The following is a 56,073-nucleotide window of genomic DNA, read 5'->3' on the forward strand; positions in this document are numbered from 1 at the left end:
GCAGCTCGTCCAGGGAGACGGTGCCCCGGTAGTGGCGGGTGCGGGTGCCCTCGACGGTCTCGGTGCCGACCAGCTTCACGTTCTTCGAGCCGGTCAGGAAGGTGGACTCGGCGGCCGGGTTCTTCTGGGCCTGCGAGCTGAGGCCGCCGCCGCGCGGGCCCTTGGCGCCGCCGAGCTCCTTGCCGCCGAACTTCATCCAGGACTTGCCGTCCATCTCGGGCTGCGGCTCCCCGGTACCGATGTAGAGGACCCCGTCGACCAGGCGGATCTCGGCCTCCCCCGCGTCCGCGCCGCCGGTGACGGTGGACTTGAGGCTCATCGCGAGCGGTTCGACGCTCATCCCGGCCTCGGCCTCGACCTTGCCCTGGCCGGGGACGGTGCCCTTGGCCCGGTAGTGGAAGGAGGTCAGCTTCTCGCTGCGCTCGGCGGCCTTGCGCACCGCCGCCGCGGGCCGCATCGCGGGCGTCTGCTCGGCCCCCCGCTCGCCGCCCCCGGTCTCGTCCCCGCCCTCCGAGGACGACGAACACGCCGCCGCCCCGCACACCAGCGCGGCCGCCACCAGGGCGACCCCCGCCTTCTTCCGTACCGCACGCATGGCTGATGCCACGTCCCCACCCCTGACACACATGACCGGAAACAGACGGCCCGCACGGTGCGGCGGCCCGTCTGCCTCAGGTGAACGAAGGATTCGAAGAAACCGCAAAGAAACATCAAAGCAGCACTTCAGAGCGGGACATTACCCGAACCGAACCCGTCAGTGCGCACATGTTTCTCACAACTCGGTTGCACCAGGGCCATATTCGCGGGCGCCCTGCCCCGTCCCGCCCACCCCGAACACGCCAACGGGCCCCGCACCTGGAGCAGGTACGGGGCCCATGGTCACAGCGCGCGCGAGGCGGCTGCCGGTGAGCGGAGGGCTCAGACGGCGGCCGGGTCCTCCTCGGTGAGGAGGTTGCGGGTGCGGTTCGGGTCGAGCGGGATGCCCGGGCCCATGGTGGTGGTGAGGGCGGCCTTCTTGATGTAGCGGCCCTTGGCGGCGGACGGCTTCAGACGGAGGACTTCCTCCAGGGCCGCGCCGTAGTTCTCCACCAGCTTGTCGTCGTCGAAGGACGCCTTGCCGATGATGAAGTGCAGGTTCGCGTGCTTGTCGACACGGAACTCGATCTTGCCGCCCTTGATGTCGTTCACGGCCTTGGTGACGTCGGGCGTCACGGTGCCGGTCTTCGGGTTCGGCATCAGACCACGCGGACCGAGCACGCGGCCGAGGCGGCCGACCTTGCCCATGAGGTCCGGGGTGGCGACGACGGCGTCGAAGTCCAGGCGCCCCTTGGAGACCTCGTCGATCAGCTCGTCGGCGCCGACGATGTCGGCGCCCGCGGCACGCGCGGCCTCGGCACGGTCACCGGTCGCGAAGACCAGGACCCGGGCGGTCTTACCGGTGCCGTGCGGGAGGTTCACGGTGCCGCGGACCATCTGGTCGGCCTTGCGCGGGTCGACGCCCAGACGGAAGGCCACCTCGACGGTGGGGTCGAACTTGGTCGCGGAGGTCTCCTTGGCGAGACGGACGGCCTCGAGCGGGGCGTAGAGCTTGTCCCGGTCGATCTTCGCGTCCGCAGCGCGGAGAGTCTTGCTGCGCTTCACTTCTGCTCCTGAGGTTGTGCACCGGACCGAGTGCCCGATCCGGCGGGAGATGGAGTTGTGGTGCGGGCCGCGCCCGGCCCTGCCACAGGTGGTACGGGGTGAACTCAGCCCTCGCATCTGTCGCGAGGTCCTCGTCCTCGCTCGCTCCGCGGACGGCTACGCTTCGCCGGCCACTGCGCGAGCTGCGTTCCTCAGCCCTCGACGGTGACGCCCATGGAACGGGCCGTACCGGCGATGATCTTCGACGCGGCGTCGAGGTCGTTGGCGTTGAGGTCGGGCATCTTGGTGGTGGCGATCTCGCGGACCTGCGCCTCGGTGATCTTGGCGACCTTGGTCTTGTGCGGCTCGCCGGAGCCCTTCTCCACGCCCGCGGCCTTGAGGATCATCTTCGCGGCCGGCGGGGTCTTGGTGATGAAGGTGAAGGAGCGGTCCTCGTAGACCGTGATCTCCACCGGAATGACCCAGCCGCGCTGCGACTCGGTCGCGGCGTTGTAGGCCTTGCAGAACTCCATGATGTTGACGCCGTGCTGACCCAGCGCGGGGCCGACCGGCGGGGCCGGGTTCGCGGCGCCGGCCTGGATCTGGAGCTTGATCAGCCCCGTGACCTTCTTCTTCTTGGGAGGCATTGCTCTCTCCGGGTCCTTAGTGAGAGTGAGACTGCCTTCAGCCGGTCATCCGGATGGAGGCATACCGCCCCACGATAGCGGGTACCGCCTCAGGTCCCCAAAACGAGCAGGCCGGACCGCCCCGAAGGACCGTCCGGCCTGCGCCGTCATGGCTGGTGAGCGCCCTCTCAGCAGCGCTTGGAGGTGGCTGCCTGCCCGGCCAGCGGCTCACCCGGGGCCCGCAGGCTAGCCACCGCGGCCGTGCACTGGCCCGCGGTCTTCGCCGGGTCGGACCAGATCTCCTGGAGGTTGGTGTCCGCCCAGGCGCGGCTGCCGTGGAACTTGTCGTCGCTGTAGCTGTACACCGCGGCGCTCACGTCGTAGTCCTTCACCTTGTCCCGGAAGGACTGCCAGACCCAGACGTAGCTGTAGTTCTGCTTGCAGTCGGGCGAGTAGAACTGCTTGACCGAGGCGGCGTGCTGCCCGCCCCGGTCGATGTACGCGGTGGTGCCGATCTGGTACGCGTCGTCACAGACCCCGGCCGCCTTGGCGCGGGCGCTCAGCGGGTTGCCCGCGGCCGAGGGCGCGGTGGACTTCGCGCTGCGCTGCTTGTCGGGCGCGGGCGCCGGACCGCTGCCCGCGAAGGCGGACGAGGCCGGTACGAGGACGGCGGCGCAGGCGATCGCGGCGAGGACGGTCTTACGAGCACGCATGGGATTTCCCCCTAGCTCTGCGGGTGACTGGTCCACCGGAACACATGGCACGGCAAAGGGACATCAATCCCCGTAAACCCCTGCATGTCCCAACAGAGGCCGCCGTTCACGCGTTTCGGTCACCTGGTTGGACGGCCGTGGCCCGCGGATGGTTGTGCCCCACCTCACAGCTCACCCGAAAGAGCCCCCGACCGAACGGAGATCCGCTGGTCGAGGGCTCTTGGGGAAGAAAGAAATACGGTCAGTTCTTCTGGATCTGGTCGAAGCTCAGCTCGACCGGGGTCTCGCGGCCGAAGATCTCCACGAGGCCCTTGACCTTCTTCGAGTCCGGGTTGATCTCGTTGATCGTGGCCTGGAGGGTGGCGAAGGGGCCGTCGGTGACGGTGACCGAGTCGCCGACCTCGAAGTCCAGGACCTGGACCTCGACCTTGCGCTGCGGCGCCGGCTTGCCCTCGGCCTCGGCCGCCTCGCGGGCCGCCTTCTCCTCGGCCTCGGGGGCGAGCATCTTGACGATCTCGTCCAGGGTCAGCGGGTACGGGTCGTAGGCGTTGCCCACGAAGCCGGTGACGCCGGGGGTGTTGCGGACGACGCCCCAGGACTCGTTGGTCAGGTCCATACGGACGAGCACATAGCCGGGGAGCTTGTTCTGGCGGATCGTCTTGCGCTCGCCGTTCTTGATCTGGGCGACCTCTTCCTGCGGCACCTCGGCCTGGAAGATGAAGTCCTCGACGTTGAGCGAGACGGCGCGCTGCTCCAGGTTGGTCTTCACGCGGTTCTCGTAACCGGCGTAGGTGTGGATGACGTACCACTCGCCGGGCAGCAGGCGGAGCTCGTCGCGCAGGGCGGCGACCGGGTCGACCGGCTCGGCCTCCTCGGCGGCGGCCTCGGCCAGCTCCTCCTCGGCGGCGCCCTCCTCGACCTCGGCGGCGTCCGCGGCGGCTGCCTCCTCGGCGGCCTCGTCCGCCACGGCCTCTTCGGCGGCGGGCTCGTCCTCGGGGCTCTCGGCGACCGCTTCGGCCTCGTCCTCGACGTGCAGGGCAGCCTTCTCGGCGGCCTCACCGGCAGCGGCGTCGGCAGCCTCGGCCTGGTCCTGGTCCGCGGCCTCGACGATGGCTCGCTCGTCCTCAGCGGACTCGAAGCTCTCGCCCGGGGACTGGGCGGCGTCGTTCAGGTTCGGGTCAGACACTGTGGCTGCTTCTTCCTGGATACAGAGGGGTGGAACGCGCGAAAGGGACGCCGGGCACGGCGTCCTTCGCTCTCGCCTCGGCTGACTCAGCCGAAGACGTACTTCGCGACCTTGTCAAGGCCATAGTCAATCACGGTCACCAGACCGATCATGATGACGACGAAGATGATCACCACAGTGGTGTACGTCGTCAGCTGGTTCCGAGACGGCCAGACGACCTTGCGGAGCTCCGCGACGATCTGGCGGTAGAACAAGGCGAGGCGCTTCAGCGGGCCCTTCTTGCCACGCTTGCCGCCCTTGCGCGACTTCTTCGAGTCGTCCGCCTCATCCGGGGTGTCAGGCTTGTCGATGGAGCCCACGGCGTCCGTCACTCGTCCTCACCTGATTCCCGGGTCGTGGCCGTGCCGCGCCCGGTGGAGCCGCACGGCTGTGCTGTACGTACCTGCGCACACATCCTGGCGGAGTGTGTAGCAGGGCCGGAGGGACTTGAACCCCCAACCGCTGGTTTTGGAGACCAGTGCTCTACCAATTGAGCTACGACCCTTTGATTTCCCCCAACCTACCGCATCGATCCCCCCGTACAGACTCCGCTGAGACTGCGGTGGATCATCGGCGGCTGAAGGCCAACGAGGAGTGAGTGTACGTGTTCCGGGGGCGGACGTCGAACAGAAAGGGGCCGTCCAAGCGGCGACCGCGGATGTTCGGTGGGTGAAACGAGCGTGCCGGGGAGGTTTCGCGTCTGGAAGCATGTGCGCCATGAGTGCTGCAACCTCACCCACCGAGCGCAGGGTCTCCGCCCGCGTCGGTGCGATCTCCGAGTCCGCCACCCTTGCCGTCGACGCGAAGGCCAAGGCCCTGAAGGCCGCCGGCCGCCCGGTCATCGGCTTCGGCGCGGGGGAGCCCGACTTCTCCACGCCGGACTACGTCGTCGAAGCCGCCGTCGAAGCCTGCAAGAACCCGAAGTACCACCGCTACACACCGGCCGGGGGGCTGCCGGAGCTGAAGGCAGCCATCGCCGCGAAGACGCTCCGCGACTCCGGCTACGAGGTCGACGCCTCCCAGGTGCTGGTCACCAACGGCGGCAAGCAGGCGATCTACGAGGCCTTCGCCGCGATCCTCGACCCGGGCGACGAGGTCATCGTCCCCGCGCCGTACTGGACCACCTACCCCGAGTCGATCCGCCTCGCGGGCGGCGTCCCGGTCGAGGTGGTCGCGGACGAGACCACCGGCTACCGCGTCTCCGTGGAGCAGCTGGAGGCCGCGCGCACCGAGCGCACCAAGGTCGTGCTCTTCGTCTCCCCCTCGAACCCGACGGGCGCCATCTACCCGGAGGCCGAGGTCGAGGCCGTCGGCCGCTGGGCCGTCGAGCACGGGCTGTGGGTGCTGACCGACGAGATCTACGAGCACCTCGTCTACGGCGAGGCGAAGTTCACCTCGCTGCCGGCGATCCTGCCGGAGCTGCGCGACAAGTGCATCGTCGTCAACGGCGTCGCCAAGACCTATGCGATGACCGGCTGGCGGGTGGGCTGGATCATCGGCCCGAAGGACGTCGTCAAGGCCGCGACCAACCTCCAGTCGCACGCCACCTCCAATGTCTCCAACGTCGCCCAGGCCGCCGGCCTCGCCGCGGTCTCCGGCGACCTGGACGCGGTCGCGAAGATGCGCGAGGCCTTCGACCGGCGCCGCCGCAAGATCGTGGCGATGCTCGGCGAGATCGACGGCGTGGTCTGCCCGGAGCCCGAGGGCGCCTTCTACGTGTACCCCTCGGTCAAGGGCCTGCTCGGCAAGGAGATCCGCGGCAGGCGCCCGCAGTCCTCGGTGGAGCTGGCCGCGCTGATCCTGGACGAGGTCGAGGTCGCCGTGGTGCCGGGCGAGGCCTTCGGCACCCCCGGGTACCTGCGGCTCTCGTACGCGCTCGGTGACGAGGACCTGGTCGAGGGCGTCTCCCGGATCCAGAAGCTGCTCGGCGAGGCCAAGGACTGACCTCCGCCCCGTGCGCGCGCGGGCCGTCTCCCCCCGGGGAGGCGGCCCGCGGTCGTATACGGAGGAAGAACGGACGAAAGGACGGATGGAGAAGGGGGACCCGCGCCGGGTACGTCCGTGCGGTCGGTCACCCGAAAGAGGATGCGGCTACCGGCGCGGCGGCGGCGTACGGCAAGATCTCCGGATGGAGCGTGCCCGAGACCTCAGCGACCCCTCAGCCCGTACGGCGGCCGGCCGTGACCTCAGCGAGCTGCCCAAGGCCCATCTGCATCTGCACTTCACCGGGTCGATGCGCCACACCACGCTGCTGGAACTGGCCGACAAGTACGGAGTCCACCTGCCCGACGCGCTGCGCTCCGGGGAGCCGCCGAAGCTGCGGGCGACCGACGAGCGCGGCTGGTTCCGCTTCCAGCGGCTGTACGACGCGGCCCGCTCCTGCCTGCGCGAGCCCGAGGACATCCGGCGCCTGGTGCGCGAGGCGGCCGAGGAGGATCTGAAGGACGGCTCCGGCTGGCTGGAGATCCAGGTCGACCCGACCTCGTACGCGCCCCGGCTCGGCGGGCTCATCCCGGCCCTGGAGGTCATCCTCGACGCGGTGGACTCGGCGTCCGAGGAGACCGGCCTCGGCATCCGCGTCCTGGTGGCCGCGAACCGGATGAAGCACCCGCTGGACGCCCGCACCCTGGCCCGGCTCGCGGTCCGCTACGCCGACCGCGGGGTGATCGGCTTCGGCCTCTCCAACGACGAACGGCGCGGATTCGCCCGGGACTTCGACCGCGCCTTCGCCATCGCCCGGGAGGGCGGGCTGCTCTCGGCCCCGCACGGCGGCGAGCTGACCGGGCCCGCCTCGGTGCGGGACTGCCTGGACGACCTGCACGCGGGCCGCATCGGCCACGGGGTACGCGCGGCGGAGGACCCCCGGCTCCTGAAGCGGCTCGCCGACCGGCAGATCACCTGCGAGGTCTGCCCCGCCTCCAATGTCGCGCTCGGCGTCTACGAGAAGCCCGAGGACGTACCGCTGCGCACCCTCTTCGAGGCCGGGGTCCCGCTCGCGCTCGGCGCCGACGACCCGCTGCTCTTCGGCTCCCGCCTCGCCGCCCAGTACGAGATCGCCCGGCACCACCACGGCTTCGACGACGCCGAACTCGCCGAGCTGGCACGGCAGTCGATCCGCGGCTCACTGGCGCCCGAGGAGCGGCAGCGGTCGATGCTCGCCGGGGTGGACGCCTGGCTCACGGGCTGAGCGGGGGCGGGGGCCGGTCGATCCGTCCGCCGGTCCGCTCGGTCGGCCAGTCCGCTCGGTCGGCCCGGCCCGTCGGCCCGGCCCGGCGGCCGGTCGGCGGTCGGGCCATCCGCCGGGCGGTCGCGGCCTCGGGCCGGTCCCGCCGCACCCCTCGGACAGGCCGCCGCGCCCCTCGGACCGGGCCCCGCCCTCAGAGCTCGACGCCCACCGTCACCGGCTCGTTGACCAGGGTGATACCGAAGGCCTCGCGTACGCCCGTGACCACCTCGCGGGCGAGCGCGAGCAGGTCCTCGGTGGTGGCCGCGCCCCGGTTGGTCAGGGCGAGGGTGTGCTTGCCGGAGATCCGGGCGGGGCCGCTGCCGTATCCCTTGGTGAAGCCCGCCTTGTCGATCAGCCAGGCGGCCGAGGTCTTGGTGCGGCCCTCGCCCGCCGGGTACGCGGGCGGCTCGGTGTCCGCGCCGAGGCGGTCGGCGACCCGGCGGCGGAAGGCGGCGAAGCCCGCCTCGTCCAGGATCGGGTTGGTGAAGAAGGAGCCCGCGGACCAGGTGTCGTGGTCGTCCGGGTCGAGCACCATGCCCTTGCCCGCGCGCAGCCGCAGCACCGTCTCGCGCACCTGCTCCAGCGGCGCCCGCTCCCCCGCCGCGACCCCGAGGGCGCGCGCCGTCTCCGCGTACCGGATCGGCGCGGAGAGCCCGCCCTCGTCGGCGAGCGCGAAGCGGACCCGGAGCACCACATGCCGGTCGGGCTCGGCCTTGAAGCGGCTGTGCCGGTACGAGAAGGCGCACTCGGCACCGGAGAGGGTGACGGTCCGGTGCTCCCTGCGGTCGTAGGCGAGCACCTCGGTGAGGACGGAGGAGACCTCCTGGCCGTAGGCGCCGACGTTCTGGATCGGGGTGGCGCCCGCGGAGCCCGGGATGCCGGCCAGGCACTCGATCCCGGCGAGCCCGGCGGCGGTGCTGCGGGCCACGGCCTCGGTCCACACCTCGCCCGCGGCGAGTTCGAGCGCCGTGCCGTCGAGGGCGAAGCCGGTGGTGGCGATCCGCAGCGCGGTGCCCTCGAAGCCCTTGTCGCCGATGACCAGATTGCTGCCGCCGCCGATGAGGAGCAGCGGGGTGCCCTCGGCGTCGGCGCGCTGGACGGTCTCGACGACCTCGGCGTCGGTGGTGGCGGTGACCAGGCGGGTCGCGGGTCCGCCGAGCCGGAAGGTGGTCAGCGGGGCGAGCGGGGCGTCGTGGAGTTCCTGCACGGCACAAGGGTACGGTCCGCGGCCCGGCGCGCGGGCCGCGGACCGCAGGGCCGCGAGTGGTGCGGGCCGCCCGGGACGGAGCGGCGCCCGGTGTGCTCAGGCCAGCCGGACCACCGCGCGGGCCATGCCGAGGACCTTCTTGCCCGCGGACATCGCGGTCAGGTCGACCCGTACGGTGTTGTCCGCCAGCTTGGCCGCGACCTTGCCGCTGACCTCGATGACGGCGCCCTCACCGTCGTCGGGGACGATGACCGGCTTGGTGAAGCGGACGCCGTACTCCAGGACCGCGCCCGGGTCGCCGACCCAGTCGGTGACGACGCGGATCGCCTCGGCCATGGTGAACATGCCGTGCGCGATGACGTCGGGGAGGCCGACCTCGCGGGCGAAGCGTTCGTTCCAGTGGATCGGGTTGAAGTCGCCGGAGGCGCCCGCGTAGCGCACCAGGGTGGCGCGGGTGACCGGGAAGGTCTGCGCGGGCAGTTCGGTGCCGGTCTCGACGTCCGCGTACGCGATCTTCGTTGCGGTGCTCATGTGCTCAGCCCTCCTCGGCCGCGCGGGAGACGAGCTTGGTCCAGGCGGTGACCACGAGCTCGCCGGAGGCGTCGCGGACCTCGCCGCGGACGTCGACGATGTCGTTGCCCGCCAGGGACTTGACCGCCTCGATGGTGGAGACGACGGAGAGCAGGTCGCCTGCCCGCACCGGGCGCGCGTAGGCGAACTTCTGGTCGCCGTGCACCACCCGGTCGTAGTCGAGGCCGAGCGCCGGGTCGGTGAGGACCCGGTGGGCCGCGTCGTAGGTGATCGCGAAGACGAAGGTGGGCGGGGCGATCACATCGGCGTGCCCGAGCGCCCGCGCCGCCTCCCGGTCGGTGTAGGCCGGGTTGGGGTCGCCCACGGCCACCGCGAACTCGCGGATCTTCTCGCGGCCGACCTCGTAGGGGGCGGTGGGCGGATACGTCCGGCCGACGAAGGACTGGTCGAGCGCCATCGGCTCGGCACCTCCTGGGGTTGCGGGCGGGCCGGGGCGCGGTGGGAGCGCGCTCCGGAGGGCGTCCGGGGCGTGCCCGAACGACGTGAGGCCGCCCCCCGAATCGGGGACGGCCTCACGTACGAGCCTGTTCTTATCGCGTTTCGCGGTGCGCGGTGTGCGCGTTGCAACGCGGGCAGTGCTTCTTCATCTCCATGCGGTCCGGGTTGTTACGCCGGTTCTTCTTGGTGATGTAGTTCCGCTCCTTGCACTCCACGCAGGCCAGCGTGATCTTCGGGCGGACGTCGGTGGCAGCCACGTGAGTGCTCCTAGGACGAACGGATTGACTGAATTAACGCAAGTGAGGGTAGCCGATCGAAGGACCGACCCCACAATCGGCTACCGAAAGTAGCGGTGACCGGACTTGAACCGGTGACACAGCGATTATGAGCCGCTTGCTCTACCGACTGAGCTACACCGCTGCGATGCAGTGCGAACCCTCACCGGAGGCGAGGATTCTCGTGCATCAGAGCCCCAAAACGGAATCGAACCGTTGACCTTCTCCTTACCATGGAGACGCTCTGCCGACTGAGCTATTGGGGCGAGCGAGGAAGACATTACACGGTCGCCGCCCGTTCGCCCAAATCCGTTTCGGGGCGGTCGGCCGCGTCCCGGCCCCCTGGTTTCCCGGCCGCCCCGCCGGTCACCGCCGCCCCCGAGCAGCGCGCCCCCGGCGGGCACTTCGCCCCTGCGGCACCTCCCGGAAAGGCCCCCGCGGCGCTCGTGTCGCGCACCCTCCCGAAGCCTCCTGACCGGCACCGGCGAGGCTCCCCCGGGCCCGCGCACCACGCCGGTACGACTATTGCGCTCCTCCCTGGCCCCGGAGAGCCCTCGGCCTAGGCTCGGCTCACGCTGAGTGATCTTGCAGCCGCCGGCGCCCGGCCTCCGCCGCGGGCTCCCGCCACCCTCCGCCACCGCCCCACGAGCCCTGGAGCGCGATGCCCGACAGCCAGCCGCAGCAGCCCCACTCCCCCGGGCCGCGCCCCGGCGACGGAACGGGACCGGCCGACGCCTCCTCGCTCGTGCTCAGCGGCGCCCGGCTGACCGACGGCCGGACCGTGGACGTACGGCTGAGCGGCGGCCGGATCGAGGCCGTCGGCACGGCGGGCAGCCTCGGCGGCCACGCCTCCAAGGTCGACCTCGGCGGCTTCCTGCTGCTCCCGGCCCCCGCGGAACCGCACGCCCACGCCGACACCGCCCTGACCGCCGAGCCCGAGGAACCCCCCTCCTCCGCGCGCACCGACATCCAGCGCCGGGCGACCGAGGCGGCCCTGCTCCAACTCGGCCACGGCGCGACCGGCGTCCGCGCCCATGTCCGGATCGGCGGGGTACGCGGGCTCGGCGGCCTGGAGGCGGTGCTCCAGGCCCGGCGCTCGCTGCACGGGCTCGCCGAACTGACCACCGTGGCCCTGCCCCCGGTGCTCACCGGGCGCGCGGGCGCGGACGGACGGGCAATGCTGCGGGACGCGCTGGGCATGGGCGCCTCGGTGGTGGGCGGCTGCCCGGACCTGGACCCGGATCCGGCCGGGCACGCGGAGACCGTCCTCACCCTCGCCGCCGAGCACGGCCGCCCCGCCGATCTGCACACCGACGGCGCGGACCCGGCCCGGCTCGCCCGGCTCGCCGCGATGGCGGGCGGACTGCGGGACGCGGTCAGCCTCGGCCCCTGCGGCGGACTCGCCCGCCTGCCCCACGAGGCGGCGGGCCGCGCCGCGGACCAGCTCGCCGCCGCCGGGGTCGGCGTGGTCTGCCTCCCGCAGGGCGGCTGCGGCACGGCGGGCCTGCGCGAGGTGGCGCCGGTGCGGCTGCTGCGGGCCGCGGGCGTACGCCTGGCCGCGGGCAGCGGGGCACTGCGGGACGCCGCCAACCCGGTGGGCCGCGGCGACCCGCTGGAGGCCGCCTACCTCCTCGCCTCCCGGTACGGGCTGCCGCCGGGGCCCGCCTACGACAGCGTCTCGGCCACCGCCCGCGAACTGCTCGGCCTGCCCGAGGTACGCGTCGAGGCGGGCTTCCCCGCCGAACTCCTCGCCGTCCGCGGCAGCCGCCTGGCCGGGGTGCTCTCCCTGGCCTACAGCCGGGTCGTCATCCACCGCGGCCGGATCGTGGCCCGCACCAGCGCCGTACGCGAATACTGCGACTCCGCGGTGGCGGTGGCCCCGGAACTGCCCCGTCAGTCCTCCCGCGCGCAGGGCCCCGGACCGGGCAGGCGCGGGGGCGAGGGGCCGCCCGAGCGGGGTGCGGGGGCGGAGGAGGAGGGCTGAGGAGGCGCCGGGGCGCCGGGGCGGGGAGGGCTGAGGGCGGTCGGCGGGGCGGGGGACTCCGGGCGGGCGATGGCCCTGGCCGGGCGGCGCGGGCAGGCGCGGGGAGGCGTGGCCGGCCGGTGCGGACCGGCCAGTGCGGACCGGCCGGTGCGGAGAGGTCCCGGCCGACCGGCGGGGCGGGGCCCCGGCCGACAGGTACGGAGAGGCCCCGGCCGACCGGACGGCGAAGCGGAGGTCCACGGCGTACGGTCGGGGGCATGCGCATTGTCATCGCCGGAGGTCATGGTCAGATCGCGTTGCGGCTGGAGCGTCTGCTCGCCGCGCGCGGTGACGAGGCTGCGGGGCTCATCCGCAAGCCCGAGCAGGCGGACGATCTGCGGGAAGCGGGCGCCGAACCGGTCGTCTGCGACCTGGAGTCGGCCACGCTCGACGAGGTCGCCGCCCATCTGCGGGGCGCGGACGCCGCCGTCTTCGCCGCGGGCGCGGGCCCCGGCAGCGGGGCGTCCCGCAAGGACACCGTGGACCGCGCCGCGGCGGTCCTCTTCGCCGACGCGGCGGTACGGGCCGGGGTCCGGCGCCACCTCGTCGTCTCCGCGATGCGGGCGGATCCCGGGCACCAGGGCGAGGAGATCTTCGACGTCTACCTGCGGGCGAAGGGCGAGGCCGACGCCTATGTCCAGGCCCAGCCCGACCTCGACTGGACCATCCTGCGGCCCGGCCTGCTCACCGACGACGCCGGCACCGGCCAGGTCACCCTGGCCGCCTCCACCGGCCGCGGCCCGATCCCCCGCGACGACGTCGCCGCCGTCCTCGCCGAACTCCTCGCCACCCCCGCGACGGCGGGCCTGACCCTCGAACTCATCACCGGCGCGGACTCGGTGAGCGGGGCGGTACGGTCCGCGGCGGAGACGGGCGGGGAGGGCTGAGCCGCTTGGGCTGAGCCCGATCGGTCTGCCCGGCAAGGGAGTTGGGGGCGGTGACCGGTTGGCTTGGCGGGCAAGTCAGGCCGGTCGGCCGACTGGTCCGGCGGGATGGATTGGCCAGTTGGCCAGTTGGCGCGTGAACACGGCGGTGGCCGGAACGGATGAGACGTTCCGGCCACCGCGCGTCTGTACGCGCCCGCCCCCGCGCCGCCGAGACCGGCGGGTGCCCGGTCGGCAGGCGCAGCGAGAGAGACGCGAACTCGCGCCCTAGCTCAGGGACTTGAGCGAAACCGCGTCGTACGGCTTCAGGTCGCCGAACCGGTCGCCGAGGACCTTCGCCGCCCACTCCGGGTCCTGGAGCAGTGCGCGGCCGACGGCGACCATGTCGAACTCCTCCCGCTCCAGGCGGTCCAGGAGGTCGTCGATGCCCTTGACCGAGGAGCCCTCGCCCTGGAAGGCACCGATGAAGTCCCCGTCGAGCCCGACCGAGCCGACGGTGATCGTGGGCTTGCCGGTCAACTTCTTCGTCCAGCCCGCCAGGTTGAGGTCCGAACCGTCGAACTCCGGGATCCAGTAACGGCGAGTGGAGGCGTGGAAGGCGTCGACGCCCGCGGCGGCCAGCGGGGCGAGGATCGCCTCCAGCTCCTCGGGGCTCTCGGCGAGCCGCGCCTCGTAGGCCTCCTGCTTCCACTGCGAGTAGCGGAAGATCACCGGGAACTCGGGCGAGACCTTCTCGCGGACCGCCGCCGCGATCTCGGCCGCGAAACTCGCCCGGGCCACCGGGTCGCCGCCGTAGCTGTCGGTACGGCGGTTGGTGTGCTCCCACAGGAACTGGTCGAGCAAGTAGCCGTGGGCGCCGTGCAGTTCGACCCCGTCGAAGCCGATGCGCTCGGCGTCGGCGGCGGCCTGGGCGAAGGCGCCGATGACCTCGTCCAGGTCGCTGCGGGTCATCGCCCGGCCGGTGCCCTCGGTGCCGTCGATCCGCAGCCCGGAGGGGCCGACGGCGGGCGCCTCGGCGAAGGGCGGCTCGCCCTGCTTGCGGACCATGCCGATGTGCCACAGCTGCGGCACGATCGTGCCGCCCGCCGCGTGCACCTCGTCGGCGACCTTCGCCCAGCCCGCCAGCTGCTCCTCCCCGTGGAAACGCGGCACCCGGTCGCTCTGCCCCGCCGACTCATGGCCGACGTACGTCCCCTCGGTGACGATCAGCCCGACACCCGCGGCGGCACGGCGCCCGTAGTACGAGCGCACGTCCTCCCCGGGCACTCCGCCGGGCGAGAACATGCGCGTCATCGGCGCCATCGCGATGCGGTTCGGGACGGTCAGGCCGTTGAGCGCGAGGGGCCGGGACAGGATCTCGGCCGCGCGGGAGGCGGAGGGCGCAGTGGTCACGGGTTGCTCCTCGAAGTACCGGAAGGGGGCGCGCAGTACCAGTCGGTATGTGCATACGCATTGAAGTCTCTCCCGCCTCCAACGGCCTCCGGGCCCAGGACATTCCGCTTGACGGAGAAGCAAGGCTATGACCCAGAACACGTCCGGGGAGTCGGGGGTGGGGGCTGGTTCCGGGGTGAGGGCTCTGGGCTGGGGGCGAGCGGTGATGCAGCGGTGCGGGCGCGGGGCGCGAAGCCGGTTGCGGTGACGGGGCGGGTCGGTGGGGGCGTGAGGTGGGGGCGCGGGGGCCCGAAACCGGTGGCCGTGGCGGTTGCGGTTGCGGTTGCGGTTGCGGTTGCGGTGTGACGCGCGGCGCCGGTCGGCGCGTTGCCTCGGGGCGGACGGGCCGGCCGGGCAAGATCCCGCTTCGTGACGAAAACCACCTTCCTGCGCAGGGCCCGCACCGCCCTCTGCGCCTGCGGCCTCCTCGGCGCCGCCCTTTCCGGCCCCCTGGCGCCCGCCTCCCTCGCCGCCGACCAGAACGAACCCCGCTGCCTCGGCCTCCCCGACGGCGACTACACCAACCCCAACAACAGCCGCTCCTTCTTCTCCTGCCATCAGGAGCGGTACGTGCGCGTGCTGCCCTGCGCCCGGGACGCCCAGGACAAGCCGCTGCACTTCACCGACCGCCCGGGCCCCACCGCCGAGGGCCCGGCCCACTGCGCCCCGCGCGAGAAGGCACCGGCCGACCTCACCCCCTCCCTCACCGCGGGCCAGGCCAGGACCAGCACGCTCTACCCGTACGTGGTGCAGGGACTCAACGCCACGGTCACCCGCGAGGACGGCTCGGCCCTCTTCGGCGCCAAGATCACCTTCACCGCCGCGGACGGCACCCACCTGTGCAGCGCCTACGCCGACAAGGACGGCCGCGCTCTCTGCGACAGCGAGCCGGTCTCGGTCAACGCCGACACCCTGCGCCTCGGTTACACCGCCACCTTCACCGGCAGCGGCGACGGCATCTGGAACCCGGCACAGTCCCAGGGCGGCATCACGGTGGCCTGAGCGCCTGCGGAAGCATCCCGCTCAGACGGTCGGGCGGTGGGGCGGTGGCGCGGTCAGAACAGGGCGAGCTGGCCCGGCAGTTCGGGCAGCACGAAGCCCGCGAGCCCCGGCTGTATCTCCTTCTCCAGCGGGGCCCGCAGCAAAGAGCCCGGACACGAGACCAGCTCACCGCCCTCCCGCGGACCGGCTGGATCATGACGGGCGAAGCGCCCCGCGACGACAGCGATCTCGCGGCGGCACTCGGGACAGTTCCTGCGACGCGACGACATCCCCCCAGTGTGCCGCCACCCACTGACAATCCACCGGCCCACGGCCGCCCAGGGCTCCGGGACGTCCCCGCGGAGGAACAGCAAAATGGCTTCCGGCCTGCCGCAACAGCAGGCCGGAAGCCATTTACCTTCATGTGGCAGCGCCAGGATTCGAACCTGGAAAGGCTGAACCGGCAGATTTGCAGCGGGCTCCACCCAACAGGGCTGACCTCCGCTTCTCCTTCTGGCCCCCATCACCGGGGGACCCATGGGGGAACAAGGTAGGCGGCTTGAGGCTCCGCGCAAACCGCTTGCTTGACGACCTCTTCGTCCCAAAGCAATCTTGGTGGCTAGCGGACCAGGGATGAACGGAACGCTGACCTGCGCCGACGGTCCCTGAACGTGCGTGGACGTGCGCCGCCGTACGCGGTCGTTGTCACGCAGTTAGACACGCAGCCGCCGGGAGGTCCCGCACTCACAGGCCAGCAGGTTGGCTCGCGCCGGCCGGTAGTGCCACACGTCAACCGGAGAGGTACTCCATCACCGCTGCCGTTGCGATGTTCATCATTTGACGTGACCTCACGGTACCGACGTATTTGGCTTCCTGAAGATCAGTCTCGGACGCTGCCAGGATTTTCCCCACAGTGTCGAACCCAAGTTCTTTGAGTTTTTTCCGGGCGAAAGCAGTCATATCCAACTGGTCGACAGTTCGATCAAGTTGCGACTTTATGAACTCTTGCCGTACCTCATCCATCTTTTCAACGTCGAGTTTCGCAATGCTCTCATAAGCCTCGTGGTTGGCTCCAAATTCAACAAAGCGCTTGATTGAAATGGAAGAACCCCTCAGCCAATTCGCAGCGGACACGGGGTCAGCTTCCGGCCCGACTCGCGTTCCGATATTCAACATGTATCGAGCACCGGTGAGGCCGCGTGTTGCGACCACCCCGGTTCCGGCTTCGTGAAGAATTCCGCTGTAGCAGAGTAGACGTAGAGCCTCTTTCACGGCTGCGGGTGCGTCACGATGGATCCACAAGAATACGCGCTTGTCGGGATCTCCCGTCTGCCGTTGCTTCTTGCGCAGCAGGGGAATGACTTCTTGCTGAAGGAATTCGCGTCCCCAATCGATCACCGCACGGTGGCCAACATAGCGGTCGCCCAAGGATGAGTGCTCACTCCAAATCGCGTCCCGGTAGTACTCCTTCAGGACACGCTGAGCGTTATTCGAGTTCAGGGGTGAAGCGTCAGATACGGTTCTCAGTAGATTTCGCGGATTTCCGCTTGAGGCGAAAGCCACCGCATCAAATACTGCCCCATAGCGATTAATCGTAGGTTCCAGGTCAGGAGCCTGTCGGATTACAATCTCACGCATGGAGGTGAGGTAGCCGGGATCGAGAATATCGCGACTAACGTTGATCAATTCCGCGTCGTGGCTCATTTGGAATGAGTCGCCGAAGTAAGTGACGCCGGGGTAAACCGCAGCTTTCACCGAAAGGTATGGGCTGCGCAGGTCACGCATTACCGTGAAGAACTGCCGCTGTTGCGCAGGGATGAACACATGTGCCGCTTCATCGATGAGTAGTACGATCCTACTCGCGCCTGCCTGGTCGCACAGGTCTTCCACGGCATCCTTAATCATCTCCGGGTCAATCCCGGAGTCTGCCTCTACTGGCGCCGAGTCGTTCTTCCAAGCGTCTTCCAGGCTCTTATAGAGGGTCTCAAGCCTTGAAGCAATAGCGTCATCATCTGCGTCACTGGAGAGCGTTGCGAATACGCTACTCTTACTCTGCAGAACTCCCTTCTTGCGTGCTTCGCGAATGATCCTATTGCAGATCTTGGCAAGCATCCAATGCTTAAATCGCTCTGGGTCGGACGTCTGGAGAAGTCCAGTCGTATTGAATGTGACGTACACGGCAAGCGTCTTGGAGTTAGAGAAGTCCTCGTTCATCTCCTTCTGGGCTACCTTCAGCAAGAAAGATTTGCCGACACCACGCGCACCTTGTAGTACGACGGTCTTCTTGCTCTTCAGTGCATCGATCGTCTGGCGATCAAACTCGGTTTCGACAAAGTACTTGTCGACGTCCTCCAGGGTTAGGTCTTCCGTTCGGAAGTGCAGTTCGTTCTTGCTCACGAGCGTGTCTCCTCCAGCGGAAGTCCCAGTAGTTTTCTAACGGATACTAGGTGAGAGAAGTGATCCTCAAGGGAACCTTCGGTGATCCCTTTCAGGGATTGGGGGAGGTCCTTGTAGTACCTGACCATCAGACAATGGATTGTCGCACTGAGGGCAGAATCAGCGACCGAGAGCCATTCCTTCGTGATGTCTTCCCGGTAAGAGATTTCGGTGGGGAGCATCTGAGAAGTTGAGACGTTGCCGTGGATGTACTCTGAGCATCGCCGGTACGCCTGTTTGAGATTATCAAGCATCTCATCTTGCTCGTCTATCGCTTCCGGGCAAAACTCATCCAGGAACGGAGTGGAGTATAGTCCACTCTCGGTTGAGGTAATTGCCTTCCAGCTTATGTCGAGCTTTCCGCTTACCCACTGGCGGCGTTTAAATTCGTGCGAGCTTAGGTACGCTGCACCCGCCGTCACTTCAAGGAATGATCTTAGCGTGGAGAAAGCCTGGCGATAGAGTCCGCTCATCGCGGAATAGAAGGCCAGTCCGAAGTCGCGATGAGCCGATTGAAACTGTTGCGCCTCTGGTTTTGATTCCAGGACTCCGAGCCAAGCGGCAAGATCCGCCTCAAGGTGCAAGACCTGATTTATTTCGCGTTCATTGGATCCCGTTGCTTGCTCGATATGACCCATGCAGGACTTGTGTAGCTTGAGCATTATTTTTTCAACGCTCGAAGCATTTTCGGCGCCTCGCTGCGACATAGTCTTAATGTAGCACTGCGATCACAGCCTGTCGTCGACTAATTGAAGTCGTAGAGCAAGCTGCACGCGAAGTGAGGGGAGGCCGGCCGTCGCAGAGACGTCTCCCTGGCGTTGCGCGGCCGTGGGATCCTTGGCATCGAGCGATGGAGCGATGCGGAGAGGAGCGGAAGTACCGGAGGCGAGTCCGCGCGGAACTTACCTGGTCATCGCAGAGGCACTGCGAACCGAGATCGAAGAGGAGTCGGTACCAGGAGTTGGCTGGCGGCAGATCAGCGAAGGGAGCGGTCATCGACCGCTGGTCGATCGGATGCTCGAAGTGGTCGCAGACGACGGCCTTCAAGTGGGCGATCGCTTCCCGTCTGGAGCTGCGCTGTGCGAACGGTTCGAGATGTCACGTACGGCAGTGCGGCGAGCGCTCACGCAGTTGGAAGGGCGCGGGGTGCTGGAAGCCCAGCATGGAAAGGGCAGGATCGTAAGGGCGTTGCCAGAAGCCCGATTGGACGAGGACATGAACCTACGCGTCGCCGTTCCGCTGAGGGACCACGCGGAGAAGGACTCTCGTGTGGCCCCGGTCCCGCCCGAGTTCGTCCGCCTGTTGCGATGGCATCTGGTGCGTTACGGCTCAGCGCCGGACGGCCGGTTGTTCCGCACCAGCCGGGGTGGTGTGACCCAAGACACCGGATACGGCGAAGTCTGGGCTGCGGCACGGGCTGAGGTGCTCACAGCCGAAGAGGCTGCCTCGCCACTTGCCTGGCGCCCGTACGACCTGCGAGCGGCGGGGGTCTCCTTCTGGGCTATAGCGGAGTGGACCCGATGGAAGTGGCTCGAAGAGCTGGCCGCTCGGTTGCCGTCCTGCTCCGCGTCTACGCGAAGGTGCTCGCACGGGCGGCGGAGCGCGCGAACCAACAGATCGAGGTCGGTCTCCGCGAATGGGATCGTCCCGGGCTCTCCGCCGGGGGGGCGTCTGGGGGACACGCACTGATCAGTTCCGGGACTCACCGGGGAAAGAGTGAGACAAGCCAGGCAATTTGGCTGCTCGCGGAGGCTGTTGTGCGATGACGAAGAAACCCCCTCCGTCCTGCGTTCTCGCAGTTCGGAGGGGGTTTCCCTCAGCGTGGCGGCGCCAGGATTCGAACCTGGGAAGGCTGAGCCGGCAGATTTACAGTCTGCTCCCTTTGGCCGCTCGGGCACACCGCCGGGTTTGCCGCCTGGAGTACCGCGCCTTCGGCGCTGCTCCGTGGCAACGACGTAAACGATACCTGATCCCCAGGGGTGCTTCGCCACCCGGTTGATCAGTGCGCGCGGGACCCGGCGGCGTACGGAATGGGGGGCCGGGTCGTCGGACCCGCTCCTCTAGGCTTTGCGGATGCGGCGCAGCTCGATGGCCGCCCCGACACACGCTAAGGAGCCACAGGACATGGCCGACTCCAGTTTCGACATCGTCTCGAAGGTCGAGCGGCAGGAGGTCGACAACGCCCTCAACCAGGCCGCCAAGGAGATCTCGCAGCGCTACGACTTCAAGAACGTGGGCGCCTCGATCGCCTGGTCCGGCGAGAAGATCCTCATGGAGGCCAACTCCGAGGACCGGGTCAACGCCATCCTCGACGTCTTCCAGTCCAAGCTGGTCAAGCGCGGTATCTCGCTGAAGGCGCTGGACGCGGGCGAGCCGCAGCTGTCCGGCAAGGAGTACAAGATCTTCGCCTCCATCGAGGAGGGCATCTCCCAGGACAACGCGAAGAAGGTCGCGAAGATCATCCGTGACGAGGGCCCCAAGGGCGTCAAGGCGCAGGTACAGGGCGAGGAACTGCGGGTCAGCTCGAAGAGCCGGGACGATCTCCAGACCATCATCTCGCTCCTGAAGGGCAAGGACTTCGACTTCGCCCTCCAGTTCGTGAACTACCGCTGAGCCGGGCCCGTACAGGCCCGCCAGCGGGTTGCAGTAGACAGCGGGCGGCAGGGTCAGAGAGCTAGAGGGCTAAGAGGAGTACGAGGGCTGGTCGCCGGGGAGGTCCGGGGCCGGCCCTCGTCGCTGTGGCTGGCGGCTGGCGGGTTGAGCTTCGAGTCGGGTGGAAGGTCTACCGTCGGGCGTATGAGCACCTTGCGGATATCCCAGCTCGCGGAGCGGACCGGCTTTCCCGCGAGCACGCTGCGGTTCTACGAGGGTGCGGGGCTGCTCAGCCCCGGCCGTACGGCGGCGGGGTACCGCGTCTACGGCGAGGAGTCCGTCGAGCGGCTGGGGTTCATCCGCGCTGCCAAGAACCTGGGGCTTCCGCTGGAGGAGATCGCGGAGGTGCTCGGGGTGCGGGCCTCGGGCACCTGCGCGGAGGTGCGGACGGAGCTGCGGCCCCGGATCGCCGCACGGCTGGTCGGTTCCCGGGAGCAGGTAGCTGAACTCGGCCTGCTCGTCGCCGACTTGGAGCGGACTCTCGACCACCTGGACGCCCTCCCGGACAGCGGCGAGCCCTGCACCTCCGACTGCTGCCCCGGCCACCCGTCACCGGTCGAGGCAGAGGCCGAGGGCGGGGAGGGGGACGGGGGCGACAGGGAGGCCGCCTCCTGCGGGTGCGGGGGCGAGGCGGGTGGCGCCGATCAGGCCGAGCGGTGGCGTGAGGCGCCTGTGGCCTGTGCGCTGACCGGTGCGGCGCGTGAGGAGCGGGCGGAGCGCTGGCGCGAGGCCGTACGAGGCGCCGTCCGGCTGCCGCTCGCCGAGGGACTGCGGCTCACGCTGCCGGCGGCTCGTACGGCGGAGCTGGCCGCGCTGGCGGCCGAGGAGCAGCGGTGCTGCCCGTTCTTCGACTTCCGTCTGCACCTGGACGGACCGGAGTTGCACGTCGAGGTCCGTGCGCCGCAGGAGGGCACCGAGGTCCTTGAGGAGCTCTTCGGTCCCGGGACCTGACCCGGCCGCTGTTCCTAGCCCCTGCCCCTCCCCTTGCTCCTGACGCTCCGGACCGGCTTCTCTCCGGGCCGGAAGCTCAGCGCCGGGAGTGGCCGAACAGGATGCGGTACGCGACGAGCAGGACGAGGGCGCCGCCGATCGCGGCTGCCCAGGTGGAGCCGTCGTAGAAGTCCTTGTTGATCGGGTGGTCGAGGAGGCGGGCGGAGAGCCAGCCGCCGAGGAAGGCGCCCGCGATGCCTATGACGGTGGTCCCGAGGAAGCCGCCGGGGTCCTTGCCGGGCAGGAGGACCTTGGCGATCGCACCGGCCAGCAGCCCCAGAATGATCCAGCCGAGGATACCCATGGCCTGTTCCCACCTTTCCCTTGTGCCCGGCAGCCGCGGCGCGGTCGCTCGGACTTCTTCCGCGTCTGCCCTCGGAGCGTGAATTGATTCGCCGGAGAACGCGGACGTCCGCGACCTCATGCAGGAGGACGCGCCGCACCGCCGGGCCGGTTGCGATATGCGGTTGCGCCCCCGCTTCGTACGGGTCAACGTCATCAGCTGACACCCGGCGCGGCGCGGAGAAGCCGGGGAAGAACGGGACCGGAGAAGAGCGGGAGAGGGCGGAGACGATGAGTACGCGGGCGCATCACCTCGTCGACCAGGAACTCGTCGAGGCGGCGGCGCACCTCGCTCGCACGCGGTGCCGGGGTGACAACCACACGATGGCGGCGGCGGGCCGGAACCGGGACGGCCGGATCGTCACCGCGGTGAACGCCTACCACTTCACCGGCGGGCCCTGCGCCGAGCTGGTGCTCATCGGGGCGGCGGCCGCGCAGGGGGCGTACGAGCTGGAGACGATCGTCGCCGTGGGCGACCGCGACCGCGGGGTGGTGCCCCCGTGCGGACGGTGCCGTCAGGTGCTGCTCGACTACTTCCCGGGGCTCACGGTCATCGTCGGGAAGGGCGAGGACGCGGGCGCGGGCACGAACGCGGGCACGGGCACGGGCACGAGGGAAGGCCTTCGGGCCGTGCCCGTCGCCGAGCTGCTGCCCGAGAGCTATGTCTGGGCCGACCACCAGCTCGACCCCGGGTGATCCGCGGCGACGAACCCTCGGACGCCCTTCAGTAGCGCGCGGTGAAGGGGCGGTCGGTGCTGACGATGTCGCGGCCGAGGGGCATGAGGGCGACCGGTATGAGCTTGAAGTTGGCGATGCCGAGCGGGATGCCGATGATCGTCAGGCACTGGACGAGTCCGGTGCTGATGTGCGCGAGGGCGATCCACCAGCCCGCGAGGACGACCCAGAGGATGTTGCCGACCAGGGAGGGTGCTCCCGCGTCCGGGCGCACGACGGTCGTCCGGCCGAAGGGCCAGAGCGCGTAGCCGGCGATACGGAAACTGGCCACGCCGAAGGGGATGCCGATGATCGTGATGCAGAGGATCAGGCCCGCGGCGAGGTAGGCGAGGAAGAGCCAGAAGCCGCTCAGGACCAGCCAGATGATGTTCAGAATTGTCTTCACTGCTGACGACCTGCCATCTGTTCGAGCCGAGCGATGCGTTCCGCCATCGGCGGGTGGGTGGAGAACATCTTCGCCATGCCCTGACCTGGCCGGAAGGGGTTCGCGATCATCATGTGGCTCGCGGTCTCCACCCGGGGCTCGGGGGCGAGAGGCAGCTGTTTGGTGCCTGCTTCCAGCTTGCGCAATGCGCTCGCGAGCGCCAGTGGATCACCGGTGAGCTGGGCGCCGGAGGCATCGGCCTCGTACTCGCGGGAACGGCTGATCGCGAGCTGGATCACCGAGGCGGCGAGGGGGCCCAGCAGCATGATCAGGAGCATGCCGAAGATGCCCGGGCCCTCGTCGTTGTCCGAGCGGCCGAAGGGGATCAGCCAGGCGAAGTTCACCAGGAACATGATCACCGAGGCCAGCGCGCCCGCGACCGAGGAGATCAGGATGTCCCGGTTGTAGACATGGCTCAGCTCGTGGCCGATGACCCCGCGCAGCTCGCGCTCGTCGAGGATCCGCAGGATGCCCTCCGTGCAGCAGACCGCGGCGTTGCGCGGATTGCGGCCGGTGGCGAAGGCGTTCGGGGCCTCGGTCGGGGAGATGTAGAGGCGGGGCATCGGCTGGCGGGCCTGGGTGGAGAGCTCGCGCACCATGCGGTAGAGCGCGGGCGCCTCGAACTCGCTGACCGGCCGCGCGCGCATCGCCCGCAGCGCCATCTTGTCGCTGTTCCAGTACGCGTACGCGTTGGTGCCGAGCGCGACGACGAGCGCGATGATGAGTCCCGTACGCCCGAAGAAGCTGCCGAGCAGAAGGATCAGCGCCGACAGTCCCCCGAGGAGTACGGCGGTTTTCAGCCCGTTGTGCCTGCGGTGCACGGAACGCCCTCCTGATGTCTCTCGCCGGTGAACCCGCTGCCGACCGGATCCTGGCCTTCCCCGTCCAGTGGACCCTCCCGTACTGGTCAACGCCAGGCGGGCGGCAGTGGTTCCCTGGCGTCCGGCGGTCTGCGCACGTGGAGCGGTGGGCTGGGCGGGTGAGGCGGGTGGGGGCGGGGAGGGTGTGGGGTGGGGCGCGGGCGGGCGAGTGTGGCCGGGGCGATGGCCGATGCCCGATGGCTGACGGACGGTGGCCGATGGCCAGTGACTGATTGCTGGTGACTGGTGGCCGGTGGCTAGTGGCCGGTGATCGAGAGGGAGGGGCTGGCCCGGATGCGCTGACCTGGGATGCGCTGACGAAGATGCGCTGACGGAATTGGACTGACAGATAACAGATGACGGATGGCAGATATCGATATCTGTCATCCGTCATCTGTTACCCGCTACTTGTCAGCCGGCCGACCAGCACCGCCAGCCACCGCTCCCCCGGGCCCCCCGGCCCCGCGGCCCCGCGGCCCTCAGCCCCTCCCCAGCGCTCCGCCCCCAGCCACTCAGCCCTCAGCGTTCCGCCCTCAACCGCACAGCCCTCAACCCTCAGCCCCCGAACAACCCCATATCCGCGAACCGCAACACCATCTGCGGCGCCCCCGAAAGCACCACCCCCACCACGGCCGTCAGGCCCACCGCCACCTTCAGCGGCACAGGAGCCGGAAGCACCGCCACCCCGCCCGCCGATCCTCCGACCGCGACACCGGTACCGGCACCCCCGCCACTCCCCGCAGCAGCGGCCCCCGCCCCGGCAGCCCCCGTACCCGCGCCTGCCACACCCTCTGCACCCTCCGCACCCTCGATGCCCTCCGCACCCTCCGCCGAGCGGAACAGCAGCGCAGTCCACCGGAGGTAGTACACGAGGGCGATGACGACGTTGGCGGCCATCACCACCGCGAGCCAGCCGAGGCCCGCGTCGACGGCCGTGGCGAAGACGGTGACCTTGGCGAACAGGCCGATGATGCCCGGCGGCAGCCCGGCGAGGCACAGCAGGAAGAAGGCGAACACCAGGGCGGTGACCGGGCGCGCGGCGTACAGCGCCCGGAAGTCGGCGATCCGGGCCAGCGGCTTCGTACGGGCGAGGAGGGCCGCGACGGCGAAGGCGCCGAGGTTCACCACCGCGTACATCAGGGCGTAGGCGAGGGTGGAGCCGATGGTGCGGGGGCCGTCGTCGGTGTACGCGGCGGCGGCGAGCGGGACGAGCAGGTAGCCGGCCTGGCCGATCGAGGACCAGGCGAGCAGCCGGACGGCGCTGAAGGCGCGGTCGGCGCCCTGGCGCAGGGCCGCGACATTGCCGACGGTCATGGTCAGGGCGGCGAGCACGGCGAGCGCGGGGCCCCAGATGTCCTTCCCGTACGAGGGGAAGGCGAGGACGGTCACCAGGATCAGCCCGGAGAAGCCGACCGCCTTGCCGACCACCGAGAGGTAGGCGGCGACGGGCAGGGGCGCGCCGACGTAGGTGTCGGGCACCCAGAAGTGGAAGGGCGCGGCGGCCGTCTTGAAGGCGAAGCCGACCAGGGTGAGGACGACGCCGGTCTCGACGAGGGTCTGGAGCTGCCCGTCGACATGGGTGACCTCCTCGGCGATCTCGGTGAGGAAGAGGCTGCCGGTGGCGGCGTAGACGAAGCTGACGCCGAGCAGGGTGACCGCGGTGGCGGTGACCGAGGAGAGGAAGAACTTGAGGGCGGCCTCGGCGCTGCGGGCCTCGCCGCGCCGCAGGCCGACGAGGGCGAAGGCGGGCAGCGAGGCGACCTCCAGGGCGACCACCAGGGTGGCGAGGTCGCGGGAGGCGGGCAGCAGGGCGGCCCCGGCGGCGGAGCACAGGAGCAGGAACCAGAACTCGCCCGCGGGCAGCGGCTGGGCGGCCGCCGCCGCGTCCCCGCGCGCGGACCTTTCTCCCGCCGTGGCCGGGTCTCCGGTGACGGCTCCGTCTCGGGTGGCGGCCGGGTCTCGGGTGGCGGCCGGTGCTCCGGCGGCACCCGGACCGGCCGGGTTCTTCGAGTCGCGGATCGCGGTCATGGAGAGCAGCGCGGTGAGCAGCGCGCCGCCGAGGACCAGGAGCTGCACCACCAGGGTGAAGCGGTCGGCGGTGTAGCTGCACACCTCCGCCTTGCCCTGGAGGCAGAAGGCCTCGCGGTCCCCGTCCAGGAGCGGCAGCAGGGACAGCAGGGCGAGGGCGAGACCGGCGACCGAGAGCCGGCCGAGCAGCGCCTTGCGGGCGGGCGGCAGGAACAGGTCGGCGAGGAGGACGCCGAGCGCCACCAGGGCGGTGACGGTGGGCGGCGCGACGGCGAGCCAGTCGATCGACTGGACCGCCGACTGGGCCTGGGGCAGGTACTCGGCGGACGCGGCGAGTTGGGCGGTCATGACGCGCCTCCGGCGAGCAGCTTGTGGACCGCCGGGTCGGTGAGGCCGAGCAGCACGGCGGGCCACAGTCCGGCGAGGACGGTGAGGAGGACGAGCGGGGTCCAGGCGGCGAACTCGTAGCCCTGGACGTCCGCGAACTCCGGCGCCTTCTCGGGCACCGCGCCCATGCAGACGCGGCGGACCACGAGCAGCAGATACGCGGCGGTGAGCAGGGTGCCGAAGGCGGCGAGGGCGGTGAAGGTGAGGAAGGCACCGCGGTGCAGGCCGGCGGCGGGGTCGAAGGCGCCGAACATGGCCAGCATCTCGCCCCAGAACCCGGCGAGTCCGGGCAGGCCGAGCGAGGCGACCGCGCCGAAGGCGAGGAGTCCGCCGAAGCGGGGGGCGCGGCCGTAGAGGGCGGCGCCGGTCTCCTTGGCGAGGGCGTCGAGGTCGGTGCTGCCGGTGCGGTCCTTCAGGGCGCCGACCAGGAAGAAGAGGAGGCCGGTGATGAGGCCGTGGGCGATGTTGGCGAAGAGCGCGCCGTTGACCCCGGTCGGCGTCATGGAGGCGATGCCGAGGAGGACGAAGCCCATGTGGCCGACGGAGGAGTAGGCGATGAGCCGCTTCAGGTCGCCGCCCGCGCCCTCCCTGACCAGGGCGAGGCAGGCCAGCGAGCCGTAGAGGACGCCGACCACGGCGAAGGCGGCGAGGTAGGGCGCGAAGGTGCGGGCGCCGTCCGGGACGATCGGCAGCAGGACGCGGACGAAGCCGTACGTGCCCATCTTGAGCAGGACGCCCGCGAGGAGCACGGAGCCGACCGTGGGGGCGGCGGTGTGGGCGTCCGGCAGCCAGGTGTGCAGCGGCCACATCGGGGTCTTCACGGCGAGGCCGATGCCGATCGCCAGAGCGGCGGTGACCTGCACGGAGGCGCTCAGGGAGCGGCCGTTGTCAGAGGCGAGTGCCACCATGTCGAAGGTGCCGGAATCGAGTCCGACGAGGAGCAGTCCGAGGAGCATGACCACGGAGCCGAGCAGTGTGTAGAGGATGAACTTCCAGGCGGCGGGGCCCCTGTCCTTGCCGCCCCAGCGGGCGATGAGGAAGTACATCGGGATGAGGACCATCTCGAAGGCCAGGAAGAACAGCAGCAGGTCGAGCACGGCGAAGGTGGCCAGGGTGCCCGATTCGAGGACCAGGATCAGGGCCACGAAGGCCTGCGGGGCGGGGCCTTCGGGCCGCTTGAAGTAGCTGTGGAGCGCGCACAGGAAGGTGAGCAGCGCGGTCAGGACGATGAGGGGGAGCGAGATGCCGTCGACACCGAGGTGGAGGCGTACGTCGAGGGCCGGGATCCAGCTGAGATCGGTGCTGGCCTGGATCCTCGACGGGTGGTCGTGGTCGAAGCCGAGCGCGAGGACGATCGCGGCGAGCAGGATCACGCCGGTGACGAGTACGCCGTGCCGCAGCACCGCCTGCTGGGGGGACTTCCCCTTCAGTCCGGGCGGGGCGGGCAGCAGGGCCGCGGCGGCGCCGAGGAGCGGTCCGGCCACGATCAGCGCGAGAAGGAACTGCATCACGGACGAGCTGATATCGATCACGGCTCAGGACCCCGCGTTCAGGTGGGCAAGGACGACGACGGCGAGCGCCAGGACCGCGGAACCGGCGAAGAGCGCGCTGAGGTAGGTCTGGACGTTCCCGGTCTGCGCGCGCCGCACCGCCGCGCCGAACCAGCGCGGCAGTACGGCCGCGGCGCGTACGTAGCTCTCGACGACCTCGCGGTCCAGGAAGCGCACGACCTTCGCGGCGAGCTGTACGGGGCGTACGAAGAGCGCGCTGTACACGGCGTCCAGGTGGAAGCCGGAGACCGCGTGCCGGTGCAGCGGGCCGAGCAGGAGCCGGCCGGGGTCGGCGGGGTCGGGGGCGGCGGCGATGTCGCCGTAGGCGGGTTCGTGCGCGGTGATGGCCTCCGCCTCGACGGCGGCGGCGCCCTCCTGCCGGTTGACGGCGACGGCGCCGAGCGGGACGCGCAGCGCCATCGCGGTGGTGTGCCGCCAGGTCCCGTAGGTGACGAGCCCGCCGACGAGGGCGAGTCCGGTGCCGAGTACGGAGGTGGTGAGCGTCGGGTTGAGCGAGTGGCCGTCGAACCAGTCGGGGATCGTGCCGACGGCGAGGCCGAAGGCGAGGGAGGGGATGGCGAGGATCCACAGCACGAGGTTCATCACCGCGGGCTGCTTGCCGTGGCCGTGGGCCCGGGCCTCCTCGGCGGCGGCCTCCTGTCCGGCGGCGGCCTCGGCGAGCGGGCCGGGCTCCTCGGCCGCCCGGGCGAGCGGGGAGTGGAAGGTGAGCAGCCACAGCCGGGTGGCGTAGGCGGCGGTGAGCAGCGCGGTGAACAGGCCCGCCACGAGCACGATCCAGCCCGCGGCGCCGGGGACGGGGCCCTCGTGTCCGGTGGCGGCGTGCTCGGCGGCGCCGAGCACGGCCTCCTTGGAGAAGAAGCCGCTGAAGGGCGGGAGGGCGGCGAGCGCGAGCAGCGCCACGGTCATCGTCCAGTAGGCGTCCGGGACACGGGACTTGAGGCCCGGCATCCGGGACATGGCGGCCAGCGAGTTGGTGCCCGCGGCGTGGATGATCACGCCCGCGGCGAGGAAGAGCAGCGCCTTGAAGGCGCCGTGCGCGAGGAGGTGGAAGACGGCGGCACCGCGTTCGCCGACCGCGAGGGCGCCGGTCATATAGCCGAGCTGGCCGATGGTCGAGTAGGCGAGCACCCGCTTGATGTCGTCCTGGGCCAGCGCGGCGAGCGCCGAACCGGCCATGGTGACGGCGGCCATCAGCGCGAGGACGATCAGCGCGGCCCGGGAGGCCGTGAAGACGGGGAGGAGCCGGGCGATGAAGTAGACACCGGCGGCCACCATGGTCGCGGCGTGGATCAGCGCGGAGACCGGGGTCGGGCCGGCCATCGCGTCGGGCAGCCAGGTGTGCAGCGGGAACTGCGCGGACTTGCCCGCGACGCCCGCGAGCAGCAGCAGGGCGATCAGCGTCGGGTGGTCGAGGCCGCCGTCCGCGACCGCGCCGAGGATGCGTGTGATGCGGAAGGAGCCGGTCTCGGTCGCCAGGGCGAACAGGCCGATCAGGAAGGGGACATCGCCGAGCTTGGTGACCAGGAAGGCCTTCAGGGAGGCGGCGCGCGCCTCGGGCGTCTCCCAGTAGTGCCCGACCAGGAAGTACGAGCAGATGCCCATGATCTCCCAGCCGACCAGGAGCACCATCAGGTCGCCGGAGTAGACGACGAGCAGCATCGCGGAGGTGAAGAGGGAGACGATCGCGGCGTACGAGGGGTAGCGCGGGTCGTCGCGCAGATAGCCGGTCGAGTAGAGCTGTACGCAGGTGGCGACCAGGCCGACGAGGATCGCCACCAGGGCGGCGAAACCGTCGATGTGCAGGGCGAGTTCGATGGGCACGGAGCCGGTCGGCGTCAGTTCGCGGACGGCGTCCACCGGGGCGCCGCCGCCCTGCCGGACGGCGACGAGCACCGCGAGCACGCCCGCCGTCAGGGTCGGCAGGACCGCCAGCGGCCGGACGAAGCCGGGGGCCCTGCGGCCGAGCAGCAGCCCGGCGAGGGCGCCGAGGGCGGGCAGCAGCGGGACGAGTACGGCGAGGGTCGTGGTGGTCACGCGGCGGCCTCAGTCCTGTCTGCGGCGTTGCGGCCCGCGCCGTCCGGGTCCCCGGCGTCCGCGCCGGAGCCCCCGGTCCCGTCCGGGTGGCCGCGTTCGGCGGTCTCGCGCAGCCGGTCGACGTCCGAGGTGCCGCGGGCGCGGTACACGGCGAGCACGATGGCGAGCCCGATGCCGATCTCGGCGGCGGCGATGGCGATGGTGAACAGGGTCAGCGCCTGGCCGGAGTGCAGGGTGTCCTCGGCCGCCTCGGCGAGCCAGACGTCGAAGGCGACGAGGTTCAGGTTGACGGCGTTGAGCATCAGCTCGACCGACATCAGGACCAGGATGGCGTTGCGGCGCGCCAGGACTCCGTACAGCCCGGTGCAGAACAGCAGCGCGGAGAGCACCGCGGGATAGGCGAGATGCATCAGCGCTGCTCTCCTTCTTCGTCCTTGCTGGGTGCGTCTTCGCCCTTGGCGGCTGCGTCTTCGCGCTTGGCGGGGGCGTCTTCGCCCTTGGCGGCGAGGTCTCCGCCCTTGCCGGGTGCTTCTCCGCCCTTGGCGGCGCCTTCGCCCTTGGCGGGCACTTCCTCGCCCTTGCCGGGTGCTTCTCCGTCGATGGCCTGGGAGTTGGACGTCTCGGGGGCGGGCCCGGGCTCGCCCTCCGGTGCCGTGGCCGGCGTCGTCGTCGCCCGGGAGCGGGCGGCGGCCGAGGCGGCGGCGGTGATGCCGCGGCGGCCGTTGCCGGTGCTGCGCGGGCCGGTCCGGCGCGGTGGGGTGACGGGGGCGGTACCGCCGGGGCCCGTCTCCTCCTCCGCGGTCTTGCGGGAGATGACGATGGCGCCGACGAGCGCGGCGAGCAGCAGTACGGAGAGCGCCTCGAAGGGCAGCACCCAGCCGCGGAACAGGCTCTGCCCGGTCACCTCGGTGGTGCCCTGGGCGGCGCCGTCGAGATCGATGTACGTCGTACGGAAGGCGTCGACGACGACCCAGACCAGGGCGGCCGCCGCGGCGAGGGCCACCGCGAGGCCGACCCAGCGGTTCTCGGAGTCGGCGTCCGGGGACGGGCCGATGGGCGCCCGGGTCAGCATCAGCCCGAAGAGCAGCAGGACGACGACGGAACCCACGTAGATCAGGACCTGCACCCAGGCGATGAACTCGGCGGTGAGCAGGAGGTATTCGACCGCGAGCCCGCCGAGGGCGACGACGAGCCAGAGCGCGGCGTGCACCAGGCGGCGCGTGGTGACGGTGACCAGCGCCGCCCCCAGGGTGACGAGGCCGACGAGCAGGAAGGTGATCTCGACGCCGGTCGGCGAGAGGAAGCCGTGACTCTGGGCGGCGAGGCTCACCGGGCTCCTCCCTCGGTCGGTGTGTCCGGACCCTGAGGGCCCTCGGTCGATGCGTCCGGACCCTCGGGCCCCTCGGTCTCCGGCTGCTGCTCGGCTGCCGCGGCCTGCTGCTCGGGGGGCGCGGCCTCCTCCGCCGCCTTGGCGGCTTCGGCGGCGAGCTTGTCCGCGGTCTTGCGGGCGGCGGCCAGCTCCTTGGGCTCCTCGGCCGCGGGGTCCAGGGCGGGGGGCTCGGGGACGGTCCACATCCAGTCGCGGAGTTTGTCGCGCTCATGGGTGAGTTCGCGGATGTCGGTCTCCGCGTACTCGAACTCGGGCGACCAGAACAGCGCGTCGAAGGGGCAGACCTCGATGCAGATCCCGCAGTACATGCAGAGCGAGAAGTCGATGGCGAAGCGGTCGAGGACGTTGCGGCTGCGCTCGCGTCCGCCGGGGGCGGCGGCCGGGACCGTCTCCTTGTGGGAGTCGATGTAGATGCACCAGTCGGGGCACTCACGGGCGCAGAGCATGCAGACCGTGCAGTTCTCCTCGAAGAGCCCGATGACACCGCGGGTACGGGGCGGCAGCGCGGGCAGCACCTCGGGGTACTGCGCGGTGACCGTCTTCTTCGTCATCGTGCGCAGGGTGACCGCGAGGCCCTTGGCCAGGCCGGAGCCGGGAATGCGCGAGCGGCGCGGCTCCTCGGCGGCCGGGGAGTGCGGGGCGTGCGGGTGCGGGGCGTGCGCATGCGGCGAGTGCGCGGAGGACTCGGCCATGGTTACTCGATCACCACCTTGACGATGCCGGTGAGGGCGATCTGGGCGAGGGCCAGCGGGACGAGCAGCGTCCAGGACAGCTTCTGGAGCTGGTCCTCGCGCAGCCGGGGGTAGGTGACGCGCAGCCAGATGACGAGGAAGGCGAGCACCGCGGACTTCAGCAGGGTCCACACCCAGCCGAGGCCCTCGGCACCCCAGGGCCCGTGCCAGCCGCCCAGGAAGAGCACGGTGGTCAGCCCGCACAGCACGACGATCCCGGCGTACTCGGCGAGCATGAAGAGCGCGAACCGCAGGCCGGTGTACTCGGTGTACGCGCCGAAGATGATCTCCGAGTCGGCCACCGGCATGTCGAAGGGCGGGCGCTGGAGTTCGGCGAGCCCGGCGACGAAGAAGACGATCGCCCCGACGATCTGCCAGGGCAGCCACCACCACTCGAAGGCGTCGAGGATGCCCGGCAGCGAGACGGTACCGGCGGCCATCGCGACCGAGGCCGCGGCGAGCAGCATGGGCAGTTCGTACGAGAGGAGCTGCGCGGCGGTGCGCAAGCCGCCGAGCAGGGAGAACTTGTTGGCCGACGCCCACCCGGCCATCAGCGAGCCGAGCACGCCGACGCCCATCACGGCCAGCACGAAGAAGATCCCCGCGTCCACGACCTGGCCGACCGCGCCGTCGCCGTCCCCCACCGGGATGGCGAAGAGGACGAGCAGATACGGCAGCAGGGCGACGGCGGGCGCGAGTTGGAAGATCCGCCGGTCGGCTCCGGCCGGGACGACATCCTCCTTCTGCGCGAACTTCACGCCGTCGGCGACCAGTTGGGCCCAGCCGTGGAAACCGCCCGCGTACATGGGACCGAGGCGCCCCTGCATGTGCGCCATCACCTTGTGCTCGCTCTGCCCGACCACCAGCGGCAGCACGAGGAAGGCGACGAAGACGATCAGGAGTCGCAGGGCGACGTCGAGCACGTCGTTCACTGCGTACCTCCGGGACGGTCGGTGTGGGGGGCGGGGTCGGTGTCGGTGTCGGGGGTGGCTTCGGTTTCGGTGGTGCCCGTGTCCGCGTTCGCGGCTGCGGCTGCGGCTGCGCCGGAAGCGGTGCCGGTCTCGCTGCCGCTCTTGCTGTCGCTCCTGCTTTGGCCGTCGCTCTTGCCTTGGCTGTCGCTCTTGCTGTCGCCGTCGCTCTCGGGCCCGGTGTCGCTGCCGGTCTTGCTGTCGGTACTGGTCTCGCTGTCGCTGCCGGACCCCGAGTCCTCGAAGGCCAGACGGGCATGATGCCAGGGCGCGTCCGAAGCGGTGGAGCCAGCGTCGGAGTCGGAGCCGGACGACGAGGCAGCCGCCCCGGGCGAAGCCTCGGGCACCTCCGCAGCCGGACCCGCACCCGCTGGCGTACCGGAATCCGGAACCGGACCCGCAGCCGCAGCTCCGTCGGCCTTTGGCCCCCGCTTCTCCTTCTCCTCGCCGACACCTGCGGCACCGGCACCGGCACCGGCACCCACGGCACCGGCACCCTCGGCACCAACCCCCTGCGTACCGCCCCCGGCGGTCTGACTGGCCGATCCCCCCGCAGCCGTACGCGACCTCCGTACGGGCCGCTCCCCCGCCGCGTCTCCGGTCTCCCCGGCACCGGCGGCACCGCGTGCGGCGGCACCGGCACCGCGGGCGGCGGCACCGCGCCCCGCCGCGCCGGCGGCACGCCCCGCGCCCCGTGCCGGGCGGGCCGGAGCGGGGGGCAGCTGGCCCTTGAGGGGGCCCCATTCGTTCGGGTCGGGGACGCCCGGTGGCAGCATCTGGCGGCGCTTGGGGCCGCCGTGGTCGGACTCGCCCGGCTCCTTCGCGCCGGGCCAGGCCTTGGCGACCCGGGCGGCGAGGACGAAGTCCTTGCGCAGCGGGTGGCCCTCGAAGTTCTCCGGGAGCAGCAGCTTGTCCAGGCCGGGGTGGCCCTCGAAGACGACGCCGAACATCTCGTGGGTCTCGCGCTCGTGCCAGGTGGCGCCCGCGTAGACGCCGACGGCGGTGGGCGCCACGGGCTCCTCGTGCGGGACCAGGGTCCGCAGCAGCAGGCGGCGCACGGGGGTGCCGACGGCCACCACATGCGCGGCGAGGCGGAAGCCGGTGCCGGGTTCGTCGACGGCGCTGAGCCAGTCGAAATAGGTGCAGCCGAGGGTGGTACGGGCGGTTTCGAGCGCCGGGATCCAGGAGCCGAGGGGGACCTCGACGGTGAGGACCTGGTAGCTCTCCTCCGCGGTGGCGCCCTCGCCGAAGAGTTCCTCGGCGGGTGCGGTCAGCCAGCCGGTCACCGGCTTCCCTCCCCGGGAGCGGGCGGCCGGACCAGGTCGCTCTGCAGCTGGGCCGCGGAGGGCCGGGGGCCACCGGGTTTTCGGTAGCGGTCCCGCAGCGACTCCTCGGCGATCTTCTCCTGGAGCTTGAGGATGCCCTGGAGCAGCGCCTCGGGGCGGGGCGGGCAGCCGGGGACGTACACGTCGACCGGGATGATCTGGTCGACGCCCTTGGTCACCGAGTACGAGTCCCAGTAGGGGCCGCCGCAGTTGGAGCAGGCGCCGAAGGAGATGACGTACTTGGGCTCGGGCATCTGCTCGTGCAGGCGCTTCACGGCGGGGGCCATCTTGTCGGTGACCGTTCCGGAGACGAGCATCAGGTCGGCCTGGCGCGGGCCGGGCGCGAAGGGGATCACCCCGAGCCGGATGAAGTCGTGGCGGGCCATCGAGGCGGCGATGAACTCGATCGCGCAGCAGGCGAGCCCGAAGTTGAAGACCCACAGGCTGTAGCGGCGGCCCCAGTTCAGGACCACCTTCATCGGCTCGGGCGCGAGGCGGGCCAGCGCGCCGAGCCGGCCGCCGGTGGCGGGCAGCCGGGTGGGGTCGGGGAGGTCCTGGGCGCTCGCGCCCGGGGCCGCGGCGGCTTCGGCCGGTGTCACATCCATGAGAGGACGCCCTTCTTCCAGGCGTACAGCAGTCCTATGGCCAGGAAGCCGAGGAAGACGAACATCTCGACCAGGGTGGCCGCGCCGTACTCGGGTGCGGCGAAGACCGTGGCCCAGGGGAACAGGAAGATCGAGTCGACGGCGAAGATCACATAGAGGAAGGCGTACACGTAGTAGCGGACCTGGGTGTGGGCCCAGCCCTCGCCGACCGGGTCGACGCCGCATTCGTAGGTGAGCAGCTTCTCGGGGCTGGGCACCACGGGTCGCAGCAGCCGGTTCGCCCCGAAGGCGACGGCCACGAAGAGCACGCCGACCACGGCGAGCAGCCCGACGGCGGAGTACGACTGGAAGTAGCCCGCCGCGAGAACGGTCGGTCCCTGCACGTCCGCTCCTCGCTCCCTGACCTCGTCGCGCCGCGGGGGGCGCCTGTCCGACGACCGATCCGACGACCGACTCGATCGTGTCTGTCCGACGATCCCCTTGACCCGGTGGATCGCGCCCGTCCGACGATCTCTACGCACGGGAGTCTAGGCCCTGCTAAAGAGAGGCTAAGCAGCCCGTCTCACGTCGTGGTCCGCCCCCTGGCCGGTCCCTGGGGGCGGCACCGGGGATTTCGGGGCAACAGGGGCACGGTAAGGGGGAGCGGGGTCCCCGCCTCGGCCGGAGGGCAGTGCCCGGGGCCCGGCGGGGGTGGGGTTAACCACAGGTGAAGCCGGCGGTGCACCTCATGGCGCCCGGCCCGGCGGACGGGCAACCTATCCGATATGACCGCACGCACGCTCACCACGGCACCCGGCGGCGGGGCAGCCGGCACCGACCGACCGCCGCCCCCGCGCTTCGCCTTCGACGCCTTCACCTGGAAGGAGATCGCGCATCTCCTGCTGAACCTCCCCGCGTCGCTGGTCGGCTTCGTGTACGTGGTGACGGTGCTGTCCACCGGCGCCTTCCTCACCGTGACCCTGATCGGGCTGCCGCTGCTCGCCCTCGGGCTGCTCGGCGCCCGGCAGCTCGGCAAGGCGGAGCGGGCGCGGGCGCGCAGATTGCTCGGGCTGCGCATCGAGGAGCCGAGCCCGCTGCCGCACCGGGGGCAGGACTTCCTCGCCCGGCTGTGGGCCCAGCTGAAGGACACGGTGGCCTGGCGGACCGCGCTGTACGAGCTGATCAGATTCCCCTGGGGCGTGCTCACCTTCAGCCTCACCCTGGTCTCCTTCTTCGTGCTGTGGCCGGTGCTGCCGTTCCTCGCCCGCGCCATGACCAACGTCGACCGCCTGCTGGTACGCGGACTCCTCTCCCCCTCGGACGAGCTGGAGCGGCGGATAGCCGAGCTGGAGTCCGACCGGGGCGTGGTGGTGGACACGGCCGCCGCCGACCTGCGCCGCATCGAGCGCGATCTGCACGACGGGGCCCAGGCCCGCCTGGTGAATCTGGCGATGGGCCTCGGCCTGGCCAAGGAGAAGCTCCTGGAGGACCCGGACTCGGCGGCCCGGATGGTCGACGAGGCGCACGGCGAGGTGAAGCTCGCCCTGCAGGAGCTGCGCGATCTCGCCCGGGGCATCCACCCCGCGGTCCTCACCGACCGGGGCCTGGACGCCGCCCTCTCCTCCGTCGCCTCCCGCTGCACGGTCCCGGTGCAGGTGACGGCCTCGCTCCCGGCCCGGCCGGCGGCGGCCATCGAGGGCATCGCCTACTTCACCGTCTCCGAGCTGCTGCAGAACATCAGCAAGCACAGCGGGGCGAGCGCGGCGACGGTGGACGTGTGGCGGGCCAGAGACCGCCTGCTCATACAGGTCACGGACAACGGCAGGGGCGGCGCCAGCCTGGACGCGGGCACCGGGATGGCCGGGCTCGCGGAGCGCCTCGGCGCGGTGGACGGACTCTTCGTCATCGACTCCCCGCCCGGCGGCCCCACCACGGTCACCGCCGAACTCCCCTGGCGGGACCGGGTGGAGGGACCGGACTCCCGCCACACCGGCCGCAGGCCGGAGCCCCAGCCGGGCTGAGCCGGGGCGCACCCCGCCCGGCCGAGGCCGGGGTAGGGAAAACCCCCGGTCCAAGAGACCGATGGACCGCATGGTCCGGGCGGGGCCCGAGGAGGACCGTTGAGGTGGACAGTCGGCGGGCGGCTGCCAGGAGAGAAACGGAAGCACGCGATGGCCACCGACTACGGACAGGGCTTCGGCTCCGGCCCCGGGTTCCCCGCGGCGGACCGGCCGCGGCGCCACCACCGGGTCCCCGCGGTGCTGCGGGCCCCCTTCGAGGGGCGGACCCTGCGGGAGCTGGGCTACCAGCTGCTCAGCCTGCCGGTCTCCGTGGTGATGTTCAGCTTCGGGATCACCATGTTCTCGGCGGGCGTGGGGCTGCTCATCACCTTCCTCGGCATCCCGGTGCTCGCCCTCGGCCTCTGGGCCCTGCGCGGCTTCGGGTCGATGGAGCGGGCCCGCGCCCGCTCGATGCTGGGCCTGGAGATCGGCGACCCGGCACCGGTCAAGCCCCGGCGGGCCACCCCCATGGGCTGGATGGGCGCGGTGCTCAGGAGCGGCACCTCCTGGCGGCACCTGCTCTACTCGCTGATCCACTTCCCCTGGGCGGTGTTCGCCTTCTCGGTCTCGATCTCCCTGTGGGCGTACGGCTGGGCCGCGCTGACCTACCCCCTGTGGCAGTGGTCGCTCCCGGTCTACGCGGGCGTGGACGGCATCCAGCTCTACGGCGACGAGACCCACCAGGTCTATCTGGACAACCCCTTCGAGCTGACCGTCACCGCGCTGATAGGCCTGGCGCTGACCCTGCTCACCCCCTGGGTGATCCGGGCCCTGACCTCGGTCGACCGGCTCCTGGTGCAGGGGCTGCTCGCCCCCTCCCAGGTGGAGAACCGGGTGGTGGAGCTGGAGTCGGACCGCGGGGTGGTGGTGGACACGGCCGCCGCCGACCTGCGCCGCATCGAGCGCGATCTGCACGACGGGGCCCAGGCCCGCCTGGTGAGCCTGGCCATGGAGCTGGGCCTGGCCAAGGAGAAGCTGACCGAGGACCCGGAGGCCGCGGCGCGGATGGTGGACGAGGCGCACGGCGAGGTGAAGACCGCACTCCAGGAACTGCGGGACCTGGCGCGCGGCATCCACCCCGCGGTCCTCACCGACCGGGGCCTGGACGCCGCCCTCTCCTCGGTCGCCTCCCGCTGCACGGTCCCGGTGCAGGTGGACGTCGACCTGCCGTACCGCCCGGCGGCGGCCATCGAGGGCATCGCCTACTTCACCGTCTCCGAGCTGCTGCAGAACATCAGCAAGCACGCGGGGGCGAGCCGGGCCTCGGTGGACGTCTGGCAGGTGGACGACCGGCTGATGCTCCAGGTCGCCGACGACGGGACGGGCGGCGCCGATCTCACCTCCGGTTCCGGGCTCGCGGGCCTCGCGGAGCGGCTGGACGCGGTGGACGGCATCCTCGTGGTCGACTCCCCGCGGGGCGGCCCGACCCGGGTGACCGCCGAACTCCCCTGGCGCCGCTGACCATTCCCCGCCGCGCCTCCCGTACCGCGATCCCCTGGTCCGGGAGCACCGCGATCCCGGATGCTGGAATGCTGGTGGGGGCGCGGCGGAGGGCATGCGTCCGGGGACTCAGAGCTGGAGGACAGGGTGCGGGTGGTCATCGCCGAGGATTCGGTGCTGCTGAGGGAGGGCCTGACCCGGCTCCTGACCGACCGGGGGCACGAGGTGGTCGCCGGGGTCGGGGACGCCCAGGCGCTGGTGAAGACCATCGCCGAGCTGGCGGCGGCGGACGAGCTGCCGGATGTGGTGGTCGCGGACGTGCGGATGCCGCCGACCCACACCGACGAGGGTGTGCGGGCCGCCGTGCAACTGCGGAGCAGGCATCCGGGACTGGGGGTGCTGGTGCTCTCCCAGTACGTGGAGGAGCGGTACGCGACGGAGCTGCTGGCCGGTTCCAGCAGGGGGGTCGGCTACCTGCTCAAGGACCGGGTGGCGGAGGTCCGCGAGTTCGTGGACGCGGTGGTGCGGGTGGCCGAGGGCGGCACCGCCCTGGACCCGGAGGTGGTGGCCCAGCTCCTGGGCCGCAGCCGCAAGCAGGACGTGCTCGCCGCCCTGACCCCGCGGGAGCGCGAGGTGCTGGGCCTGATGGCCGAGGGCAGGACCAACTCGGCGATCGCCCGGCAGCTGGTGGTGAGCGACGGCGCGGTGGAGAAGCACGTGAGCAACATCTTCCTGAAGCTGGGCCTCTCACCGAGCGACGGCGACCACCGCCGGGTCCTCGCCGTACTGACGTACCTCAACTCCTGAACAGCTCCGGAACCCCGGAACCCCGGGACCCCGGAACCCCGGAACTCCCGCAGCGAGGGCCCGCGAGCGGCGCTCCTCCCCCTGATCCGGTCCTGCTGATCCGGTCCTGCTACCTCGGGCGGCGGCTGCTGACCCGGTCCTGTCACCCGGTGTCCGGTCCTGTCACGCGGTCGCGGGGCAGGGCCGGGGGTCTGCCAGAAGGCGTAGCAAGGCGTACATCCGAGGACCTAGAACCAATTGAGGAGCGGTCGGCTCGGCGCACGGCGGGGGCGAATTGGGCAGGAAAAGGAGGACAAAGCACCCCGAACGTTCCTTCGAGGTGGGCAAGCAGGATCCCCAAGGTCAAGGAAAGGTAACCCTCACCGACGTAAGGTTGCCCCGGAAGCAGCCGGGGAGCCGGCGCCTCCACCCACCCGTTTCGAGGGAGGTCCAGTTCAGTGGCCAACCAGGTCAGCAGCGCAGCCGAGCACGCAGACGGGACCGACGCCGGGGAGCAGGATGCCGCGCTCCCGGGCGGCAAGGAGGTACGCCGTCTGGACCGGGTGATCATCCGGTTCGCGGGCGACTCCGGTGACGGCATGCAGCTCACCGGAGACCGTTTCACCTCGGAGACCGCATCGTTCGGCAACGACCTGTCGACGCTGCCGAACTTCCCCGCCGAGATCCGGGCGCCTGCCGGGACCCTGCCGGGCGTCTCCTCCTTCCAGTTGCACTTCGCCGACCACGACATCCTCACCCCCGGGGACGCGCCGAACGTCCTCGTCGCCATGAACCCGGCCGCCCTCAAGGCGAACATCGGGGACGTGCCGCGGGGCGCGGAGATCATCGTGAACACCGACGAGTTCACGAAGCGGGCGATGGCGAAGGTCGGCTACCAGAGCTCCCCGCTGGAGGACGGCTCACTGGACGCCTTCCAGCTGCACCCGGTGCCGCTGACCACGCTGACGGTGGAGGCGCTCAAGGGCTTCGACCTCTCCCGCAAGGAGGCCGAGCGCTCGAAGAACATGTTCGCGCTCGGGCTGCTCTCGTGGATGTACCACCGGCCGACCGAGGGCACCGAGGCCTTCCTGCGGAAGAAGTTCGCGAAGAAGCCCGAGATCGCCGAGGCCAACCTGGCCGCCTACCGCGCGGGCTGGAACTTCGGCGAGACCACCGAGGACTTCGCCACCTCCTACGAGGTGGAGCCCGCGACCTCCGCCTTCCCCGCGGGCACCTACCGCAACATCTCCGGCAACCTCGCCCTCTCCTACGGGCTGGTCGCCGCCGGGCAGCAGGCCGATCTGCCGCTCTACCTGGGCTCGTACCCGATCACCCCGGCCTCGGACATCCTGCACGAGCTGAGCAAGCACAAGAACTTCGGCGTCCGCACCTTCCAGGCCGAGGACGAGATCGCCGGTATCGGCGCCGCCCTCGGGGCCGCCTTCGGCGGTTCGCTCGCGGTGACCACGACATCCGGTCCCGGTGTGGCGCTCAAGTCCGAGACCATCGGGCTCGCGGTCTCGCTCGAACTGCCGCTGCTGATCGTGGACATCCAGCGCGGCGGCCCCTCGACCGGCCTGCCGACCAAGACCGAGCAGGCCGACCTGCTCCAGGCGATGTACGGGCGCAACGGCGAGGCGCCGGTGCCGATCGTGGCGCCGAAGACCCCGGCCGACTGCTTCGACGCGGCCCTGGAGGCGGCCCGGATCGCGCTGACCTACCGCACCCCGGTCTTCCTGCTCTCGGACGGCTACCTGGCCAACGGCAGCGAGCCCTGGCGGGTCCCGGAGCCGGACGAACTCCCCGATCTGCGCGTGCAGTTCGCCCAGGGCCCGAACCACACCCTGGAGGACGGCAGCGAGGTCTTCTGGCCGTACAAGCGCGACCCGCTGACCCTCGCCCGCCCCTGGGCGGTCCCGGGCACCCCCGGCCTCGAACACCGCATCGGCGGCATCGAGAAGCAGGACGGCACCGGCAACATCTCGTACGACCCCGCCAACCACGACCACATGGTCCGCACCCGGCAGGCGAAGACCGACCGGATTTCCGTGCCGGACCTGGCGGTCGACGACCCCTCGGGCGACGCCCCGGTCCTGGTGATCGGCTGGGGCTCGACCTACGGGCCGATCACCGCGGCGGTACGCAGGCTGCGGCTGGCCGGGGAGAGCATCGCGCAGGCGCACCTGCGGCACCTCAACCCCTTCCCCGCCAACCTCGGCGAGGTCCTGGCCGGCTACCGGAAGGTGGTCGTACCGGAGATGAACCTGGGCCAGCTCAACACCCTGCTGCGGGCCCGGTATCTCGTCGACACCCAGTCCTACACCCAGGTCAGCGGAATGCCCTTCAAGGCGGAGCAGCTCGCCACGGTCCTCAAGGAGGCCCTCGATGACTGAGATCCTCACCGAAAAACCCGGGGCAGGCGCCACCCCCGCCGGTTCGGTGCCCCTCGCCTCCGCCTCGCAGCTGCTCTCGCTGGTGCCCAAGGCCGAGGGCAAGCAGTCGATGAAGGACTTCAAGTCCGACCAGGAAGTGCGCTGGTGCCCCGGCTGCGGCGACTACGCCATCCTGGCCGCCGTGCAGGGCTTCATGCCCGAACTCGGGCTGGCCAAGGAGAACATCGTCTTCGTCTCCGGCATCGGCTGCTCCTCCCGCTTCCCGTACTACATGAACACCTACGGGATGCACTCGATCCACGGCCGCGCGCCCGCCATCGCCAGCGGGCTCGCCACCAGCCGCCGGGACCTCTCGGTCTGGGTGGTCACCGGGGACGGCGACGCCCTGTCGATCGGCGGCAACCACCTGATCCACGCCCTGCGCCGCAACGTCAACCTCAAGATCCTGCTCTTCAACAACCGGATCTACGGGCTGACCAAGGGCCAGTACTCGCCCACCTCCGAGGTCGGCAAGATCACCAAGTCGACGCCGATGGGTTCGCTCGACGCCCCCTTCAACCCGGTCTCGCTGGCGATCGGCGCCGAGGCGAGCTTCGTGGCCCGTACCGTCGACTCCGACCGCAAGCACCTCACCGAGGTCCTGCGGCAGGCGGCGGCCCACCCCGGCACCGCGCTGGTGGAGATCTACCAGAACTGCAATATCTTCAACGACGGCGCCTTCGAGGTCCTCAAGGACAAGCAGCAGGCGCAGGAGGCGGTCATCCGCCTCACCCACGGCGAGCCGATCCGCTTCGGCCCCGAGGGCTCCAAGGGCGTCGTCCGCGATCCGGCCACCGGTGACCTGCGGATCGTCACCGTCACCCCGGAGAACGAATCCTCCGTCCTGGTCCACGACGCCCACCAGCAGAGCCCGACCACGGCCTTCGCGCTCTCCCGCCTGGCGGACCCGGACACCCTGCACCACACCCCGATCGGCGTCCTCCGCTCGGTCGAACGCCCCGTCTACGACACCCTGATGTCCGAGCAGCTCGACGCCGCGGTCGAGCAGGGCGGCAAGGGCGACCTGGCCGCACTCCTCGCGGGCAAGGACACCTGGACGGTCGTCGGCTGAGGCAGGACCACGTATCGGCCGACGCAGCACGGCGGGTCGGCTGAGGCAGGAGCACGAGAGCGGCGGCGGGAGAGGCTTCCCGCCGCCGCTTCGTCCGTACGTACCGGGGTGAACCGGGGTCACGTGCCGGGGTGAACCGGGGTCAGTCGCGGCCCGCCGCCACCTCCTCGGGTTCGTCCTCCGTCGCTGTCCTCGTCCCCGTCGCCGCCTCTGCCTCTGTCTCCCTCTCCGTCAAGGGAGTTGGCGGCTCGGGCCGGTCCTGGGCGGGCTGCGCCGTCTCCGGGCGGGTACGCCGGGCCAGGCCTGCCACCATGTCCAGGACGAGGAAGCCGAGCAGGGTCACGCCGAGTACCGGCACCGCCCAGCCGACCAGGGCCGCCGCCGGGAGCCCGACGAGCAGCACCGGCAGCGGAACCCGGCGCCAGGCCCCGCGCGCCGGGACCCTGCCGAGCCGCGCCGGCTTCGTGAGCCCGGTAGTCCCGCCCCGGCGGGTGGGACGGCGCTGCCACCACATGCGGTAGCCCCAGAGGACCACCAGGGTCAGGGCGAGGGCGAGGGCCGCGAGGACCAGCTGGTTGGCGAGGCCGAAGAGGGCGCCCATGTGGCCCTGCACACCGAGCTTGCTGAGCTTGGCGAGCAGCGGGTAGTCGGCCCAGCGGGTGCGGTCGGTGATCTCGCTGCGCTCGGCGTCCACCGCGACCTGGTCGTAGTGCACGGGCCAGGTGTTGTCGCGCTGGGCCACGGTCCAGGCCCCGCCCGTCTCGGCGGGCGGCGTCACCGTCACGGTGCCGCCGAGACCCGCCGCCCGCGCCCGGGCGAGCACCGCCTCGAAGTGCCCGGGGTCCGGCGCGGCACCCTTCGGCTTCGCCGCCCCGTGCCCCGCGTGCTCACCGTGGCCCGCGGCGCCTCCCCCGGCCCCGGAACCCGGCAGTGCGGTGTCGAGTACCGGGGCGGCGGCGGAGGTGTTCTGCTGCAGGGTGTCGAAGCGGGCGCCCGCGTAGGCGGACCAGGTCAGTCCGGTGGCGCTCAGGAAGAGCAGACCGAGGGAGAGCCAGACCCCGGTGACGGCGTGCAGGCTCCGGGTACGCCGGACACCCCGGGCCCCGCGGTCCCAGAGCAGCGCGCTGCGGAGCGGGTTCGCGGCGCGGGGCGGCTTGGCGGCGCGGGGCGGCTTGGCGGCGCGGGGTGGTTTGGCGGTCCGAGGCGACTCGGCCGTCCGGGGCGACTCGGTTCCCCGGGGTGACTCGGCTGCCCGGGGCGACTCGGCTGCCCGGGCCGGTCCGGGTGCCGGTGCGGAGTCGGGCAGGTGTGCCGACGGGGACGCGGGTGCTGAGGTGGCCGCTCGGGCCGACCCGGTCGCCGCCGCCCGCTTGGCGCCGCGCCGGACGCGGCCGAGCCACAGCAGGAGGCCGCCCGCGACGACGACCCACAGCCAGCTCGCGGCGGTCTCCGAGTACAGGCGGCCCGTCTCGCCGAGGTGCAGATTGCGGTGCAGGTCGTCGAGCCAGGTGGTCAGCGGGGTGTATCCGGCCCAGGTGGTGAGCGCGCCGCGTACCTCCGCGGTGTACGGGTCGACGTACACGGTGCGCTGCTTCTCGCCGAGTTCGGGGATATTGAGCACCACCCGCGTGGTGTCCTCGGGCCCGGGCGGGGTGACGACCGAGTCGAGGGTGCCCTCCGGGTGGGCGACCCGGGCGGCGGCGATCTGCTCCGCCAGCGGACGGGTCGGGCCCTCGGCATGCGCGACGGTGAGCTGGTCGCCGTAGACGAGCCGGTCCAGCTGCGGGGTGGCCGTATAGGCGAGCCCGGTCAGCGCGGCCACCAGCAGGAAGGGCGCGACGAGCACCCCGGCGTAGAAGTGCAGCCGTACGAGCAGGGCCCGCACCCCCGCCCAGGAGCGGCCGGGGGTGCCGGTACTGCCGATGCCGCCAGCGCTACCGGTTCCGCCGGTTCCGCCGGTTCCCCGGCCGATGGTCCGGGTCCGAGCGCCGGTGGTCTTCGTGGTGCTCGGAGTCTTCGTAGGGCTCGGAGTCTTCGCGCTGCTCAGGGAGTTGGCGGTGCTCAGGGACTCGGTGACGCTCGGAGGCTCGGTGGCGCTCGGTGTCCTCGCGGGCCTCTGAGTGCCCGGGGGATTCGTGGTGTCGGTGGTGGCCTCCGCGGTACGGGTGGTCGGGGACGTGGTGGCGGTCGGGTCGTGGTCGTCCCGGCGGCGGGGGCCGAGGTGGTCGTGGGTTCTGGGGTTTTCGGGCATGCGTTGTTTCCTGTGGGACCCGTGGTCTGGCACGGGTACGGCGGAGCCGTTCGGGCCGCTCAGACGGCGGCCGGAGGCTGGGTGCACCGCCGGTGGCGGTGTGGCACGGCGGTCGGGGACCGCGGCCCCGGCCGGAGCCGCCGCGCGCACGCCGGAGCGCGCACCGGCTTCACCGGGTGCGCGCGGAAAGGCAGTGGGGACGTGCCGCGGGCTCAGGCCAGGGCGGCCGGGGGCGGACCCCGCCGGGGACAGGAACGGGCGAGCAGGACGCCGAAGCGGATGCCGCGCGGCGCGGGGAAGCGCCGGTGCGCCCTCGGCGGGAGCGCGGGCAGCGGCGGCACCACGAGCCGGAGCAGCCGGGCGAGGACCAGGGCGGCGAGGCGGCGGAGCAGGCGTTCGCCGTAGAGCACGCAGGCCACGCTCGCGAGCGTGGCGAGGGCGTGCGCCAGGGTCATCCCCGTCATCGCGGCCATCGCATGGGCCTCGGCCCCGGAGCCGGACACCGGCCCGTCCGCGAGCCCGGCCCCGGAGCCGCCCATGCCGTGCCCGCTCAGGGAGTGACCGCCCGTCGCGGAGCCGTCCATGGCGTGGCCGCTCATGGAATGCCCGCCCATGGAGTGCCCGCTCATCGCGTGACCGTCCATGGCATGCCCGGTCATCCCCTGGCCGCTGGTCCCAGGGCCGCCCGTGCCGTGGCCAGTTGCCGCGTGACCGCTCAGGGCAGGGCCGCCGGCGCCATGACCGCCCGCGCGGTCGCCCGCCGGGGCCGGGTGCCCCGCGTGGCCGCTGCCCGCCGCCAGGTGGTGGAAGGCGAGGTGCAGGGCGAACTGGGTGGCGCCGAGGGTGACGGTGGCCGCGGTGAAGCGGGGGCGGCGGCCGTCGAGGAGCGCGGTGCCGCCCGCGGTGAGCAGGACCAGCACGAGGGCGAGCGGGACCGCGCCGGGCAGTTCCCCGCCCGCGCTGACGTGGCCGAGGGCGCCCAGGGCCAGGCAGGCAAGAGCGAACAGCAGCCCCCGCAGGGCCCGTTTCGCCACAGGTGCCGGTCCGCGCATCCGCTCAACCTATCCGCGTACCGCACGCCCCGATCGGTCGCCCCGGGCGACCACCACTCCGGCCCGCACCCCGACGGCCGCCCCGGCCGCAGCTCCGGCCCTCACCTCGACGGCCACTTCGGCCGCTGCTCCGGACCCGCACCCCGACCGCCACCCCAACCGCCGCGCGCCGAACAGCCCTGGCGGCCCGGCCCTCGCCGTCGCCGTCGCCCCGGGATCCTGCACGGGCTCGTGCAGCCGCACCACTCGTACGGCTCGTACAGCCCGTACGGCCCCACGTTCCCGTACGACCCCACGTACCCGTACGACCCCGTTCTCTCGAAGTCCCGTACGCCCTCCCCGAGTTCCCGGTCCCCAAGCATCCACGCCCGCCGATCCCGAGTTTCCGTACGCCGCACCCATCACTCGCATCTGCAAAGAGAACCCACGGACAACGACCCGCCCCACACCTCACCCCACCCCTCCCTCAACCCCTGTCCCCAGCACACTTTCGCTGCTCTCCGCAGGGCTCTACCCTCAGCTTTCGGGTCATCACGCGCTCCCTTAGAGTGAGCGGACGGTGCTCACCGGGAGGACCGGCACACGTCACGAACGGGAACCAGGCGCGCCCCGCCCGCCGTCAGGGCGCCCGGCGGATTCCCGGCCGAGCCGAGCAGCAGGGAGAGGCATGAGCCTGGTCGTCACCGGAGCAACCGGCCGTTTCGGACGGCACGTCATCGAGGCGCTCTCCGCGCGGGTACCGGCGGAGGGCATCGCCGCCGTGGTGCGCGACCGGGCCAGGGCCGCCGATCTGCGGGCCCGTGGCATCGACGTACGGCTCGCCGACTACGACCGTCCGGACACCCTCAAGGGGGCCTTCGCCGCCGGGGACCGGGTGCTCTTCGTCTCCGGCAACGAGGCGGGGCGCCGGGTGCCGCAGCACCGGGCGGTGGTCGAGGCGGCCCGGCACGCGGGGGTGGCGCTGCTCGCGTACACCGGTGTCCTCGGCGGGCCGAAGGCCGACTTCCTGCTCGCGGCCGAGCACAAGGCGACCGAGCAGGCGATCCTGGAGTCCTCGCTGCCGTACGTCTTCCTGCGCAACGGCTGGTACCACGAGAACTACACCGAGAACCTCGCCCCGGTGCTGCGGCAGGGCTATGTGATGGCCTCGGCCGGGAACGGCCGGGTGGCCTCGGCCGCGCGGGCGGACTACGCGGCAGCGGCCGCGGCGGTGCTGACCGGCGAGGGGCACGAGGAGCGGGCCTACGAGCTGAGCGGGGACACCGCGTGGAGCTTCCCGGAGTTCGCGGCCGAGGTGGCGCGCCAGTCGGGCCGGGAGGTGGGCTACCGCGACCTCTCCCCGCAGGAGCATCTGCGGATGCTGGCCGAGCACGGGGTGCCGGAGCAGATGTCCGAGGTGCTCGTCGATGTGGACGGCGCCGTGAAACGCGGCCTCCTCTCCGCCACCACCGGCGAACTCGCCCAGCTCATCGGGCGCCCCACCACCCCCCTCTCCGCCGCGGTCGCCGCCTCGCTGGACGGACCGGCGGCGACCGGGAGCACGCCCTCCCGGCACGGATCTCCGGAGCCGGAGGTCCCGGCGGCGCGGGGTTAGGGCCCTCTTCTCAGCTCACGTCGCCTCGGACCACGTCGTCCCGGCTCAGGCAGGGAACGCGGCGGGGCGGGCGAAAGGCCGTGAGGCCCGGCCGGCGGATCACGGACCGAGCCGGGGCCGGACCCGAGCCGGACCCGGGCCGAGACCCGGCGCCCCCACCCTGTTGCCCGCCCCCGGCAGGCAGTGCTGGAGTCGGCGGGTGAACAGCATCCCCGCCAACCGGCGGCTCTGGAACCGGATCAGCCGCGCCTACCAGCAGGAGCACGACCCGCACATCGGCGCCGCACCCCGGCTGTGGGGGATGTACGCCCTCCCCGACGCCCAGCTGCACGCCATGGGCGAGGTCACCGGCAGGCGCGTCCTCGAACTCGGCTGCGGCGCCGGCCAGTGGTCCAGGGCGCTCGCCGCCGAGGGCGCCACCGTGGTCGGGCTCGACCTGTCCGAAGCCCAACTCGCCGCGGCGGCCGAGGCGATGGGGACGGTCCGCCACCCGCTGGTGCAAGGCGCCGCCGAACAGCTGCCCTTCGCCGCCGACAGCTTCGACCTGGTGTTCTGCGACTTCGGCGGGCTCAGCTGGGCGCCTCCGCACCTGGCCGTCCCGGAGGCCGCACGCGTCCTGGGCCCGGGCGGGCGGCTGGTGTTCAACGTCGCCAGCCCCTGGTTCGAGGCCTGCTACGACGAGGCCGCCGCCCGTGTGACCACGACGCTGCGGCAGGACTACTTCGGGCTGGACACCATCGCCGAGGGCGACGGCGCGACCAGCTATCAGCTCACCTACGGCGACTGGGTCAGGGTCCTGCGCGGCGCGGGTCTGGTCATCGACGACCTCATCGAGCCGCGGCCCGGACCCGGTACCCCCAACGGCTACAACGAGACCGACCCGCCCGACTGGGCACACCGCTGGCCCGCGGAACTGCTGTGGGTGACCCACAAACCGTAGGTTCCGCCGGGCACGGGCGTGCGGGTCTGCCCTCGCCGGGCGGGCCCCGCTCCCGCCGCCTACTCCTCCCAGTCGGTCTCGTAGTAGCGGACGCGTTCGTCCTCGCCGCTCCAGCGCATGCCCGCCGCCCGCATCACGCGCTGGGAGGCGAGGTTGGCGAGGTCGGCGTCGCCCTTGACGCAGCTCAGGCCGCGGGCCCGGGCGAAGGCGAGGAGGGCGCGCAGGGCCTCGGTGGCATAGCCCCGGCCGCGGGCGGAGGGGACGAGGGCGTAGCCGATGGTGGTGGTGCCCTCCTCGTCCGGCGGGCGGTTGAAGCCGAGTCCGCCGATGGCGAGGCCGTCGGAGCGGCGGCGGATCTCGTAGGCGCCGAAGGGCTGTGGATCGCCCTTGATCAGGCAGGCGTTGACGAAGTCGGCGGCGCCCTCCACGTCCATCGGCGCCGGGTAGCCGGGCGCCCAGTGGTCGTCGGGGCCCGGCTTCCCGGACACGACACGGCGGGCCTCGGCGAGCGTCAGGGGGTGGAGCACGAGGCGTTCGGTCACGAAGTCGTCGAAGTCGCCGTGTTCGTCGCAGTCGTCTTCCTCGCGGCCTTCACATGCCCCGCGCTCCTCACCCCTTTCGCGCCTTTCGTGCTTTTCGTACGACACGAGATGGGCGCCGTCGTCCTCGCCCGGGGCCGCCTTCCGCGCGGCGTCGAGATCGTCCATGCGGTCATGCTCCTCTTTCGTCAACTGCCCCTGAAACGCGGGGTGTTGACGAACCGTTCCCCTCGCGCCGGGACGGGCCCGGGGGCCGCGGGGGCGGGCGGCTGTGAAAGGAGTGAACGCCTCGGTGGCCCCTGTTCACAGCTTTTGACAGGGCGGCTGACCTGCGGATATCCGATATCCACAACGTCCTGTCTTTTATACGTACTTGACGGTTCACCTTCAGGGCGACCACCATCATGAGCCACATTCCCCCCACGGAATAACGGAGTCCCCCCACATGAAATTCTCCGCTTCCCTGAGGGCCGCAGCGGTCGCCACCGTTGCCGTCGCGGGCCTCATCACCACCGGTGCCGTCACCTCCAGTGCGGCTCCCGCCCCGGCCAAGGCCGAGGCACCCGACATATCCGTCGCCGACGTCCAGGCGGACCTCGGCCGGCTCCAGTCCATCGCGGAGCAGAACGGCGGCAACCGGGCCCACGGCAGCTCCGGCTACCAGGCCTCCATCGACTTCATCAAGGGCAAGCTCGACGAGGCCGGATTCACCACCAGCCTCCAGGAGTTCACCACCGGCGGCGAGACGGGCTACAACCTGATCGCCGACTGGCCGGGCGGCGACGAGGGCCAGACCGTCATGGCGGGCGCCCACCTCGACAGCGTCGGCTCGGGACCGGGCATCAACGACAACGGCTCGGGCTCGGCGGGCGTCCTGGAGACCGCGCTCGCGGTGGCCAAGTCCGACTTCCAGCCCAGCAAGCACCTGCGCTTCGCCTGGTGGGGCGCCGAAGAGCTCGGCCTGGTCGGCTCCAGCCACTACGTGGACGAGCTGTCCTCGGAGGACCGCGGGAAGATCAGCAGCTATCTGAACTTCGACATGATCGGCTCGCCGAACCCGGGCTACTTCGTCTACGACGACGAGCCGGAGCTGCAGAAGCTCTTCGACGACTACTTCGCGGGCCTGGACATCACCGCGGACGTGGACACCGAGGGCGACGGACGCTCGGACCACGCCCCATTCAAGGACGCGGGCATCAAGGTCGGCGGGCTGTTCAGCGGCGCCGACTACGAGAAGACCCCGGAGCAGGCGGAGAACTGGGGCGGCACCGCCGGTGAGCCCTTCGACAACTGCTACCACTCGTCCTGCGACACCACCGAGAACATCGACGAGACGGCCCTGGACCGCAACAGCGACGCCATCGCGCACGCGATCTGGAGCCTGGCCTCCTGAGCCCCGGCCGGTCCGGCCCGCCCACCCGGGCGCGGCCGGACCGGTGGCTCACCCTCGACCCCCGCCCCGGCCGGACCGGCGGCTCACGCCGACTCCCGCCCCCGCCAGGCCTACTGGCCCCCAAGTCCCTCTCCCCCGCGGGCCGGCGGCGCGCACCCGCACTCGCGCCGCCGCCGGGGATCTCCCTCAGCCGATGACCGGGGACGTCCCCGGGGGCCCGGGAATGACGGCGACTGCATGCATGTTCATAACTTGCACATGCATGCAGTCGCCGTCGCCTTTCCGGCCCCGGACCCACCCGGCGCCCGGACCCGCGGCGGCCCCCGACCCCGGAGGGCCCCGATGACCCGCTCCTTCCTCTTCGTCCTGGGCAGCACCCGCAGCGGCGGCAACACCGAACTGCTCGCCCGCGAGGCGGCGGCCCAACTCCCCCCGGGCACCCGGCAGCAGTGGATCGACCTCGCCGAGCATCCCCTGCGCGACTTCGCCGACCTGCGGCACGACAGCGACCACGTACGCCCCACCGAGGGCCCCGAGGCCCTGCTGCTCGACGCCACCCTGGCGGCCACCGACCTGGTGATCGCCTCCCCGCTGTACTGGTACTCGGTCTCCTGGCTCACCAAGCGCTACCTGGACCACTGGTCGGGCTGGCTGCGCACCCCCGGAGTCGACTTCAAGGCCACCCTCGCGGGCCGGAACCTGTGGGGCGTCAGCGCCCTCGCGCACACCGAAGAGGTGGTCGCCGATCCGCTGACCGGCACCCTGCGCAACTCCGCCGCCTATCTGGGCATGCGCTTCGGCGGCGTCCTGCTCGGCAACGGCAGCAAGCCCGGCGACGTCCTCGCCGACACCGCCGCGCTCACCCGCGCCAAGACCTTCTTCGCCCGCGAACCGGAGCCCGCCCGCTTCGCCTACCAGGAGGCCTGAGGGGCACGGGAGGCCGCCCTCAGGCCGTGATGTCCTTGGTGGTGAACCGGGCCCAGGCCGCCGAGCCGAAGACCGCCGCGTACACCGCCTGGAGGCCGAGGTTCCTGGTGATCTCGTCCCAGTAGACGGGCTCGCGCATCAGATCGGCGAAGGACAGCCAGTAGTGCGAGAAGAAGTACGGCTGCACGGCGTGGAGTTGGGGGATCTGGTCGAGGATCTGGACGGTGATCAGCAGGCCCACGGTGGTCGCCATGGCGGCGATGCCGCTGCTGGTCAGGGTCGACAGGAAGAGGCCGATCGCGGCCACGCCGACCAGCGAGGCGGCGACCACCAGGGCGATGAGCAGGGCCCGTTCGAGCCCCTCGCCGAAGCCGATCCGGGTGCCGGAGATGGTGGTCAGCTCCCCCATCGGGAAGAGCGCGGCGCCCACCGCGAGCGCCGAGAGGGCGACCACCAGGGTGGCGGCCAGGCAGAAGACCAGCGTGGTCGCGTACTTGGTGAGCAGCAGGCGGGTGCGGCCCGCGGGGGCGACGAGGAGGTAGCGCAGGGTGCCGGCGTTCGCCTCGCCCGCGAGCGCGTCCCCGGCGATCACGCCGACCGCCATCGGCAGGAAGAAGGGCAGGGTCGCGGCGAGCGCGGTGAAGACCAGGAAGAGGCCGTTGTTGGTGACCTGCGAGATGAAGGCGGGCCCGGCCTCCTCGCCACCGCCGCCGCCCCCGCCGAGGGAGCCGCCGTCCGCGGTCTCCACCTTCACCGCGATGCCGAAGAGGACCGGTACCGCCGCGAGCACGCCGAGCAGGGCGAGGGTGCGCCAGCGCCGGAAGGTGGTCAGGAGTTCGCTGCGCAGCAGCCCGCCGGGGCGGCGCCGCGCGGGAGCCCTCCCGGGCGCGGTGCCCGCCGCCGGTGCCTCAGCCCGCGACATCGAAGCCCTCCCCGGTCAGTGCCACGAACGCGTCCTCCAGGGTGCCGCGTTCGAGGCCGAAGCCGCGCACCCGCACCCCCGCGGCGACCAGCGCCGCGTTCACCTCGGCGAGGTCCCGGCCCGGCGGCTCGCCGCTGACCCGGTCCCCGGCGGTGACCAGATCGCCCACGCCCTGCTCCTTCAGGACCCGGGCGGCGTCCGCGGTGTCCGGGGTGGTGACGGTGAGCCTGCCGCGGGCGCGGGCGGCGAGTTCGGCGACCGGGCCCTGGGTGAGCAGCCGCCCCTGGGCCATCACCGCGGCGTGCGTGCAGACCTGCTCGATCTCGTCGAGCAGATGCGAGGAGAGGAAGACGGTGGTGCCCTCGGCCGCCAGCTCCCGTACCAGGGAACGGATCTCGCGCATGCCCTGCGGGTCCAGGCCGTTGGTCGGCTCGTCCAGGACGAGCAGCCGGCGCGGCTGGAGCAGCGCCGCGGCGAGGCCGAGCCGCTGCTTCATGCCGAGCGAGTACGCCTTGGCCTTCTTGCCCGCGGCCGAGGCGAGGCCGACGCGTTCCAGGGCGGCGCCGACCCGCGCCCGGCGGGTGCGCCCCTCGGCGGTCGGGTCGGCGGCGTCGTAGCGCATCAGGTTCTCGCGGCCGGAGAGGAAACCGTAGAGCGCGGGGCCCTCGATCAGGGCGCCGACCTGGGGCAGTACGGCGCGCGCGGATTCGGGCATGGGGCGGCCGAGGACCCGGGCCGCGCCGGAGGTGGGGGCGATCAGGCCCATGAGCATGCGGATGGTGGTGGTCTTGCCCGAGCCGTTCGGGCCGAGGAAGCCGAAGACGCTGGCGGCCGGGACGCTCAGATCGAGCCCGTCCACGGCGAGTTGGCCGCCCCGGAAGCGCTTGGTGAGGGCGCGCGTGGCGATGACCGCGTCCTCGTCCTCGCCCCTGGCGCCGCCCTCGTCCAAGCCCCCGTCCACACCCCTGCCGACGGCCTTGTCCTCGTCGGCGGACGGTCCTCGGTCCATGTCTCCCCCGGGATCTGCCAGGCGGTGCGCTGCGAATGCGGCGGTGTGCTGCGCTGATACGCCTCCAGCCAAGCACACCCCGCCGCGCGCGAGCGGCCCCGCACGGTGCGGGGCCGCTCAGGAACTGCGGGCGCCCGGCGCGGAAGGCACCGGGCGCCGGGTGCCGCTACTTCGCCGACTCGGCCGCCTTCACCAGCGCGTCCTTGGTGACGGCACCGGCGTAGACCGTGCCGTCGTCGGTGATCAGGGCGTTGACGAGGCGGGTGGAGAAGACCCGGCCGGTGCCGAAGTCGCCCTTCACCTTGTCGCCGAAGGCGTCGAGCAGGGAGGCGGCCTCCGGCGGCAGGTCCCCGGAGCCGGCGTCCGGCAGGCCCTGGCCGCCCGGCACCTCGAAGCGGGCGATGCTGCTCCAGCCCTCGCCGAGGATCTCCGGCGCCGCGAGGTCCCCGGCGCCCGGCTGCTTGCCGGGGCCGCGCGGCACGTCCTTGCCGCGGGCCTCCTTCGCGGCGTCCTCGGCCTCGGTGACCTTGGTGCCCTTGGCGGGCCGGTAGTCGAAGAGGGAGGCGGCCGGCTTGCCGAAGTCGACCTTGGTGTACCCGGCTTCGACGACCGCGGCGCCGCCGCCCGCCGGGGTCAGGGTGGCCTTGAGCGGGGTGCCGGTCTTGGCGTCGACCGCGAAGGTGACCGCGCCGACCGTGCTGCCCTCGCCCTTGGGCTTCACCACCAGCTTGTAGGCGTCCCGTCCGGCGACCTGCATGGTGCCCTCGGCGGTGACCGAGGTGGTCTCCTCGGAGGCCTTGAGGACCTCCTTCGCGAACTCGCCCGGGGTCGCGGGGACGTCCTTCGGCAGCCCGCCCCGGTGCTCCGCCCCGCCGCCGTCGCCGTGCTTGCCGTCCTCGGTGGCGTGGAAGGCCTCGTCGGAGGCGCTGTCGTAGGCCCAGACCTCGTCGCCGTTGTGGATCAGGCTGTACTCGGCGGCGTCGTCCAGGATCGACAGGCGCTGCTTCTCGGGGCCGTCGGCGGCGACCCGCAGGGTGTGGGTGCCGGAGGCGAGTTCCGTCAGGCGGGACTTCGGGTCGGCGGCGCCGCCCTCGCCCTGCTCGCCGCGCGGGGAGGCCATGCCGCCCGCGAGCCCGCCGAGGTCCGGCAGGCCGAGGTCGGTGCTGATCTTCACGGTGCCGGACAGCCGCTGGGTGTCCGAGGCGGCGATCTTCTCGATGAGTTCCTGCGCGCTGAGCTCCGGCAGGTCGGGGTCCCCGGAGTCGGCGAGCGCCGGGACCAGCCCGATGGTCGCCGCCGCGAGACCGAGGACCACGACCGGGACGGCGTAGCGCGCGGCCTTCTTGCGCCCGCGCGCGGCCGCGGCCCGCTCGGCGGCCTCGGTGTCGGTACCGGATTCGTACGGTGCCATGTGTGCCCTACCTCCGTGTCGGCGGCGGCCTGTGCATCCAATGTGCCCTCGATCCACCCCGGGCCGCCAGTCTCACCCGCGATCGGTGAGGAGTGGTCTGCCTCCATCTGACCAAAACCGCGGCCCCGGGGCGTCCCCCCTCGGAAGCAACTCCGCGTACCTCTGCGGGATGACGGAACCGGGCGGCGCCTTCCGGGTCCCGTAGGGGAAGGCGCCGCCGGGCGGTGCGCGGTGACGGGCGCGCGTACGGATTCAGGGGCGCAGGACCGCCTTGGGTGCCTGGTGGCCGTGGGCGATGAAGGAGGGGAAGGGGGCCCGCTCCTGATCCTTCGCCAGGGCCACCTCGGGGAAGGCCGCGAAGAACCGGGGCAGCGCGGTGAGCGCCTCGGCGCGGGCCAGCGGGGCGCCGATGCAGCGGTGCACACCGTGGCCGAAGGCGAGGTGCCGGGACGGGGCCCGGGTGACGTCGAAGAGGTGGGCCTGAGGTCCGTGGAACTCGGGGTCCCAGCCCACCGCGCCGAAGGTGGCGAGGATGGGCTCGCCCGCGCCGATGACCACGTCCGCCACCGGGATGTCCTCGGTGGCGAAGCGCAGCGGCAGATGGGCGAGGGAGGGCGCCCAGCGCAGGGTCTCCTCGACCACCTGGGACCAGGGCACGGTGCCGTCGAGGACCAGGGCGAGCTGATCGGGGTTGTCCAGGAGGGCGACCACGGTGTTGCCGATGAGGTTGACGGTGGTCTCGTGGCCCGCGCCGAGGACCAGGATCAGGGTGTCGACGAGTTCGGTCTCGTTGAGCCGGTCGCCGCCGTCGCGGGCCTCGATCAGCGCCGAGGTGAGGTCCTCCCCGAGGTGCTCGCGCTTGCGGGCGACCAGCCGGGCCAGGGTCTCGCGGCCGTTGGCCAGCACCTGGCCGGCGACCTCGGGCGGCAGCGAGGTGTCCACGAAGGTGTTGATGAGCGCGGCCACATCGGTGCGCTCCGCCTCGTCGAGGCCGAAGAGTTCGCAGATCACCCGCATCGGCAGCGGATGCGCGAACTGCTCGCGCAGATCGACGACTTCGCCGGGGGCGCGGGTGCCGAGCGCGTCGAGGAGTTCGCCGGTGATGCGGTCGACGGCGGGCTGCATCTCCTGGGTGCGCCGGGCGGTGAAGGCCGGGGCGACGAGTTTGCGCAGCCGGGTGTGGTCGGGGCCGTAGGCGGTGAACATGTTCTCCACCCCGCACCAGTTGTAGATCCAGTGCGCCTCCGGGTGCGCGTGCACCCAGCCGTTGCGCCAGTCCGTCCAGTGCGCCCGCGGGTCCTTGCTGACCCGGGGGTCGTTCAGGAGGGATTCGAGGAGGCGGTGGCGGGTGGGTGCCCAGGCCCGTATCCCGCCGGGCAGCTCGACGGCAGCCACGTCCCCCAGCTCTCGTAGCCGTGCGGCTTCGCCGGGGATGTCGGCGCCGTGGATGTCGACGGGGTGGACGCTTCGGGCGTGAAGGGGTTCGACGGCCATGGGATCTCTCCTCTGGTGGCGACGCGGACCGGGCTGAAGCGCGCGGGCAGCGAG

Annotated in this window: 51 protein-coding genes, 4 tRNA genes and 2 pseudogenes (2 of these 57 running past the window's edge); 18 read left to right on the forward strand and 39 right to left on the reverse strand. The window is 71.5% G+C overall.

The window, feature by feature from the left end:
- The 7 genes from HFV08_RS05340 to HFV08_RS05370 all read right to left on the reverse strand — a co-directional run.
- Positions 1–595, reverse strand: the 5' portion of a protein-coding gene (locus tag HFV08_RS05340) for an SCO4651 family lipoprotein (RefSeq protein ID WP_168536581.1). 278 nt of this gene lie to the left of the window's left edge; the window shows 595 of its 873 coding nt (coding positions 1–595); its start codon is at positions 593–595; the stop codon falls past the left edge of the window.
- 323 nt (positions 596–918) lie between these two features.
- A complete protein-coding gene (rplA, locus tag HFV08_RS05345; protein WP_168536306.1) occupies positions 919–1,641 on the reverse strand; it encodes a 50S ribosomal protein L1 in 723 nt (240 codons plus the stop codon).
- A 191-nt stretch (positions 1,642–1,832) separates the two neighbouring features.
- Complete coding sequence (gene rplK / locus HFV08_RS05350) at positions 1,833–2,267, reverse strand: 50S ribosomal protein L11 (protein ID WP_040252631.1); 435 nt, start codon at positions 2,265–2,267, stop codon at positions 1,833–1,835.
- Positions 2,268–2,434: 167 nt separating this feature from the next.
- Positions 2,435–2,959 (reverse strand): hypothetical protein, encoded by a 525-nt coding sequence (locus tag HFV08_RS05355; RefSeq protein ID WP_168536308.1) that lies wholly within the window; start codon positions 2,957–2,959, stop codon positions 2,435–2,437.
- 241 nt (positions 2,960–3,200) lie between these two features.
- Complete coding sequence (nusG, locus tag HFV08_RS05360) at positions 3,201–4,145, reverse strand: transcription termination/antitermination protein NusG (RefSeq protein WP_168536310.1); 945 nt, start codon at positions 4,143–4,145, stop codon at positions 3,201–3,203.
- 86 nt (positions 4,146–4,231) lie between these two features.
- Positions 4,232–4,516, reverse strand: coding sequence for a preprotein translocase subunit SecE (gene secE, locus HFV08_RS05365; RefSeq protein WP_040252627.1), 285 nt, complete (start codon positions 4,514–4,516; stop codon positions 4,232–4,234).
- A 100-nt stretch (positions 4,517–4,616) separates the two neighbouring features.
- A tRNA-Trp gene (locus HFV08_RS05370) sits at positions 4,617–4,689 on the reverse strand.
- 212 nt (positions 4,690–4,901) lie between these two features.
- Between HFV08_RS05370 and HFV08_RS05375 the strand changes: the two genes are divergently transcribed.
- Together HFV08_RS05375 and HFV08_RS05380 are read left to right on the forward strand one after the other, a co-directional pair.
- On the forward strand, positions 4,902–6,128 hold the full coding sequence (locus HFV08_RS05375) for a pyridoxal phosphate-dependent aminotransferase (protein ID WP_168536312.1): 1,227 nt from the start codon (positions 4,902–4,904) through the stop codon (positions 6,126–6,128).
- A gap of 184 nt (positions 6,129–6,312) precedes the next feature.
- On the forward strand, positions 6,313–7,371 hold the full coding sequence (locus HFV08_RS05380; protein WP_168536314.1) for an adenosine deaminase: 1,059 nt from the start codon (positions 6,313–6,315) through the stop codon (positions 7,369–7,371).
- Positions 7,372–7,561: 190 nt separating this feature from the next.
- Here the strand turns inward: HFV08_RS05380 and HFV08_RS05385 are convergent, their stop codons facing one another.
- The 6 genes from HFV08_RS05385 to HFV08_RS05410 form a co-directional block, all read right to left on the reverse strand.
- On the reverse strand, positions 7,562–8,617 hold the full coding sequence (locus tag HFV08_RS05385) for a UDP-N-acetylmuramate dehydrogenase (protein ID WP_168536316.1): 1,056 nt from the start codon (positions 8,615–8,617) through the stop codon (positions 7,562–7,564).
- 96 nt (positions 8,618–8,713) lie between these two features.
- Positions 8,714–9,148 (reverse strand): MaoC family dehydratase, encoded by a 435-nt coding sequence (locus HFV08_RS05390; protein ID WP_168536318.1) that lies wholly within the window; start codon positions 9,146–9,148, stop codon positions 8,714–8,716.
- A gap of 4 nt (positions 9,149–9,152) precedes the next feature.
- Complete coding sequence (locus tag HFV08_RS05395) at positions 9,153–9,605, reverse strand: MaoC family dehydratase N-terminal domain-containing protein (protein WP_040252621.1); 453 nt, start codon at positions 9,603–9,605, stop codon at positions 9,153–9,155.
- 133 nt (positions 9,606–9,738) lie between these two features.
- The gene (gene rpmG / locus HFV08_RS05400) at positions 9,739–9,903 is read right to left on the reverse strand and encodes a 50S ribosomal protein L33 (protein WP_018834916.1); all 165 of its coding nucleotides are present in this window, start codon (positions 9,901–9,903) and stop codon (positions 9,739–9,741) included.
- Positions 9,904–9,993: 90 nt separating this feature from the next.
- A tRNA-Met gene (locus tag HFV08_RS05405) sits at positions 9,994–10,066 on the reverse strand.
- Between the two features lie 48 nt (positions 10,067–10,114).
- Positions 10,115–10,187 (reverse strand) — tRNA-Thr (locus HFV08_RS05410).
- A 395-nt stretch (positions 10,188–10,582) separates the two neighbouring features.
- Here HFV08_RS05410 and HFV08_RS05415 point away from each other — a divergent pair.
- Together HFV08_RS05415 and HFV08_RS05420 are read left to right on the forward strand one after the other, a co-directional pair.
- Positions 10,583–11,905, forward strand: a complete 1,323-nt coding sequence (locus HFV08_RS05415) for an amidohydrolase family protein (RefSeq protein WP_168536320.1) — start codon at positions 10,583–10,585, stop codon at positions 11,903–11,905.
- Between the two features lie 257 nt (positions 11,906–12,162).
- A complete protein-coding gene (locus HFV08_RS05420; RefSeq protein WP_168536322.1) occupies positions 12,163–12,831 on the forward strand; it encodes an NAD(P)H-binding protein in 669 nt (222 codons plus the stop codon).
- A gap of 264 nt (positions 12,832–13,095) precedes the next feature.
- On the opposite strand, the gene HFV08_RS05425 is transcribed toward HFV08_RS05420, so the two are convergent.
- Positions 13,096–14,220, reverse strand: a complete 1,125-nt coding sequence (locus tag HFV08_RS05425; protein WP_168536324.1) for an NADH:flavin oxidoreductase — start codon at positions 14,218–14,220, stop codon at positions 13,096–13,098.
- Positions 14,221–14,628: 408 nt separating this feature from the next.
- On the opposite strand from HFV08_RS05425, the gene HFV08_RS05430 reads away from it, so the two are divergent.
- Positions 14,629–15,261 (forward strand): hypothetical protein, encoded by a 633-nt coding sequence (locus tag HFV08_RS05430; RefSeq protein WP_168536326.1) that lies wholly within the window; start codon positions 14,629–14,631, stop codon positions 15,259–15,261.
- Between the two features lie 53 nt (positions 15,262–15,314).
- On the opposite strand, the gene HFV08_RS05435 is transcribed toward HFV08_RS05430, so the two are convergent.
- The 3 genes from HFV08_RS05435 to HFV08_RS05445 all read right to left on the reverse strand — a co-directional run bounded on the left by HFV08_RS05435 (position 15,315) and on the right by HFV08_RS05445 (position 18,383).
- Positions 15,315–15,530, reverse strand: coding sequence for a hypothetical protein (locus tag HFV08_RS05435; RefSeq protein WP_078845471.1), 216 nt, complete (start codon positions 15,528–15,530; stop codon positions 15,315–15,317).
- A gap of 499 nt (positions 15,531–16,029) precedes the next feature.
- Positions 16,030–17,637, reverse strand: a complete 1,608-nt coding sequence (locus tag HFV08_RS05440; RefSeq protein ID WP_168536328.1) for an ORC-CDC6 family AAA ATPase — start codon at positions 17,635–17,637, stop codon at positions 16,030–16,032.
- Positions 17,634–18,383, reverse strand: a complete 750-nt coding sequence (locus HFV08_RS05445) for a hypothetical protein (RefSeq protein WP_168536330.1) — start codon at positions 18,381–18,383, stop codon at positions 17,634–17,636. The genes HFV08_RS05440 and HFV08_RS05445 overlap by 4 nt, the downstream gene beginning before the upstream one ends.
- A 307-nt stretch (positions 18,384–18,690) precedes the next feature.
- On the opposite strand from HFV08_RS05445, the pseudogene HFV08_RS32480 reads away from it, so the two are divergent.
- Positions 18,691–19,365 (forward strand): annotated as a pseudogene (locus tag HFV08_RS32480) (GntR family transcriptional regulator).
- 133 nt (positions 19,366–19,498) lie between these two features.
- On the opposite strand, the gene HFV08_RS05460 reads toward HFV08_RS32480, so the two are convergent.
- A tRNA-Tyr gene (locus tag HFV08_RS05460) sits at positions 19,499–19,580 on the reverse strand.
- Between the two features lie 220 nt (positions 19,581–19,800).
- On the opposite strand from HFV08_RS05460, the gene HFV08_RS05465 reads away from it, so the two are divergent.
- Complete coding sequence (locus tag HFV08_RS05465) at positions 19,801–20,289, forward strand: YajQ family cyclic di-GMP-binding protein (protein WP_040252613.1); 489 nt, start codon at positions 19,801–19,803, stop codon at positions 20,287–20,289.
- Positions 20,290–20,472: 183 nt separating this feature from the next.
- A complete protein-coding gene (locus tag HFV08_RS05470; RefSeq protein ID WP_168536332.1) occupies positions 20,473–21,279 on the forward strand; it encodes a MerR family transcriptional regulator in 807 nt (268 codons plus the stop codon).
- Positions 21,280–21,355: 76 nt separating this feature from the next.
- Here the strand turns inward: HFV08_RS05470 and HFV08_RS05475 are convergent, their stop codons facing one another.
- The gene (locus HFV08_RS05475; protein WP_168536334.1) at positions 21,356–21,622 is read right to left on the reverse strand and encodes a GlsB/YeaQ/YmgE family stress response membrane protein; all 267 of its coding nucleotides are present in this window, start codon (positions 21,620–21,622) and stop codon (positions 21,356–21,358) included.
- A 269-nt stretch (positions 21,623–21,891) separates the two neighbouring features.
- Here HFV08_RS05475 and HFV08_RS05480 point away from each other — a divergent pair, with 269 nt between their 5' ends.
- Positions 21,892–22,356, forward strand: coding sequence for a cytidine/deoxycytidylate deaminase family protein (locus tag HFV08_RS05480; protein ID WP_168536336.1), 465 nt, complete (start codon positions 21,892–21,894; stop codon positions 22,354–22,356).
- A gap of 28 nt (positions 22,357–22,384) precedes the next feature.
- Here the strand turns inward: HFV08_RS05480 and HFV08_RS05485 are convergent, their stop codons facing one another.
- The 12 genes and pseudogenes from HFV08_RS05485 to HFV08_RS05545 all read right to left on the reverse strand — a co-directional run bounded on the left by HFV08_RS05485 (position 22,385) and on the right by HFV08_RS05545 (position 35,101).
- Positions 22,385–22,780, reverse strand: coding sequence for a YccF domain-containing protein (locus HFV08_RS05485; RefSeq protein ID WP_168536338.1), 396 nt, complete (start codon positions 22,778–22,780; stop codon positions 22,385–22,387).
- The gene (htpX, locus tag HFV08_RS05490; RefSeq protein ID WP_168536340.1) at positions 22,777–23,640 is read right to left on the reverse strand and encodes a zinc metalloprotease HtpX; all 864 of its coding nucleotides are present in this window, start codon (positions 23,638–23,640) and stop codon (positions 22,777–22,779) included. The genes HFV08_RS05485 and htpX overlap by 4 nt, the downstream gene beginning before the upstream one ends.
- Positions 23,641–24,234: 594 nt before the next feature.
- Positions 24,235–26,055: an NADH-quinone oxidoreductase subunit N gene (locus tag HFV08_RS05495; RefSeq protein WP_246341505.1), complete on the reverse strand. Its 1,821-nt coding sequence runs from the start codon at positions 26,053–26,055 to the stop codon at positions 24,235–24,237.
- The gene (locus tag HFV08_RS05505) at positions 26,052–27,626 is read right to left on the reverse strand and encodes a complex I subunit 4 family protein (protein ID WP_168536342.1); all 1,575 of its coding nucleotides are present in this window, start codon (positions 27,624–27,626) and stop codon (positions 26,052–26,054) included. The genes HFV08_RS05495 and HFV08_RS05505 overlap by 4 nt, the downstream gene beginning before the upstream one ends.
- Before the next feature lie 3 nt (positions 27,627–27,629).
- Positions 27,630–29,699, reverse strand: coding sequence for an NADH-quinone oxidoreductase subunit 5 family protein (locus tag HFV08_RS05510; RefSeq protein ID WP_168536344.1), 2,070 nt, complete (start codon positions 29,697–29,699; stop codon positions 27,630–27,632).
- A complete protein-coding gene (gene nuoK, locus HFV08_RS05515) occupies positions 29,696–30,109 on the reverse strand; it encodes an NADH-quinone oxidoreductase subunit NuoK (protein ID WP_246341506.1) in 414 nt (137 codons plus the stop codon). Before nuoK ends, HFV08_RS05510 begins: the two co-directional genes overlap by 4 nt.
- 385 nt (positions 30,110–30,494) lie before the next feature.
- Positions 30,495–31,029: pseudogene (locus tag HFV08_RS31395) on the reverse strand (NADH-quinone oxidoreductase subunit J family protein); the annotation flags it as partial.
- A complete protein-coding gene (locus tag HFV08_RS05525) occupies positions 31,026–31,640 on the reverse strand; it encodes a 4Fe-4S binding protein (protein ID WP_168536583.1) in 615 nt (204 codons plus the stop codon). The gene HFV08_RS05525 and the pseudogene HFV08_RS31395, both read right to left, overlap by 4 nt.
- 143 nt (positions 31,641–31,783) lie before the next feature.
- Complete coding sequence (locus HFV08_RS05530) at positions 31,784–32,752, reverse strand: complex I subunit 1/NuoH family protein (protein WP_168536348.1); 969 nt, start codon at positions 32,750–32,752, stop codon at positions 31,784–31,786.
- Positions 32,749–34,074, reverse strand: a complete 1,326-nt coding sequence (locus tag HFV08_RS05535; RefSeq protein WP_168536350.1) for an NADH-quinone oxidoreductase subunit C — start codon at positions 34,072–34,074, stop codon at positions 32,749–32,751. Before HFV08_RS05535 ends, HFV08_RS05530 begins: the two co-directional genes overlap by 4 nt.
- Positions 34,071–34,718: an NADH-quinone oxidoreductase subunit B gene (locus tag HFV08_RS05540; RefSeq protein WP_168536352.1), complete on the reverse strand. Its 648-nt coding sequence runs from the start codon at positions 34,716–34,718 to the stop codon at positions 34,071–34,073. The genes HFV08_RS05535 and HFV08_RS05540 overlap by 4 nt, the downstream gene beginning before the upstream one ends.
- On the reverse strand, positions 34,709–35,101 hold the full coding sequence (locus tag HFV08_RS05545) for an NADH-quinone oxidoreductase subunit A (protein ID WP_040252589.1): 393 nt from the start codon (positions 35,099–35,101) through the stop codon (positions 34,709–34,711). The genes HFV08_RS05540 and HFV08_RS05545 overlap by 10 nt, the downstream gene beginning before the upstream one ends.
- Positions 35,102–35,482: 381 nt before the next feature.
- On the opposite strand from HFV08_RS05545, the gene HFV08_RS05550 reads away from it, so the two are divergent.
- From HFV08_RS05550 to HFV08_RS05570, 5 genes are all read left to right on the forward strand, one after another.
- A complete protein-coding gene (locus tag HFV08_RS05550) occupies positions 35,483–36,718 on the forward strand; it encodes a sensor histidine kinase AbrC1 (protein WP_168536354.1) in 1,236 nt (411 codons plus the stop codon).
- Positions 36,719–36,868: 150 nt separating this feature from the next.
- Positions 36,869–38,218, forward strand: coding sequence for a sensor histidine kinase AbrC2 (locus HFV08_RS05555; protein WP_168536356.1), 1,350 nt, complete (start codon positions 36,869–36,871; stop codon positions 38,216–38,218).
- 126 nt (positions 38,219–38,344) lie between these two features.
- On the forward strand, positions 38,345–39,004 hold the full coding sequence (gene abrC3, locus HFV08_RS05560; protein ID WP_512700954.1) for a response regulator AbrC3: 660 nt from the start codon (positions 38,345–38,347) through the stop codon (positions 39,002–39,004).
- 437 nt (positions 39,005–39,441) lie between these two features.
- Entirely contained in the window at positions 39,442–41,376 is a 1,935-nt protein-coding gene (locus tag HFV08_RS05565; RefSeq protein WP_168536358.1) for a 2-oxoacid:acceptor oxidoreductase subunit alpha, read from the forward strand.
- Between the two features lie 109 nt (positions 41,377–41,485).
- Positions 41,486–42,487, forward strand: a complete 1,002-nt coding sequence (locus tag HFV08_RS05570) for a 2-oxoacid:ferredoxin oxidoreductase subunit beta (RefSeq protein WP_376770566.1) — start codon at positions 41,486–41,488, stop codon at positions 42,485–42,487.
- A 142-nt stretch (positions 42,488–42,629) separates the two neighbouring features.
- On the opposite strand, the gene HFV08_RS31400 is transcribed toward HFV08_RS05570, so the two are convergent.
- Positions 42,630–44,738, reverse strand: coding sequence for a PepSY-associated TM helix domain-containing protein (locus HFV08_RS31400; RefSeq protein ID WP_246341507.1), 2,109 nt, complete (start codon positions 44,736–44,738; stop codon positions 42,630–42,632).
- 212 nt (positions 44,739–44,950) lie between these two features.
- Positions 44,951–45,790: a hypothetical protein gene (locus tag HFV08_RS05580; protein WP_168536362.1), complete on the reverse strand. Its 840-nt coding sequence runs from the start codon at positions 45,788–45,790 to the stop codon at positions 44,951–44,953.
- Positions 45,791–46,457: 667 nt separating this feature from the next.
- On the opposite strand from HFV08_RS05580, the gene HFV08_RS05585 reads away from it, so the two are divergent.
- Positions 46,458–47,384, forward strand: a complete 927-nt coding sequence (locus HFV08_RS05585) for an NAD(P)H-binding protein (protein ID WP_168536364.1) — start codon at positions 46,458–46,460, stop codon at positions 47,382–47,384.
- A 199-nt stretch (positions 47,385–47,583) separates the two neighbouring features.
- Positions 47,584–48,324 carry a class I SAM-dependent methyltransferase gene (locus HFV08_RS05590; RefSeq protein WP_168536366.1) on the forward strand — a complete coding sequence of 247 codons (741 nt, stop codon included), beginning with the start codon at positions 47,584–47,586 and terminating at the stop codon, positions 48,322–48,324.
- Positions 48,325–48,383: 59 nt separating this feature from the next.
- Here HFV08_RS05590 and HFV08_RS05595 read toward each other — a convergent pair whose 3' ends face one another.
- On the reverse strand, positions 48,384–49,031 hold the full coding sequence (locus HFV08_RS05595) for a GNAT family N-acetyltransferase (protein WP_168536368.1): 648 nt from the start codon (positions 49,029–49,031) through the stop codon (positions 48,384–48,386).
- Positions 49,032–49,308: 277 nt separating this feature from the next.
- Here HFV08_RS05595 and HFV08_RS05600 point away from each other — a divergent pair, with 277 nt between their 5' ends.
- Entirely contained in the window at positions 49,309–50,256 is a 948-nt protein-coding gene (locus tag HFV08_RS05600) for a M28 family metallopeptidase (protein WP_168536370.1), read from the forward strand.
- Positions 50,257–50,598: 342 nt separating this feature from the next.
- Positions 50,599–51,183 carry a flavodoxin family protein gene (locus tag HFV08_RS05605; protein WP_168536372.1) on the forward strand — a complete coding sequence of 195 codons (585 nt, stop codon included), beginning with the start codon at positions 50,599–50,601 and terminating at the stop codon, positions 51,181–51,183.
- A 19-nt stretch (positions 51,184–51,202) separates the two neighbouring features.
- On the opposite strand, the gene HFV08_RS05610 is transcribed toward HFV08_RS05605, so the two are convergent.
- The 5 genes from HFV08_RS05610 to HFV08_RS31405 all read right to left on the reverse strand — a co-directional run.
- Positions 51,203–52,105, reverse strand: coding sequence for an ABC transporter permease (locus HFV08_RS05610; RefSeq protein ID WP_168536374.1), 903 nt, complete (start codon positions 52,103–52,105; stop codon positions 51,203–51,205).
- Positions 52,092–53,114, reverse strand: coding sequence for an ABC transporter ATP-binding protein (locus HFV08_RS05615; protein WP_168536376.1), 1,023 nt, complete (start codon positions 53,112–53,114; stop codon positions 52,092–52,094). Before HFV08_RS05615 ends, HFV08_RS05610 begins: the two co-directional genes overlap by 14 nt.
- Positions 53,115–53,280: 166 nt before the next feature.
- Complete coding sequence (locus HFV08_RS05620; RefSeq protein WP_168536378.1) at positions 53,281–54,525, reverse strand: LolA family protein; 1,245 nt, start codon at positions 54,523–54,525, stop codon at positions 53,281–53,283.
- Between the two features lie 252 nt (positions 54,526–54,777).
- Positions 54,778–55,920 (reverse strand): cytochrome P450 family protein, encoded by a 1,143-nt coding sequence (locus tag HFV08_RS05625; protein WP_312885400.1) that lies wholly within the window; start codon positions 55,918–55,920, stop codon positions 54,778–54,780.
- On the reverse strand, positions 55,845–56,073 hold the end of the coding sequence (locus HFV08_RS31405) for a cytochrome P450 family protein (protein ID WP_246341508.1). Its footprint extends 1,154 nt past the window's final position; 229 of the gene's 1,383 nt are visible here — the last part of the coding sequence; its start codon lies beyond the right edge, outside the window — the gene reads right to left on this strand; its stop codon occupies positions 55,845–55,847. The genes HFV08_RS05625 and HFV08_RS31405 overlap by 76 nt, the downstream gene beginning before the upstream one ends.

The organism is Streptomyces physcomitrii, from assembly GCF_012273655.1.
Taxonomy (GTDB): Bacteria; Actinomycetota; Actinomycetes; order Streptomycetales; family Streptomycetaceae; genus Streptomyces; species Streptomyces physcomitrii.

Coding starts and splice junctions, on each gene's coding strand:
- rplK (WP_040252631.1), bottom strand. CDS start 2,267: ATGCCTCCCAAGAAGAAGAAGGTCACGGGGCTGATCAAGCTCCAGATC.
- HFV08_RS05355 (WP_168536308.1), bottom strand. CDS start 2,959: ATGCGTGCTCGTAAGACCGTCCTCGCCGCGATCGCCTGCGCCGCCGTC.
- HFV08_RS05375 (WP_168536312.1), top strand. CDS start 4,902: ATGAGTGCTGCAACCTCACCCACCGAGCGCAGGGTCTCCGCCCGCGTC.
- HFV08_RS05380 (WP_168536314.1), top strand. CDS start 6,313: ATGGAGCGTGCCCGAGACCTCAGCGACCCCTCAGCCCGTACGGCGGCC.
- HFV08_RS05390 (WP_168536318.1), bottom strand. CDS start 9,148: ATGAGCACCGCAACGAAGATCGCGTACGCGGACGTCGAGACCGGCACC.
- HFV08_RS05395 (WP_040252621.1), bottom strand. CDS start 9,605: ATGGCGCTCGACCAGTCCTTCGTCGGCCGGACGTATCCGCCCACCGCC.
- HFV08_RS05415 (WP_168536320.1), top strand. CDS start 10,583: ATGCCCGACAGCCAGCCGCAGCAGCCCCACTCCCCCGGGCCGCGCCCC.
- HFV08_RS05420 (WP_168536322.1), top strand. CDS start 12,163: ATGCGCATTGTCATCGCCGGAGGTCATGGTCAGATCGCGTTGCGGCTG.
- HFV08_RS05435 (WP_078845471.1), bottom strand. CDS start 15,530: ATGTCGTCGCGTCGCAGGAACTGTCCCGAGTGCCGCCGCGAGATCGCT.
- HFV08_RS05445 (WP_168536330.1), bottom strand. CDS start 18,383: ATGTCGCAGCGAGGCGCCGAAAATGCTTCGAGCGTTGAAAAAATAATG.
- HFV08_RS05465 (WP_040252613.1), top strand. CDS start 19,801: ATGGCCGACTCCAGTTTCGACATCGTCTCGAAGGTCGAGCGGCAGGAG.
- HFV08_RS05470 (WP_168536332.1), top strand. CDS start 20,473: ATGAGCACCTTGCGGATATCCCAGCTCGCGGAGCGGACCGGCTTTCCC.
- HFV08_RS05475 (WP_168536334.1), bottom strand. CDS start 21,622: ATGGGTATCCTCGGCTGGATCATTCTGGGGCTGCTGGCCGGTGCGATC.
- HFV08_RS05480 (WP_168536336.1), top strand. CDS start 21,892: ATGAGTACGCGGGCGCATCACCTCGTCGACCAGGAACTCGTCGAGGCG.
- HFV08_RS05495 (WP_246341505.1), bottom strand. CDS start 26,055: ATGACCGCCCAACTCGCCGCGTCCGCCGAGTACCTGCCCCAGGCCCAG.
- nuoK (WP_246341506.1), bottom strand. CDS start 30,109: ATGCATCTCGCCTATCCCGCGGTGCTCTCCGCGCTGCTGTTCTGCACC.
- HFV08_RS05525 (WP_168536583.1), bottom strand. CDS start 31,640: ATGACGAAGAAGACGGTCACCGCGCAGTACCCCGAGGTGCTGCCCGCG.
- HFV08_RS05540 (WP_168536352.1), bottom strand. CDS start 34,718: ATGGATGTGACACCGGCCGAAGCCGCCGCGGCCCCGGGCGCGAGCGCC.
- HFV08_RS05550 (WP_168536354.1), top strand. CDS start 35,483: ATGACCGCACGCACGCTCACCACGGCACCCGGCGGCGGGGCAGCCGGC.
- HFV08_RS05555 (WP_168536356.1), top strand. CDS start 36,869: ATGGCCACCGACTACGGACAGGGCTTCGGCTCCGGCCCCGGGTTCCCC.
- HFV08_RS05570 (WP_376770566.1), top strand. CDS start 41,486: ATGAAGGACTTCAAGTCCGACCAGGAAGTGCGCTGGTGCCCCGGCTGC.
- HFV08_RS31400 (WP_246341507.1), bottom strand. CDS start 44,738: ATGCCCGAAAACCCCAGAACCCACGACCACCTCGGCCCCCGCCGCCGG.
- HFV08_RS05580 (WP_168536362.1), bottom strand. CDS start 45,790: ATGCGCGGACCGGCACCTGTGGCGAAACGGGCCCTGCGGGGGCTGCTG.
- HFV08_RS05585 (WP_168536364.1), top strand. CDS start 46,458: ATGAGCCTGGTCGTCACCGGAGCAACCGGCCGTTTCGGACGGCACGTC.
- HFV08_RS05595 (WP_168536368.1), bottom strand. CDS start 49,031: ATGGACGATCTCGACGCCGCGCGGAAGGCGGCCCCGGGCGAGGACGAC.
- HFV08_RS05600 (WP_168536370.1), top strand. CDS start 49,309: ATGAAATTCTCCGCTTCCCTGAGGGCCGCAGCGGTCGCCACCGTTGCC.
- HFV08_RS05605 (WP_168536372.1), top strand. CDS start 50,599: ATGACCCGCTCCTTCCTCTTCGTCCTGGGCAGCACCCGCAGCGGCGGC.
- HFV08_RS05610 (WP_168536374.1), bottom strand. CDS start 52,105: ATGTCGCGGGCTGAGGCACCGGCGGCGGGCACCGCGCCCGGGAGGGCT.
- HFV08_RS05615 (WP_168536376.1), bottom strand. CDS start 53,114: ATGGACCGAGGACCGTCCGCCGACGAGGACAAGGCCGTCGGCAGGGGT.
- HFV08_RS05620 (WP_168536378.1), bottom strand. CDS start 54,525: ATGGCACCGTACGAATCCGGTACCGACACCGAGGCCGCCGAGCGGGCC.